At 65.9% G+C, this 56,418-nt stretch carries 53 protein-coding genes and 1 pseudogene (2 of these 54 only partly in view); 42 read left to right on the top strand and 12 right to left on the bottom strand.

Translation table 11 applies throughout. The annotated features are described in order from the left end of the window. On the bottom strand, positions 1-392 hold the 5' portion of the coding sequence (locus M3I56_RS03570) for a transcriptional regulator GcvA (protein ID WP_254352576.1). It extends 586 nt beyond the left edge of the window; the window shows 392 of its 978 coding nt (coding positions 1-392); its start codon is at positions 390-392; its stop codon lies beyond the left edge, outside the window. 101 nt (positions 393-493) lie between these two features. On the opposite strand from M3I56_RS03570, the gene M3I56_RS03565 reads away from it, so the two are divergent. The 9 genes and pseudogenes from M3I56_RS03565 (at position 494) to M3I56_RS03525 (ending at position 10,984) form a co-directional block, all read left to right on the top strand. Next, entirely contained in the window at positions 494-820 is a 327-nt protein-coding gene (locus tag M3I56_RS03565) for a DUF2917 domain-containing protein (RefSeq protein WP_254352575.1), read from the top strand. Between the two features lie 109 nt (positions 821-929). After that, positions 930-1,688: pseudogene (gene lipB, locus M3I56_RS03560) on the top strand (lipoyl(octanoyl) transferase LipB); the annotation flags it as partial. 169 nt (positions 1,689-1,857) lie between these two features. Further along, positions 1,858-2,847 carry a lipoyl synthase gene (lipA, locus tag M3I56_RS03555; RefSeq protein ID WP_254352573.1) on the top strand — a complete coding sequence of 330 codons (990 nt, stop codon included), beginning with the start codon at positions 1,858-1,860 and terminating at the stop codon, positions 2,845-2,847. A 241-nt stretch (positions 2,848-3,088) separates the two neighbouring features. Then, positions 3,089-4,141 (top strand): taurine ABC transporter substrate-binding protein, encoded by a 1,053-nt coding sequence (tauA, locus tag M3I56_RS03550; RefSeq protein ID WP_254352572.1) that lies wholly within the window; start codon positions 3,089-3,091, stop codon positions 4,139-4,141. A gap of 16 nt (positions 4,142-4,157) precedes the next feature. Continuing rightward, positions 4,158-4,973 carry a taurine ABC transporter ATP-binding protein gene (locus M3I56_RS03545; protein WP_254352571.1) on the top strand — a complete coding sequence of 272 codons (816 nt, stop codon included), beginning with the start codon at positions 4,158-4,160 and terminating at the stop codon, positions 4,971-4,973. Next, positions 4,970-5,851, top strand: a complete 882-nt coding sequence (locus tag M3I56_RS03540; RefSeq protein ID WP_254352570.1) for an ABC transporter permease subunit — start codon at positions 4,970-4,972, stop codon at positions 5,849-5,851. Before M3I56_RS03545 ends, M3I56_RS03540 begins: the two co-directional genes overlap by 4 nt. Before the next feature lie 299 nt (positions 5,852-6,150). Next, a complete protein-coding gene (locus M3I56_RS03535) occupies positions 6,151-7,434 on the top strand; it encodes a dicarboxylate/amino acid:cation symporter (RefSeq protein WP_028201798.1) in 1,284 nt (427 codons plus the stop codon). A 175-nt stretch (positions 7,435-7,609) separates the two neighbouring features. After that, a complete protein-coding gene (locus tag M3I56_RS03530; RefSeq protein ID WP_375541677.1) occupies positions 7,610-9,565 on the top strand; it encodes an ATP-binding protein in 1,956 nt (651 codons plus the stop codon). Positions 9,566-9,610: 45 nt separating this feature from the next. Continuing rightward, positions 9,611-10,984, top strand: a complete 1,374-nt coding sequence (locus M3I56_RS03525; protein WP_375541669.1) for a sigma-54-dependent transcriptional regulator — start codon at positions 9,611-9,613, stop codon at positions 10,982-10,984. Between the two features lie 70 nt (positions 10,985-11,054). Here M3I56_RS03525 and M3I56_RS03520 read toward each other — a convergent pair whose 3' ends face one another. Continuing rightward, positions 11,055-11,540, bottom strand: coding sequence for a TlpA family protein disulfide reductase (locus tag M3I56_RS03520; protein ID WP_375541676.1), 486 nt, complete (start codon positions 11,538-11,540; stop codon positions 11,055-11,057). A 197-nt stretch (positions 11,541-11,737) separates the two neighbouring features. Between M3I56_RS03520 and M3I56_RS03515 the strand changes: the two genes are divergently transcribed. Continuing rightward, positions 11,738-12,334: a hypothetical protein gene (locus tag M3I56_RS03515; RefSeq protein ID WP_254352568.1), complete on the top strand. Its 597-nt coding sequence runs from the start codon at positions 11,738-11,740 to the stop codon at positions 12,332-12,334. A gap of 420 nt (positions 12,335-12,754) precedes the next feature. On the opposite strand, the gene M3I56_RS03510 is transcribed toward M3I56_RS03515, so the two are convergent. Then, positions 12,755-14,392, bottom strand: a complete 1,638-nt coding sequence (locus M3I56_RS03510; RefSeq protein ID WP_254352567.1) for a YifB family Mg chelatase-like AAA ATPase — start codon at positions 14,390-14,392, stop codon at positions 12,755-12,757. 209 nt (positions 14,393-14,601) lie between these two features. Continuing rightward, positions 14,602-14,859, bottom strand: coding sequence for an accessory factor UbiK family protein (locus M3I56_RS03505; RefSeq protein ID WP_028201802.1), 258 nt, complete (start codon positions 14,857-14,859; stop codon positions 14,602-14,604). 527 nt (positions 14,860-15,386) lie between these two features. Here M3I56_RS03505 and M3I56_RS03500 point away from each other — a divergent pair. From M3I56_RS03500 to ptsP (M3I56_RS03470), 7 genes are all read left to right on the top strand, one after another. Continuing rightward, positions 15,387-15,725 (top strand): P-II family nitrogen regulator, encoded by a 339-nt coding sequence (locus M3I56_RS03500; protein WP_028201804.1) that lies wholly within the window; start codon positions 15,387-15,389, stop codon positions 15,723-15,725. A gap of 39 nt (positions 15,726-15,764) precedes the next feature. Beyond that, a complete protein-coding gene (locus tag M3I56_RS03495) occupies positions 15,765-17,261 on the top strand; it encodes an ammonium transporter (protein ID WP_254352566.1) in 1,497 nt (498 codons plus the stop codon). Between the two features lie 392 nt (positions 17,262-17,653). Next, positions 17,654-18,943 carry a glutamate--cysteine ligase gene (gene gshA / locus M3I56_RS03490; RefSeq protein WP_254352565.1) on the top strand — a complete coding sequence of 430 codons (1,290 nt, stop codon included), beginning with the start codon at positions 17,654-17,656 and terminating at the stop codon, positions 18,941-18,943. A gap of 135 nt (positions 18,944-19,078) precedes the next feature. Then, positions 19,079-20,032, top strand: coding sequence for a glutathione synthase (gshB, locus tag M3I56_RS03485; protein ID WP_254352564.1), 954 nt, complete (start codon positions 19,079-19,081; stop codon positions 20,030-20,032). A 437-nt stretch (positions 20,033-20,469) separates the two neighbouring features. After that, entirely contained in the window at positions 20,470-21,051 is a 582-nt protein-coding gene (locus M3I56_RS03480) for a PTS sugar transporter subunit IIA (protein ID WP_254352563.1), read from the top strand. 85 nt (positions 21,052-21,136) lie between these two features. Further along, positions 21,137-21,406: an HPr family phosphocarrier protein gene (locus M3I56_RS03475; protein WP_028201809.1), complete on the top strand. Its 270-nt coding sequence runs from the start codon at positions 21,137-21,139 to the stop codon at positions 21,404-21,406. Between the two features lie 213 nt (positions 21,407-21,619). After that, positions 21,620-23,359, top strand: coding sequence for a phosphoenolpyruvate--protein phosphotransferase (gene ptsP / locus M3I56_RS03470; protein WP_254352562.1), 1,740 nt, complete (start codon positions 21,620-21,622; stop codon positions 23,357-23,359). 80 nt (positions 23,360-23,439) lie between these two features. Here ptsP (M3I56_RS03470) and M3I56_RS03465 read toward each other — a convergent pair whose 3' ends face one another. The 3 genes from M3I56_RS03465 to gpmA all read right to left on the bottom strand — a co-directional run bounded on the left by M3I56_RS03465 (position 23,440) and on the right by gpmA (position 27,113). After that, positions 23,440-24,201 (bottom strand): molybdopterin-synthase adenylyltransferase MoeB, encoded by a 762-nt coding sequence (locus tag M3I56_RS03465; protein ID WP_254352561.1) that lies wholly within the window; start codon positions 24,199-24,201, stop codon positions 23,440-23,442. 181 nt (positions 24,202-24,382) lie between these two features. After that, entirely contained in the window at positions 24,383-25,966 is a 1,584-nt protein-coding gene (locus M3I56_RS03460; protein WP_028201812.1) for a S41 family peptidase, read from the bottom strand. Positions 25,967-26,363: 397 nt separating this feature from the next. Next, the gene (gene gpmA / locus M3I56_RS03455; RefSeq protein WP_254352560.1) at positions 26,364-27,113 is read right to left on the bottom strand and encodes a 2,3-diphosphoglycerate-dependent phosphoglycerate mutase; all 750 of its coding nucleotides are present in this window, start codon (positions 27,111-27,113) and stop codon (positions 26,364-26,366) included. Between the two features lie 194 nt (positions 27,114-27,307). Between gpmA and M3I56_RS03450 the strand changes: the two genes are divergently transcribed. The 5 genes from M3I56_RS03450 (at position 27,308) to M3I56_RS03430 (ending at position 30,363) form a co-directional block, all read left to right on the top strand. After that, entirely contained in the window at positions 27,308-27,733 is a 426-nt protein-coding gene (locus M3I56_RS03450; protein ID WP_028201814.1) for a rhodanese-like domain-containing protein, read from the top strand. Continuing rightward, the gene (gene grxC / locus M3I56_RS03445) at positions 27,730-27,990 is read left to right on the top strand and encodes a glutaredoxin 3 (RefSeq protein WP_028201815.1); all 261 of its coding nucleotides are present in this window, start codon (positions 27,730-27,732) and stop codon (positions 27,988-27,990) included. Before M3I56_RS03450 ends, grxC begins: the two co-directional genes overlap by 4 nt. Before the next feature lie 227 nt (positions 27,991-28,217). Continuing rightward, positions 28,218-28,682 (top strand): protein-export chaperone SecB, encoded by a 465-nt coding sequence (gene secB / locus M3I56_RS03440; protein ID WP_254352559.1) that lies wholly within the window; start codon positions 28,218-28,220, stop codon positions 28,680-28,682. A 49-nt stretch (positions 28,683-28,731) separates the two neighbouring features. Continuing rightward, on the top strand, positions 28,732-29,730 hold the full coding sequence (locus M3I56_RS03435) for an NAD(P)H-dependent glycerol-3-phosphate dehydrogenase (protein WP_254352558.1): 999 nt from the start codon (positions 28,732-28,734) through the stop codon (positions 29,728-29,730). 99 nt (positions 29,731-29,829) lie between these two features. After that, the gene (locus M3I56_RS03430) at positions 29,830-30,363 is read left to right on the top strand and encodes an O-acetyl-ADP-ribose deacetylase (protein ID WP_254352557.1); all 534 of its coding nucleotides are present in this window, start codon (positions 29,830-29,832) and stop codon (positions 30,361-30,363) included. A gap of 25 nt (positions 30,364-30,388) precedes the next feature. Here M3I56_RS03430 and trmL read toward each other — a convergent pair whose 3' ends face one another. Beyond that, positions 30,389-30,859, bottom strand: coding sequence for a tRNA (uridine(34)/cytosine(34)/5-carboxymethylaminomethyluridine(34)-2'-O)-methyltransferase TrmL (gene trmL, locus M3I56_RS03425; RefSeq protein ID WP_254352556.1), 471 nt, complete (start codon positions 30,857-30,859; stop codon positions 30,389-30,391). Positions 30,860-30,901: 42 nt separating this feature from the next. Further along, the gene (locus tag M3I56_RS03420; RefSeq protein ID WP_254352555.1) at positions 30,902-31,732 is read right to left on the bottom strand and encodes a ComF family protein; all 831 of its coding nucleotides are present in this window, start codon (positions 31,730-31,732) and stop codon (positions 30,902-30,904) included. Between the two features lie 87 nt (positions 31,733-31,819). Here M3I56_RS03420 and M3I56_RS03415 point away from each other — a divergent pair, with 87 nt between their 5' ends. From M3I56_RS03415 to M3I56_RS03380, 8 genes are all read left to right on the top strand, one after another. Continuing rightward, a complete protein-coding gene (locus M3I56_RS03415) occupies positions 31,820-32,809 on the top strand; it encodes a methyltransferase domain-containing protein (RefSeq protein WP_254352554.1) in 990 nt (329 codons plus the stop codon). Positions 32,810-33,076: 267 nt separating this feature from the next. Continuing rightward, positions 33,077-33,553 (top strand): DUF2244 domain-containing protein, encoded by a 477-nt coding sequence (locus M3I56_RS03410; protein ID WP_028201821.1) that lies wholly within the window; start codon positions 33,077-33,079, stop codon positions 33,551-33,553. An 89-nt stretch (positions 33,554-33,642) separates the two neighbouring features. After that, positions 33,643-35,310: a cytochrome c oxidase subunit II gene (coxB, locus tag M3I56_RS03405; protein WP_254352553.1), complete on the top strand. Its 1,668-nt coding sequence runs from the start codon at positions 33,643-33,645 to the stop codon at positions 35,308-35,310. Positions 35,311-35,483: 173 nt separating this feature from the next. Then, positions 35,484-37,097: a cytochrome c oxidase subunit I gene (gene ctaD, locus M3I56_RS03400; RefSeq protein ID WP_028201823.1), complete on the top strand. Its 1,614-nt coding sequence runs from the start codon at positions 35,484-35,486 to the stop codon at positions 37,095-37,097. 138 nt (positions 37,098-37,235) lie between these two features. Beyond that, positions 37,236-37,376, top strand: a complete 141-nt coding sequence (locus tag M3I56_RS03395; RefSeq protein ID WP_208867222.1) for a cytochrome oxidase small assembly protein — start codon at positions 37,236-37,238, stop codon at positions 37,374-37,376. Positions 37,377-37,415: 39 nt separating this feature from the next. Continuing rightward, positions 37,416-37,994, top strand: coding sequence for a cytochrome c oxidase assembly protein (locus M3I56_RS03390; RefSeq protein WP_254352552.1), 579 nt, complete (start codon positions 37,416-37,418; stop codon positions 37,992-37,994). A 109-nt stretch (positions 37,995-38,103) separates the two neighbouring features. After that, positions 38,104-38,265 (top strand): DUF2970 domain-containing protein, encoded by a 162-nt coding sequence (locus tag M3I56_RS03385; protein ID WP_373682561.1) that lies wholly within the window; start codon positions 38,104-38,106, stop codon positions 38,263-38,265. A 103-nt stretch (positions 38,266-38,368) separates the two neighbouring features. After that, positions 38,369-39,226, top strand: a complete 858-nt coding sequence (locus tag M3I56_RS03380) for a cytochrome c oxidase subunit 3 (RefSeq protein WP_254352550.1) — start codon at positions 38,369-38,371, stop codon at positions 39,224-39,226. Positions 39,227-39,357: 131 nt separating this feature from the next. Here M3I56_RS03380 and M3I56_RS03375 read toward each other — a convergent pair whose 3' ends face one another. Beyond that, entirely contained in the window at positions 39,358-39,567 is a 210-nt protein-coding gene (locus M3I56_RS03375; protein WP_028201826.1) for a twin transmembrane helix small protein, read from the bottom strand. A 105-nt stretch (positions 39,568-39,672) separates the two neighbouring features. Between M3I56_RS03375 and M3I56_RS03370 the strand changes: the two genes are divergently transcribed. The 11 genes from M3I56_RS03370 to nagE all read left to right on the top strand — a co-directional run bounded on the left by M3I56_RS03370 (position 39,673) and on the right by nagE (position 52,799). Beyond that, positions 39,673-40,467, top strand: a complete 795-nt coding sequence (locus tag M3I56_RS03370) for an SURF1 family protein (protein WP_254352549.1) — start codon at positions 39,673-39,675, stop codon at positions 40,465-40,467. Positions 40,468-40,571: 104 nt separating this feature from the next. Further along, on the top strand, positions 40,572-41,216 hold the full coding sequence (locus M3I56_RS03365) for a cytochrome C oxidase subunit I (RefSeq protein WP_254352548.1): 645 nt from the start codon (positions 40,572-40,574) through the stop codon (positions 41,214-41,216). Positions 41,217-41,254: 38 nt separating this feature from the next. Beyond that, complete coding sequence (locus tag M3I56_RS03360) at positions 41,255-42,364, top strand: heme A synthase (RefSeq protein ID WP_254352547.1); 1,110 nt, start codon at positions 41,255-41,257, stop codon at positions 42,362-42,364. Between the two features lie 9 nt (positions 42,365-42,373). Then, complete coding sequence (gene cyoE / locus M3I56_RS03355) at positions 42,374-43,279, top strand: heme o synthase (RefSeq protein ID WP_254352546.1); 906 nt, start codon at positions 42,374-42,376, stop codon at positions 43,277-43,279. Between the two features lie 4 nt (positions 43,280-43,283). Then, entirely contained in the window at positions 43,284-43,925 is a 642-nt protein-coding gene (locus tag M3I56_RS03350) for an SCO family protein (protein WP_254352545.1), read from the top strand. Between the two features lie 191 nt (positions 43,926-44,116). Next, complete coding sequence (locus M3I56_RS03345; protein WP_254352544.1) at positions 44,117-44,929, top strand: MetQ/NlpA family ABC transporter substrate-binding protein; 813 nt, start codon at positions 44,117-44,119, stop codon at positions 44,927-44,929. A 464-nt stretch (positions 44,930-45,393) separates the two neighbouring features. After that, positions 45,394-46,128, top strand: a complete 735-nt coding sequence (locus tag M3I56_RS03340) for a GntR family transcriptional regulator (RefSeq protein ID WP_028201832.1) — start codon at positions 45,394-45,396, stop codon at positions 46,126-46,128. A 76-nt stretch (positions 46,129-46,204) separates the two neighbouring features. Beyond that, a complete protein-coding gene (gene nagA, locus M3I56_RS03335) occupies positions 46,205-47,308 on the top strand; it encodes an N-acetylglucosamine-6-phosphate deacetylase (RefSeq protein ID WP_254352543.1) in 1,104 nt (367 codons plus the stop codon). Then, positions 47,301-48,308: an SIS domain-containing protein gene (locus tag M3I56_RS03330; protein ID WP_254352650.1), complete on the top strand. Its 1,008-nt coding sequence runs from the start codon at positions 47,301-47,303 to the stop codon at positions 48,306-48,308. Before nagA ends, M3I56_RS03330 begins: the two co-directional genes overlap by 8 nt. Before the next feature lie 12 nt (positions 48,309-48,320). After that, positions 48,321-50,915, top strand: a complete 2,595-nt coding sequence (gene ptsP, locus M3I56_RS03325) for a phosphoenolpyruvate--protein phosphotransferase (RefSeq protein ID WP_254352542.1) — start codon at positions 48,321-48,323, stop codon at positions 50,913-50,915. Positions 50,916-51,035: 120 nt separating this feature from the next. Beyond that, positions 51,036-52,799, top strand: coding sequence for an N-acetylglucosamine-specific PTS transporter subunit IIBC (nagE, locus tag M3I56_RS03320; RefSeq protein ID WP_254352541.1), 1,764 nt, complete (start codon positions 51,036-51,038; stop codon positions 52,797-52,799). Between the two features lie 185 nt (positions 52,800-52,984). On the opposite strand, the gene rpoH is transcribed toward nagE, so the two are convergent. Next, a complete protein-coding gene (gene rpoH / locus M3I56_RS03315; protein WP_028201837.1) occupies positions 52,985-53,920 on the bottom strand; it encodes an RNA polymerase sigma factor RpoH in 936 nt (311 codons plus the stop codon). A 578-nt stretch (positions 53,921-54,498) separates the two neighbouring features. Here rpoH and M3I56_RS03310 point away from each other — a divergent pair. After that, positions 54,499-54,882: a nuclear transport factor 2 family protein gene (locus M3I56_RS03310; RefSeq protein ID WP_028201838.1), complete on the top strand. Its 384-nt coding sequence runs from the start codon at positions 54,499-54,501 to the stop codon at positions 54,880-54,882. A gap of 150 nt (positions 54,883-55,032) precedes the next feature. Here M3I56_RS03310 and leuA read toward each other — a convergent pair whose 3' ends face one another. Continuing rightward, on the bottom strand, positions 55,033-56,418 hold the 3' portion of the coding sequence (gene leuA / locus M3I56_RS03305; RefSeq protein WP_254352540.1) for a 2-isopropylmalate synthase. Its footprint extends 261 nt past the window's final position; only the last 1,386 of its 1,647 coding nucleotides appear in the window; its start codon lies beyond the right edge, outside the window; it ends in the stop codon at positions 55,033-55,035.

The raw sequence follows: 56,418 nt of genomic DNA, 5'->3' as shown, positions 1-56,418 counted from the left end.
GTCGATTGCAGCTCGACGTCCCACTGCGGATGCGCCTCGATGAAGCGGCCGATGCGCGGCGTGACCCAACGCGCCGCAAACGACGACAGCATTGAAACGACGAGCCGCCGGTCGCGGTCGCCGGCGCGGATTTCCTGGGTGGCGTGCGCGAGCTGGCTGAGCGCGTCGCGCACCTGGCCGGCGTAGCGGCGGCCGGTGTCGGTCACGCGCACGCGTTTGCCGTCGCGGGCGAAGAGCGCCACGCCCAGTTCCGCTTCGAGCGCGCGAATCTGGTGGCTCACGGCGCCATGCGTGACGAAGAGTTCGTCGGCGGCGCGCGAGAAGCTTTCGTGGCGGGCGGCGGCTTCGAAGGCCTTGAGCGCGTTCAGCGCAGGTAGCTGGCGCAGATCCATATCGTATTTTTTCTCACATAGCCGTGAAAATTGATCGTTTTGCTCGATCCCTTATGGTGTCTACGATTGTAGCTATCGAAGCAGGTCATTCGGAGTCGAAAATGAGAGAAATTTCTTCGGATATCACGTTTGAAGTGGCGGCCGATCAAACGGCCTCAGTGCGCGTCACGCGCAGCACGCGGCTGACCGTGAAGTGCGGCACCGTCTGGGTCACGCGCAGCGACGACACCGCCGACTACTGGCTCGAGCCCGGCCACACGCTGCGGCTGCGGCGCGGCGAGCGCCTGTGGATCGGCGCGGAAGGCGGCGCCCCCGCGTGGGTGGGCTTCGCGGTGCCGGCGCGCCTGAGTGAGCGCGTGGTCGACCTGGCCGCGCGCGCCGCACAGCGCGCAGGCGTTCATATCGGCGACGGCTGGCGCACGGTTTGACCTGACGGCCAGTCATTCAAAGACGGCGGCGATGGGAGACAACCCACCGCCGCCGTTATCCGCAGCATGCCCGGCGCGCTCGTCCCGAATTCGGTAAACTCCCGAAATCATGTGCGCCACCCCGGTTTCACCCTCGCAAATTCCTTCCGACCCCGGTACAGCCGCGGCCGCGTCCCAAACGGCAGGTTCGCTCATCGTCGTGCGCTGGCGCGGCAACGAGGCTTATCAGACGAGCTTCGACGCCATGCGCGAGTTCACGGCCGCCCGTGACGCCAGGACGCCCGACGAAATCTGGCTCGTCGAGCATGCGCCCGTCTTCACGCTCGGCCAGGCCGGCAAGCCCGAGCACCTGCTCGTAGCGAACAGCGGCATCCCGCTCGTACAGATCGATCGCGGCGGGCAGATCACGTATCACGGGCCGGGCCAGGTGGTGGCCTACCTGCTGCTCGACCTGCGGCGCAGGAAGCTGATGGTGCGCGAGCTCGTCACGCTCATCGAGGACGCCGTGATCGAAACATTGGCGGCGTATAATCTCGCGGGCGAGCGCAAGGCCGGCGCGCCCGGCATTTACGTGCCGCAGGACGCCAGCGGCGCAAGCGCCGCGCACCCGGGCGCGAAAGTCGCCGCCCTCGGGCTGAAGATCCGCAACGGCTGCAGCTATCACGGCGTGAGCCTGAACGTGTCGATGGATCTGAACCCATTTCTCGCGATCAATCCGTGTGGATACGCCGGTCTCGAAACCGTCGACATGGCCACGCTGGGTGTCGAGGCGAGTTGGCGCGACGTCGCCGCCACGCTGGCGGCGCGGCTCGAGGCGAATCTCGCGGCGCACGCAGCAACACTTCTCGCGGTGGCCGAAGCGGCTGCCACAGACCCTTCAGCCGAAGCTGCCGGGATGAACCCGGCCGCAGAGGCGGCTGAAAAGGAAGCGACCGCTTACGCGGCCGCGATGGACCCGGCCGAAGCGGCCGTCTCAGGCGGGCAACCGCCGCAACCGCAGGCTGGCGTTGCACCGGCGGCCTGACTGGATCGAAAGCATGACTGACATCACTGCGAACCCCGCTGGCACCAACGCCGACGCCGTTCCCTACGACGCCACCGCAAAACAGAAGGCGCAGGCCAAGACCTCGCGCATTCCGATCAAGGTCATTCCCATCGAGAAGCTCAAGAAGCCCGAGTGGATCCGCGTGAAGGCGGCCACGGGCAACTCGCGTTTCTACGAAATCAAGAACATCCTGCGCGAGCACAACCTTCACACGGTCTGCGAGGAAGCGAGCTGCCCGAACATCGGCGAATGCTTCGGCAAAGGCACCGCGACGTTCATGATCATGGGCGACAAGTGCACGCGCCGCTGCCCGTTCTGCGACGTGGGCCACGGCCGCCCCGATCCGCTCGATCCGGATGAACCCGCGAACCTCGCGCGCACCATCGGCGCGCTCAAGCTCAAGTACGTCGTGATCACGAGCGTGGACCGCGACGACCTGCGCGACGGCGGCGCTGGCCACTTCGTGGAGTGCATCCGCCACGTGCGCGAGCAGTCGCCCGAGACGCGTATCGAGATCCTCACGCCGGACTTCCGCGGCCGTCTCGACCGCGCGCTGCAGATCCTCAACGCCGCGCCGCCCGATGTGATGAACCACAATCTCGAAACGGTGCCGCGCCTCTACAAGGAAGCGCGCCCGGGTTCGGACTACGCGCACTCGCTCAAGCTGCTCAAGGACTTCAAGGCGCTGCACCCCGAGGTCGCGACGAAGTCGGGCCTGATGGTGGGTCTCGGCGAAACCGAAGAAGAAATTCTTCAGGTGATGCGCGACCTGCGCGCGCACGACGTCGACATGCTGACGATCGGCCAGTACCTGCAGCCTTCGGAACACCATCTGCCGGTGCGTTCGTACGTGCATCCCGACACGTTCAAGATGTACGAGGAAGAGGCGTACAAGATGGGCTTCACGCACGCGGCCGTTGGCGCGATGGTGCGTTCGAGCTATCACGCCGATCTGCAGGCGCATGGGGCAGGGGTCGTTTAAACAACTCCCCGCTTCTCGCAAGCACGCAATCGAAAAGCCCGCTGAAGAGCGGGCTTTTTGCTTTGCGCCGCGCTCGAACAGCGCGACTCACGCATCGATTCCAGCACCATCCACCTCAACGCGAAAAGCAATGCTTCAGCAGCGTCATTAGCTAACGCGGATAAGTTAGAACCGCCCGCCGCCAGACTCCCTATAGTCGGAACCTTCATTCACTCGAACGCCGTTCCGCCGGAGTCTCCCGATGAACGCTCGCGCTAACCCTGCATTCACACGCCGCCCGCACATCGCCGTTGTTGCATTCGCCGCCGCCTGCCTCGCCAGCGCGTTCGGCGCGCCGCGTGCGCACGCCGAAACGCGTGAGGTCGTGATCGCGTATCAGGACATGGTGGTGCCGTGGCGCTATGCGCAGGCAACGGGCGAAGTCGAGAAGGAAACGGGCTACAAGGTCACCTACCGCAAGCTCGCGAGCGGCGCCGACGTGATCCGCGCGCTCGCCTCGGGCTCGGTGCAGCTTGGCGAGGCGGGTTCGAGCCCGATTGCGGCGGGCCTCTCGCAGGGCGTGGATCTCTCGCTGTTCTGGATTCTCGACAACATCAACGACGCCGAAGCGCTCGTCGCGCGCGACGGTTCGGGCGTGACGAGCATCGCGGGTCTGAAGGGCAAGACGATCGGCGTGCCATATGTCTCGACCTCGCACTTTCACGCGCTCGTCGCGCTGCAGAACGCGGGCGTGAATCCCGCCGACGTGAAGATCGTCAACCTGCGTCCGCCCGAGGTCGCGGCCGCCTGGCAGCGCGGCAACATCGACGCGACCTACATCTGGGACCCCGTGCTCGCGCAGGTGAAGAAGAACGGCAAGGTGCTGATTACTTCAGGCCAGGTGGCGAAGGCCACGGGCAAGGCGACCTTCGACGGCTTCGTGGTCGACCGCAAGTTCGCCAAAGACAACGGCGATTTCGTCGCGAAGTTCGTGAAGGTGCTGGCCGCCGCCGACGCCGATTACAGCGCGCATCGCACGGCATGGAGCGCGGCTTCGCCGCAGGTGCAGGCGGTGGCGAAGGAGTCGGGCGCGAATGCCGCCGAAGTGCCCGCGAGTCTCGCGCTCTACGCGTTCCCAACGCCCGCCGAGCAGGTCTCGAAGACATGGCTGGGCGGTGGCGCGCAGTCGGGGGCGGCGCAGTCGCTGCTCGCCACGGCCACCTTCCTCAAGGAGCAGGGGACGATCCAGAACGTGCTGCCCGACTACTCGGTAGGCGTCGATCCGCAGTACGTGCAGCGCGCGGCCGCGCATTGAACGCCAGGAGCTACGCATGAGCGCGCTCGCGATCCGCGATCTCACCGTCATCTACGAAGGCGCGGGACGTGACGCTGCGCCGAACGTCGCGCTCGCCAACGTGAACCTCGACGTGGCGAGCGGCGAGTTCGTCGTCGCGCTCGGCGCGTCGGGCTGTGGCAAGACCACGTTGCTCAACTGCATTGCGGGCTTCATCGAGCCAGCGCTTGGCGAGGTGCGCGTGAACGGCGCGCGCGTGGAGGGGCCGGGCGCCGAGCGCGGCGTGGTGTTCCAGAAGCACGCGCTCCTGCCGTGGCTCGACGTGCTGGATAACGTCGCGCTCGGCTTGCGCTTTCGGCGCGTGCCGAAGGCGCAGCGCGAGCGTATCGCGCGCGAGCAACTCGCGCTCGTGGGCCTGGAGCGCCAAGCGCGCGAACGCGTGTATGCGCTCTCGGGCGGTATGCAGCAGCGCGTGGGCATTGCGCGCGCGCTCGCGAGCGATCCGCAGATCCTGCTGATGGACGAGCCGATGGGCGCCCTCGACGCCATGACGCGCGAGCAGGTGCAGACGCTCGTGCTCGACGTCTGGGCGCGCACGCAGAAGACGGTGTTCTTCATCACGCACAGCGTGGAGGAGGCGCTCTTTCTGGCGACGCGCATCGTCGTCATGACGCCGGGGCCGGGCCGCATCGAGCGCGAGTACGAGGTGCCGTTCGCGCGCCAGTATCTCGCCACGCGTAACGCGCGCGCCGTGAAGTCGTCGCCGGAATTCATCGCGTGGCGCGAGCGGCTGGTGGATTTGCTGCATGCGGACGCGGGCGTACACGCACACATACACGAGGAGCCGGTATGAGCGTGCCGCACGAATCGTTGAGAGAAGTCGCGTTGAAGGCTCGCAGCGTCAATGCATCCGCTGCGCGCGAAGCGCAAACGGCGCGCTCCAAAGTCTGGCGCATGCCCGGCGAAGGCCCCACGGCTGCGCTGAGCGCGGCCTCGGTGGCGGGGCTCGCGCTGCTCTGGTGGCTCGCGACGCATCTGCACTGGCTGCCGCCGCTCTTCCTGCCGACGCCCGATGCTGTCTGGCAAGCCTTCACCGACGCGCTGCACGGCCGCATCCAGGGCGGCCTGCCGCTCTCCGAGCATTTGTTCTGGAGCGCGCTGCGCGTGTTCGGCGCGTTCCTGCTGGCCGTAGTGACGGCCGTGCCCGTCGGCATTCTGATGGGCGTGTCGCGCATCGCGCGCGGCCTGCTCGATCCGCCGCTCGAGTTCTACCGGCCGTTGCCGCCGCTCGCCTATCTGCCGCTCGTGGTGATCTGGTTCGGCATCGACGAGACGGCCAAGATCGTCGTGATCTGGCTCGCCTGCTTCGCGCCCATCGCGATGGCCGCGCGCGCCGGGGCGAAAAGCGCGAGCGTCGAGCAGATCCGCGCGGCGGCGTCGCTGGGCGGCAGCCTCGCGCAGATCGTGCGCTTCGTCGTGCTGCCCGCCGCCCTGCCCGAAATCCTCACGGGCCTGCGCATCGCCATCGGCTTTGGCTGGACCACGCTCGTGGCCGCCGAGATGGTCGCCGCCACGGCGGGCCTGGGACAGATGGTGCTCAACGCGTCGAGCTTCCTGCGCACCGACGTCGTGGTGATGGGCATCGTGCTGATCGGGCTCATTGCGTGGTGCTTCGATCTGGGCATGCGTGCGCTCGAGAAACGGCTCGTGCCGTGGAAGGGACGCGGCTAAGGCGGCCCCCGTCTTTCTGGAAATCCGAACGCTCATGGGGCGCGATTCTGGAAAACCAGATTCGCGCCTTTGTTCGCTGGATAAAAATCCTTATAAATCAACAGCGTGAGCGATTGCGCTCGCTGGCATTCTCCTTGCAATTAAGAACGCGCGGCCACCCAGGCCGCGACAAAAAAAGAATCAAGGAGACAGCCGATGTCCGATCCCATCCTCCGGTTTCGCTGATCCCCAGTTTCGACCTGTCGCGGCCCGAACTCGCTTCGTTCGGCCATTGGCTTAACTCATTTGCAGGAACCACCGTGAAGAAACCTCTCCACAAAGTCCTCTATTTCCAGGTGATCGTGGCGATCGTCATCGGCGTGATCCTCGGCCATTACTGGCCTGCGATCGGCATCGACATGAAGCCGTTCGGCGACGCCTTCATCAAGCTCATCAAGATGGTGATCGGGCCGATCATCTTCTGTACCGTCGTGACCGGCATCGCCGGGATGGAGGACATGAAGAAGGTCGGCCGCGTGGGCGGCAAGGCGCTGCTCTACTTCGAGATCGTCTCGACCTTCGCGCTCGTGCTCGGCCTGATCGCCACGCACGTGCTGAAGCCGGGCGCGGGCTTCAACGTCGACGTCCATTCGCTCGACGCCAAGGCCGTGGCCAGCTTCGCCGAAAAGGCGCATGGCCAGAGCAGCGTCGACTTCCTGATGCACATCATTCCGGACACGATCACTTCGGCGTTCGCGCAGGGCGAGATCCTGCAGATCCTGCTGATCGCGCTGCTGTTCGGCGCCGTGCTCACGCAACTGGGCGAGCGTGGCCGCGTGGTGACCGAGTTCATCGACAGCATCTCGGGCGTGCTGTTCGGCGTCGTGAAGATCGTCACGAAGCTCGCACCGATCGGCGCGTTCGGCGCGATGGCGTTCACCATCGGCAAGTATGGCGTGGGCTCGCTGATCCCGATGCTCAAGCTCATCGGCACGTTCTACCTCACGTCGATCGTGTTCGTGCTCGTCGTGCTCGGCGCGATCGCGCGCTTCACGGGCTTCTCGATCATCCGCTTCGTTTCCTACATCAAGGAAGAGCTGCTGATCGTGCTCGGCACCAGTTCGTCGGAATCGGCGCTGCCGCAACTGATGCAGAAGCTCGAGCGCCTTGGCTGCTCTCGCTCGGTCGTGGGCCTCGTCGTGCCGACCGGCTACTCGTTCAACCTCGACGGCACCAACATCTACATGACGATGGCGGTGCTCTTCATCGCCCAGGCGACCAACACCGACCTCACGTGGACGCAGCAGCTCACGCTGCTCGCGGTGACGATGCTCACCTCGAAGGGCGCGAGCGGCGTGACCGGCGCGGGCTTCATCACGCTGGCGGCCACGCTCGCCGTGGTGCCCACCATTCCGCTCTCGGGCATGGTGCTGATCCTCGGCATCGACCGCTTCATGAGCGAGTGCCGCGCGCTGACCAACATCGTCGGCAACGGCGTGGCGACGGTCGTGGTCTCGGCATGGGAGAAGGAGCTCGACCGCAACAAGCTGCGCGCCGTGCTCTCCGGCGAGGTCGAAGAAATGAAGGAAAGCGCAGGCGCGTAAGCCGCGCTGGGCGGGCGCGCAAGCCGCGAGGCGCGCCGCCCGCCGATGTTTGTTCCTCGATGTTGCGCGGCCATGGCCGCTGGGCGGCGCGAGCGTTTCCCCTGCGTGAGCGCCGCCCGTTTTTGCCTTTCTCGCCTGACCAGGCGGCACGTTGCCTGAGTGCACCCGAAGCGCACTGTCCGACCCGGACGACCCGGCGCGGCCGTGTGCCACAATCTCCCTCATCCCCCTCGACCGTCTGGAAGCCGCTCACGTGACGCGCCGCCTCATCATCCTCTTCGCGCTCGCAGCCGGCCTCGTCGCGGTCTGCGCGCTGACGTGGGCGCTCACGTGGCAGACCGGCATCGACGCGTTGCGCCGCAACGCCGCCGTGCGCGGCGACCGCACCGCGGCCTCGCTCAAGAGCACGCTGGAGCGCTACGACTCGCTGCCCTATATCGTCGGCGAGCATCCGCTCGTGCAGGACGTGCTGGTCGATCAGCGACCCGAGTGGGTGGCCGCCGCGAACCGCTATCTCGAAGACGTGAACCGCCACGCGCGCGCCACGACGACCTACATCATCCGCGCCGACGGCAAGAGCATCGCGGCCAGCAACTGGCGCGACCCCGATAGTTTCGTGGGCGCGGATTACCGCTTCCGGCCGTATTTCATCGACGCGATGAACGGCGGCGTGGGGCGCTTCTTCGGCATCGGCACGATCTCGCACGATCCGGGCTACTACGTATCGCAGCCCGTGCGGCGCGACGGCAAGATCGTTGGCGTGGCCGTGGTGAAGCTCAATCTCGAATGGTTTCCGGGCACCGATGCCTCCGAGCCGCTGCTCGTCACCGACGACAACGGCGTGATCTTTCTGTCCTCGGTGCCCGCGTGGAAGTACCGCACGGTGCGCCCGCTGCCGCCGGCCGTGGTGGCCTCGATCGACGCCACGCGCCAGTACGCGAGCGAGCCGATCGCGCCGCTGCCGACGAGCGTCGAACGCGTGTTGCAGGGCGGCGCCGACATCGTGCGCATGGGCGCAGGCATCCGCGCGCCGCGCTACCTGGAAACGCGCCGCTCGCTCGGCGAGCCCGACTGGCATCTCGTCACCATGTCGTCGATCGATCCCGTTCTCGAAGCCTCGCGCAACGCGACCATCATGACGGGCTTCGGCTACGTTTCCCTGTGCCTGTTCGGCTTCTACTGGCGCATGCGGCGCGCACGCGTGAGAGAAGTGATGCGCAGCCGCGCGATGCTGCAAAAGGCCTATGCGATGCTCAACGAGCGCGTGGCAGAGCGCACCGCCGATCTCTCGCAGGCCAACGAGCGCCTGCAGCGCGAGGTGGCGGAGCGCACGCGCGCCGAGGCGGAACTGCGCGCGACCCAGGACGAACTGATCCAGGCGAGCAAGCTCGCCGCGCTCGGCCAGATGGCGGCGGGCATCACGCACGAACTGAACCAGCCCCTCGCGGCGCTGCGCAGCTTCTCGGACAACACGCGCGTGTTTCTGGAGCGCGGCCAATACGCGGCGGCCACCGAAAACCTCGAGGCGATCGGCTCGCTCACCGAGCGCATGGGCAAGATCGTCAATCAGCTCAAGCTGTTCGTCGGGCGCGCGCGGCCGAGGGGCGCGCGTGCACCGGTGGCCCGCGCGCTGCGCAACTCGCTCGCGTTGCTCGGCAAGCGGCTCGACGGCGTGCGCGTGGATCTCACGTTGACGGAAGACGGCGCGCCGACTGTGCCGCTAGACGTGGACGCCGAGTACCCGGACCTGAGCGCGCAGAGCGACGACCTGCGGCTCGAGCAGGTGCTCATCAACGTACTCGGCAATGCGCTCGACGCCGTGGCGGCCCTGCCGTCGCCGCGCATCGCGATCGACGTGCAGGCGAGCGCCGCGACGCTCGTCATCGCGGTGAGCGACAATGGTCCGGGCATTCCCGACGACGTGCTGCCGCGCCTTTTCGAGCCGTTTTTCACGACCAAGGAAATGGGGCAGGGGCTCGGCCTCGGACTTGCGATTTCCTCGTCGATCGCACGCGACTGCGGCGGCTCGCTCACGGCCAGCAACGTGCCGGAAGGCGGCGCACGCTTCGTGCTGACGTTGCGCCGCTCGCGCGCGGATGCCGCGAGCGCGGCGCGTGCCGCTGGGTTGTGACGCTGGGTTGTGAGACTGGGTTGTGACGCTGGCTTTTGAATCAGGATGACGAACGAACATGGTGAACGCATGGTCAACACCGCGCCCGGCCGGGTGCTCTACGTAGAGGATGACGAACTCGTGCGCCGCGCGGGCGTGCAAAGCCTGCAGCTCGCGGGCTTCGACGCCGCCGGTTTCGCCAACGCGGAAGCCGCGCTGCCGCTCGTCGACGCCGACTTCGCAGGCGTCGTGGTGAGCGACATCCGCCTGCCGGGCATGAGCGGGCTCGATCTGCTCGCGCAATGCCACGAGCGCGCGCCCGAGGTGCCCATCATCCTCGTGACGGGCCACGGCGATATCTCGATGGCTGTGCAGGCCATGCGCGACGGCGCGTACGACTTCATCGAGAAGCCGTTCGCCTCCGAGCGCCTCATCGAAACGGTGCGGCGCGCGCTGGAGCGGCGCCTGCTCGTGCTCGAAAACCTCGCGCTGCGCCGCGAGCTGGCGGGACATGACGCGCTCGCGCCGCGCATCATCGGCAAGAGTCCGGCGATCGAACAGGTGCGCAAGCTCATCGCGAACGTCGCGCCGACGGACGCCTCGGTGCTCATCAACGGCGACACCGGCGCGGGCAAGGAACTGATCGCGCGCAGCCTGCACGAGCTTTCGCCGCGCCATGACAAACCGTTCGTCGCCGTGAACTGCGGCGCGCTCCCCGAGCCGATGTTCGAGTCGGAGATGTTCGGCTACGAGGCGGGCGCGTTCACGGGCGCGGCCAAGCGGCGGATCGGCAAACTCGAGCACGCGGGCGGCGGCACACTCTTTCTCGACGAGATCGAGAGCATGCCGCTCTCACTGCAGGTGAAGCTGCTGCGCGTGCTGCAGGACGGCGTGCTGGAGCGCCTCGGCTCGAACCAGCCGGTGCGCGCCGACCTGCGCGTGGTCGCGGCGGCCAAGGGCGACATGAGCGAGCACGTCGCGGCGGGGACCTTCCGGCGCGACCTGCTGTACCGGCTGAACGTCGTGACGATCGCGCTGCCGCCGCTGGCCGAGCGCCGCGAGGACATCGTGCCGCTCTTCGAGCACTTCCTGCTCGACGCGGCGGTGCGCTACCAGCGTCCCGCGCCGCTGCTCACCGAGCGCGACCGCATGCAGCTCGCGCAGCGCGACTGGCCGGGCAACGTGCGCGAGCTGCGCAATGCGGCGGACCGCCGGGTCCTCGGGATTCCCGACGATCTGTCGGCCGGCGCGGCGGCCGGCGCGGACGACGCGTTGCCGCTCAAGGAGCGCGTGGAGCAGTACGAACGCGCGCTGATCGCCGACGCACTTCAGCAGAGCAACGGTGCGGTCGCCCAGGCCGCCGAGCGGCTGCAGATGGCGAAGGCCACGCTGTACGAGAAGATCCGCCGCTATGGGCTGGTGGCGCGCGGCGAGGCGTAAAGCGGCACAAGGAGGCATAAAAAAAGCAGCGGGTTTCCGCTGCTTTTTTGTTGGCTCCGTGAATCGCGTATCAGGTCGCCAGCGCCTTCTGCAGCAACTGGTCGAGTTCGGCGAACTGCGGCTCGCCGACGTAGCGCTTGAGGATCTTGCCGTCGCGGCCGATCACGAACGTGGTGGGCGTGAGCTGGACATTGCCGAACTGCCTGGCCGCCGAGCCGTCGTCCATCGCCACCTTGAACGGCAGCTGGCGCGTTTGCGCGTAGTTGGCCACGTACATCGGCGCGTCGTAGTTCATCGCTACCGCGACGAACTCGAGACCTTCGCCCTTGAAGCGGTTATAGGTCTGGACCATCTTCGGCATTTCCGCCATGCAGGTGGTGCAACTCGTCGCCCAGAAGTTGACGAGATAGACCTTGCCCTTGAGGTCGTGCGTGGAGACCTTCTGGCCGGACAGAAGCGTGAAGGTCGCGTCGGGCACGCGCTGCTGGCTACCGAAGAACGCGAAGTAGCCGGCCACGGCGATCGCGACCACGACCACCGCCGCGCCAATGCGCATGAGCGCGCCGGAACGCTTGTTCGAGGAATTCGGGGATGCAGCGGTCATGAGCCTTGCCTCGTGCGCCGAAGGACGCGGGTGTTGAGCGCAAATATTGTAGCGCCGAATTTCCCGGCATAGCGGTTGCGAAACAACATCCGGGTATGCGCCGAAGGATAATGTCGCGCACCTTTCACTTCTGTGACGAACCGCGCCCCATGGTCCTGGACATCCTTCGCCGTGCCCGTCTCCCATTGAACATTACGCCGCGCGCCTTTGTTGCTGGCCGCTCGGCGACGCTTGGCGTACTCGCCGCCGCGTTCGCGTTGGCTGCCTGCTCGCCCCCTTACGACTGGCGCACGATTTCGAACGACGCGAGCGGTTATTCGATCGATCTGCCGGCCAAGCCCGACAAGGACGAGCGCCGCATCGACGTGAACGGCACGCCGATGCGCATGCGCGTGCAGACGGCCGAAGTCGCCGGCGCCGTGTTCGTGGTCGGCACGCTCGATCTGCCCGACGCGCAGCCCGCGACGCAGCAAAAGGCGCTCGAGTTCCTGCGCGCGGGCCTCGCGCGCAACGTGGGCGCGCCTGCCGAGGCGCACGCAGTGGCGGTGCCGCTCGCGGCGGGCGGCACGGTCGAGGGCGTGGAGATGCGCATGGCCGGCAACGCGGGCGCCAACGGCGAGACGCGCACGATCCACGCGCGGCTCGTCGCAAAGGGCGCGCGCGCCTACCAGGTGGCGATTGTCGGGCGCACCGAGCCGCCGGTTGAGCAGATCGACCAGTTCTTCGGATCTTTCAAGCTGTACTGAGTTTTGGGACTCCGCAGTACGCCTCGCGCCGCATGTTTCACTCACGCAGCGGCGGGCATTTGGGGGACGAAGTGAAAGTTGCGCTGCAGGTAAACACGCTAATTATCGGATTTGATTGAGGGTTTACCGGTTACCCACAGGAGCTGTGGGTAACTTTGTGGAAAACAACTCCCCGTTGGCCGGAAAGGGCCGTCCTGTGGGCGTTCTGTTAGTTTTGACCGCTTTTCTGTAAATCCAGAAAGGCAGAAGAATCAACAGGTTATGAAAGCGGTCGCGGCGTAATGCGAACCATGCACAGAAGCGGGCGCAACACGACGAAATGTGCATAAGTCAAGTCTTGACTTCGACTTATTGGCGCTATTCACATTCCCCGCAGCGCAAAGCGGCGGCGTTCTACGGCGAAACCGGCGCTGTGCATGGCTACCGTTCGGCAAACACGCGCCGGTATTGCACGGCCTCCGCCACGTGCGCTGCTTCGGGCATCGCGGCACCCGCGAGATCGGCAATCGTGCGCGCGACCTTGAGCACCCGGTAGTGCGCTCGCGCCGACCAGCCGAAGCGCTCGCCCGCTTCGCGCAGCAGCGCTTCTCCGGCGGCATCCGGCTGGCAGACTGCGTCGGTCTCGCGGCCGGTCAATTCGCGATTGGTTTTACCCTGGCGCCCCAGTTGGCGCTCGCGTGCCGCCTGCACGCGAGCGGCGATCGCAGCGCTCGGTTCGGCGTTCGTGCTCGCGCGAGCGGCCAGTTCGGCTGGCGGCAGCGCCGGAATCTCGATCTGGATGTCGATGCGGTCCAGGAGCGGCCCCGAGAGCTTACGCAAATAGCGCGCGGCGCTTTCGGGCGTGCAGCGGCAGCGACCGGCGGGGTCGCCGCGCCAGCCGCACGGGCAGGGATTCATCGCGGCGACGAGCTGACACGCGGCTGGAAAGTCGGTTTGCCAGGCGGCGCGCGAAATCGTGATCGCACCCACTTCGAGTGGCTCGCGCAGGGTCTCGAGGACGTGGCGGTCGAACTCGGGCAGCTCATCCAGAAACAGCACCCCTAAATGCGCGAGCGTGATCTCGCCCGGCTGCGGCGGATTGCGCCCGCCGATCAGCGCGGCTGCACTCGATGAATGATGCGGCGCGCGAAACGGCCGCTTGCGCCACTGCTGCGGCGTGAAGCCGGCCGCGCTGGCGGAGAGCAGGGCGGCGGAGGCGAGCGCCTCGTCGTCTGTCATGGGGGGCAGGAGCCCGGGCAGGCGCGCGGCGAGCATCGACTTGCCGGCGCCCGGCGGCCCCACCATCAACAGATGGTGGCCGCCGGCCGCCGCGACTTCGAGCGCCCGGCGCGCGCCGCGCTGGCCGACCACGTCGGCCATATCGGGGGGCGCGGCGGCCGGTGCGGCGTCGAGGGCGCTCGCGCGCACGGAGGCGAGGCGCGCTTCGGGATCGACGCCGGCAAGGTGGGCGCACAGGGAGCGCAGGTCTGCCGCGCCGTACACCGCGACATCTGGCACGAGCGCCGCCTCGGCGGCGTTTTGCGCAGGCAGATAAAGCTCGGGCATGCATGAGCGCGCTGCTTCGCCGGTTTCGGTGTCAGGAATCCGAAGGATGATGCTTTCGGCTATGGCGTCACGGCTGGACGCTGCCGCTTCGTCGACGCGCGCTGCGCGATCCCTGTGTGCGCGTGCCGTACCGCAAGCCATGGCGAACGCGCCGCGCATGGGCCGCACGGCGCCGGTGAGCGAAAGCTCGCCCGCAAACTCCCGGTGCGCGAGCGCAGCAGCCGGAAGCTGCCCGCTCGCCGCGAGAATGCCGAGGGCGATCGGCAGATCGAAGCGGCCGGATTCCTTGGGCAAATCCGCGGGCGCGAGATTGACGGTAATGCGCCTCACCGGGAAATCGAAGCCGCAGTTCGAGAGCGCGGCGCGCACGCGCTCGCGGCTTTCGCGCACTTCGAGATCGGGTAGCCCGACGATGGAAAACGACGGCAGCCCGTTGGCGAGATGGACTTCGACGGTGACTTCGGGCGCGCGGCCAGCAGCCGGCGCGCGGCTGCGCACCACGGCAAGCGACATGGGATTCTCCGGAAGGCTCGGATGCGCGAGTGGCGCGCGTTCTACGAAGCTTCGGACCGGGCTTCGTACATGTTTCGCGCGCCGTGCATGCGCCAGGCTGGTGAGGCGGATGCCTCTTTGCGGTTCCATTGCGATCACGCTACGGATCGCTTTCGGCGGTGCGGCAGTGGGCTGCACTCGATTGCGCACAGGAGTGCGCAAGGAAATGATCAGGAGGACTGGCTAGTCACCGGCAGCTTCTGCTCGAGCTCGGCCACGCGTCGCTCGAGTTCTTCGAGGCGCTGGCGCGTGCGCACGAGCACCTGCGTTTGCGCGTCGAATTCCTCGCGCGTGACGAGGTCCAGCTTCGAAAAGCCTTGCGACAACATTGCGCGAACATTGCGTTCGACATCGCGCGCCGGCGAGTTCTTGAGCAGATCGCTCACGCGTGATTGCAGATCATTGAATACGTCGTTTGGTTGCTTCATTCGATTCCCCTTCGCTGCACAAAAAATGTGCAAGTTTTGTTTCGCCTGTGCCTCGCGTTGGACCGTGATCGATCTTGGTGCGAACTCGCAGGGCCACGGCCAGATGTGCGCGGAACTGGTGCGCACCGCCGGCCGTGTGCTTCGCGCCGCATAGCGGCGGGCCACTTCCCGCCGCTATGCGGCGCCCAGCGCGGCAGCGATGCCTGAGAACACTGTAGCAACGTTCCCCCCGCTACGCCACCGCGCGCGCGCCACGCTGGCCGTTCGGCCAGGGCCTTGCGCGCCGCGCCCCTCAAGGCGCGGACCGGCATTGTCCATGGCTTTGGGCGCGCTTGCATCGAAGTCCATCACATCGGCTTCGCGCACGGGCTGAGCAAATTGGCACGGGTGTTGCTAATACTGCCCCGCGCACCGAACAACGGTTGGCTCACGGTGTGCCAGCGACGCGCCGAAACATCATGCGCCGTTCGCGAGGCGCCCGTTGCAGAAGCAAACAAAGGAATGCAGCAAACCACAGCGAGGACTACATGAAACTCATTACAGCAATCATCAAGCCGTTCAAGCTCGATGAGGCGCGCGAAGCCCTTTCGGCGATCGGCGTTTCGGGGATCACGGTGACCGAGGTGAAAGGCTTCGGTCGCCAGAAGGGGCACACCGAGCTGTACCGCGGCGCGGAGTATGTCGTCGACTTCCTGCCGAAGGTGAAGATCGAAGCCGCCGTGGCCGACGACATCGTCGAGCAGGCCATCGAGGCGGTCGAACGCGCGGCCCGCACGGGCAAGATCGGCGACGGCAAGATTTTCGTCACACCGATTGAACAAGTGATCCGCATCCGCACCGGCGAGACCGGCGCCGACGCGCTGTAAAGCTAAAGAGACCGAGACAAGAGGAAAGAGGAAACCGAGATGCGCAAACTTTTGATGTCCCTGATGATGGCCGGCTCGCTGCTGGCTGGCGGCGTCGGCGCCGCGCTGGCGGACGACGCATCCGCGCCCGCCGCGGCCTCCGCGCCTGCCACCACCGCTTCGGCGCCCGATGCGTCCGCCGCCGCTCCGGCTTCGGCGCCCGCCGCCGACGCGGCTTCGGCCCCGGCAGCCGCCGCAAGCGCCCCGGCCGACGCATCGGCTGCCGCAGCCGCCGCCGCGCCCGCCGCACCGACCGCGCCGTTCTCGCTCGATTCGTCGAAGATCAACTCGGGCGACACCGCGTGGATGCTGACCTCCACTGCGCTCGTGCTGTTCATGACGATCCCGGGCCTCGCGCTCTTCTACGGCGGCATGGTCCGCAAGAAGAACGTGCTCGCGACGCTCATGCAGAGCTTTGCGATCACCTGCGTCGTCACCGTGATCTGGACGGTGGTCGGCTACTCGATCGCGTTCACGCCGGGTGGCTCGTTCATCGGCGGCTTCTCGCGCATCTTCCTTGAGGGTATGAACTACATCAAGGGCGACAAGGCGACGACGCTCACGGTGAGCCACCTCGCGCCGACCATCCCCGAGACGGTGTACTTCGTCTATCAGATGACGTTCGCGATCATCACGCCGGCGCTCATCACCGGTGCGTTCGCCGACCGCATGAAGTTCTCGGCGATGCTCGTGTTCATGTCGCTGTGGTCGATCATCGTCTACTCGCCGATCGCACACATGGTGTGGGAGCCGACGGGCTGGCTCGCCAGTGCCGGCATCCTCGACTTCGCGGGCGGCACGGTCGTGCACATCAACGCCGGTATCGCAGGCCTCGTGTGCTGTATCGTCCTCGGCAAGCGTGTGGGTTACGGCCGCGAAGTGATGGCACCGCACAACCTCGTTCTCACGCTGACGGGCGCGGCCATGCTGTGGGTGGGCTGGTTCGGCTTCAACGCGGGTTCGGCAGTCGCGGCTGACGGCCGTGCCGGCTTCGCGATGCTCACGACGCAAATCGCCACCGCCTGCGCCGCGCTCGGCTGGATGTTCGCGGAGTGGATCGCCAAGGGCAAGCCGTCGGTGCTCGGCATCGCTTCGGGCGCCGTGGCGGGTCTCGTGGCCGTGACGCCGGCATCGGGCTTCGTCGGCGTGCTGGGCGCGATCGTGATCGGCGTGGTGGCGGGCGTGGTCTGCTTCTGGTCGGCGACCTGGCTCAAGCACAAGTTCAACTACGACGACTCGCTCGACGCGTTCGGCGTGCACGGCATCGGCGGCATCATCGGTGCGCTGCTGACCGGCGTGTTCGCGGTGAAGGACATCGGCGGCGCAGATGGCAGCGTCATCCTGCAAGCCAAGGGCGTGCTCACGACCCTCATCTACAGCGGCGTGGTGAGCTTCGTCCTGCTGAAGGTGATCGACATGGTGATGGGCCTGCGTGTTTCGGAAGAAGACGAGCGCGAAGGTCTCGACGTGGTTCTGCATGGCGAGCGCGTGGAATAAGCGCGCCGCGCTCGATGGTTTGATCTAGCAGGGCAGAAAGCAGCGACCTGGGCCCGCCGTTTCGGCGGGCCCTTTTTCTTGTGTGCGCTCAGGCGCCGGGTGTGGCTTTGCTCCCGCGGGAGGGCGCGAGGGGGAATAAGCGCCTCGTCCGCGCGTTCGCATAGTGCCCCTTCAATCCGTGTGCCCAATTGCGCCGGGTGGCGCGGGCGGTCCAGAATGGATATCCGGCATGAATATCCGCGCGCGCGGAGCGCTCGATTGACCCTACCGTGCTTAAGGGATTTCATGACGGGATTCATGGGGGCAATCCCGTCTTGCATCTGGCGCAATCGTCCCCAGATAAACGACCGGTTTCCCTACAATCAAAGCATTTCGTCTGCGAGTCACCCCTTATGGTCCCGCATCTGGTTACGGCGTTGAACGGCCCGCTCCTCGAATTGGAGCAGCGCATTCTCGACGCGACGCCGGCCATCGAGCGTTGGTTCCGCCTCGAATGGCAGGAGCACACGCCGCCGTTCTACGCTTCGGTGGATCTGCGCAACGCCGGCTTCAAGCTCGCGCCGGTCGACACCAACCTGTTTCCCGGCGCCTTCCACTGCCTGCCGCAGGAAGTGCTGCCGCTCGCCGTGCAGGCGGCCATGGCCGCCATCGAAAAGATCTGCCCGGACGCCAAGAACTTGCTGGTGATTCCGGAGATGCACACGCGCAACGCGTTCTATCTGGAGAACGTCGCGCGACTCGCCACGATCATGCGCCAGGCGGGCCTGAACGTGCGCTTCGGCACGCTCGACGAAACGATCGCCGGGCCGGTCACGATCTCGCTCGCGGACGGCCAGAAGATCGTGCTCGAACCGCTCGAGCGGTCGCAGCGGCGCCTGGGCCTGAAGAACTTCGACCCCTGCTCGATTCTGCTGAACAACGATCTGTCGGGCGGCATTCCGCCCGTGCTCGAAAACCTGCACGAGCAGTACGTGCTGCCGCCGCTGCATGCGGGCTGGGCGGTGCGCCGCAAGTCCACGCACTTCTCCTGCTACGACGACGTGGCGAAGAAGTTCGCGAAGATGGTGGGCGTAGACCCGTGGATGATCAATCCGTACTTCGCGCACGTGGAAGGTGTCGATTTCGAGGCGCGCACGGGCGAGGAGCAAGTCGCCGCCGCCATCGACGCCGTGCTCAAGAAGATCGCGAAGAAGTACCGCGAGTACGGCATCACCGAAAAGCCCTATGTCGTCATCAAGTCCGATGCCGGCACGGACGGCCGCGGCGTGATGACGGTGCACGACGCCTCGGAGGTCGCCGCACTCACGAAGCGCGAACGTGCGAAGATGTCGGCCACGAAGGACGGGCTCGAAGTGCACGACGTGATCGTGCAGGAAGGCGTCTACACGTTCGAGCATATCGGCGACGAAGTGGCCGAGCCGGTCGTGTACATGATCGACCGCTATGTGGTGGGCGGCTTCTACCGCGCGCACGGCAGCCGCGAGCGCGACCAGAACCTGAATGCGCCGGGCATGCACTTCGTGCCGCTCGGCTTCGAGCACACGGCGCTGCCCGACACGCGCGCGAAAGCGGGTGCGGCGCCGCCGAACCGCTTTTACATGTACGGCGTGGTGGCGCGGCTCGGCTTGCTGGCGGCCTCGGTCGAGCTGGAGAAGACCGACCCCGAAGCGATCCAGGTCTGAGCCAGCCGTCATCATTCACACAATTGAACGCAGCGCCCGCCACCGTGCGGGCGTTGCCGTCATGAAAGCTGGCACCACACCAGGCGCCATGCCAGGCGTCAAGCAGCGACAGGACAGGGACAAGGCAGAGACGATATGGACATTCTCTTCATCGCCGATCCGCTCGAGCGGTTCAAGATCTACAAGGACTCGACCTACGCGATGATGGCCGAGGCCGCGAAGCGCGGCCACCGGCTCTTCGCGTGCGAGCCTCAGCATCTCGCATGGGTGAACGGCCAGGTGGAAGCCGATGTGCGGCGCTTCACGATCATCGGCGATACGGCGGACCTGCATCGCGAAACGTGGTTCGAAGCCACGGCCGATTCGCGCGCGCTCACCGGCTTCGACGCCGTCGTCATGCGCAAGGACCCGCCGTTCGACATGGAGTACGTCACGTCGACGTGGCTGCTGGAGATCGCCGAGCGCGCGGGCGCGAAGATCTTCAACAAGCCGCAGTCGATTCGCGATCACTCGGAAAAGCTCGCCATCGGCGAATTTCCGCAGTTCGTCGCGCCGACGCTCGTCACGCGCAGCGCGGCGCGCCTGCGCAAGTTCCATGAGGAGCACCAGGACGTGATCCTCAAGCCGCTCGACGGCATGGGCGGCATGGGCGTGTTCCGCGTGAAGGCGGATGGCATGAACCTCGGCTCGATCATCGAGATGCTGAGTCACGACGGGGCGCGCAGCGTGATGGCGCAGAAGTTCATCCCCGAAATCAAGGCCGGCGACAAGCGCATTCTGCTGATCGGCGGCGAGCCGGTGCCGTTTTCGCTCGCGCGCATTCCTCAGGGTAATGAGGTGCGTGGCAACCTGGCGGCGGGCGGACTTGGCGTCGCGCAGCCGCTCACCGAGCGCGACATGGAGATCGCGAAAGCGCTCGGCCCGACGCTCGCGGCACGCGGCCTGCTGCTCGTAGGGCTCGACGCGATCGGCGACTGGCTCACGGAGGTCAATGTCACGAGTCCGACGTGTTTCCGCGAAATCATGGAGCAGACGGGCTTCGACGTGGCCGCCATGTTCATCGACGCGCTGGAGCGCGCGGCGCCCTGAATCTGGCCTGAGTCCGGCTTCGAAGCGGGCACGGGCGCATTTGAAGCTCGCACCTGGAGCGCGGACTTGAAAGCCGCGTGTATGGCTGCATTTGCCGGATGTGGGCGCCTCGCAGGGTGGGCGCTCCATCGAGACCTTGACTGGCGGGCAGTTTCGGACCACAAAAGGTCGAGCGCGTGCGCGGAGCCTGTGAATCGCGCGCGACATCTGTCGCCGCTGTGAGCAGAACCGCCTCGCGTGCGCGAAAATGACCCTGCTACAATGCCGCGAGCCCGCGTTCCGGGCTGGCAAGCCGGCGTCGACAAGATGTTCTGGCTGCCGCGCGGCGCGTGTTCCGACCCTGCGAGCTCACGGCTGGCTGCGGGGTTGGCGCTGCAGGACGCGATCTACGGATCGTCCGAGCATCAACCGGAGCCGTTTTTTGCAGTCAAGCTGACATGGCAGGGATTCTGATCATTGCGCACGCACCGCTCGCCACCGCGCTACGCGAGTGCATCGCGCATATCTATGGCGGTTGTCCGGCGCGCATCGGCGCGCTCGACGTGCTCCCCGACAGCGACCCGGCTGAAGTGGTCGCCAAGGCGAATTCGGAGATCGAGCGCCTGCGCGAGGACAACGGTGCGCTCGTGTTGACCGACATGTTCGGCGCCACGCCTTCGAACATCGCGGCGCGCCTCGCCACGGTGCCCGAGGTGCGCGTGCTGGCCGGCGTGAATCTGCCGATGCTGGTGCGTGCCGTGTGCTACCGCGCAACGCCGCTCGACACGCTCGTCGAAAAGGCGCTGGCCGGCGCGAGCAAGGGCGTCCAGACCATCGGCCCGACCATGCCGCCCGTTGCGAGCGCGAGCGAATGCGGCTGCCCGCCCACGCCCTGCACCGAGGCCGCGGCCGACGCGACAAAGCAGGCCGCGAATCCGGTAGCCGGCCAGAGCGCCAGCCAGCCTGCCGACGCGACGCGCGTCACCGTTTGCACCGGCGGCGTTGCGGCCGGCGTGTTCAGGCCGGCAGGCAGCAACTGAAGCGGCGGCGCGCCACCGAAAGCCAACAACAAGGCACACCGAAACAACCCAGTCACACTTCCACACACCGCGTCCGGATCGACCTATGCTGCAACAAGAAACGACCATCGTGAACAAACTCGGCCTGCACGCGCGGGCGTCGGCAAAGCTGACGCAGCTCGCAGGCAACTATCAGGCGGAAATCTGGATGAGCCGCAACGGCCGCCGCATCAACGCCAAGAGCATCATGGGGGTCATGATGCTGGCGGCAGGCATCGGCAGTACGGTGATGATTGAGACCGAAGGCCCGGACGAGGCCGACGCCATGAGCGCGCTGCTCAAGCTGATCGCCGATAAGTTCGGCGAAGGCCAGTAAGACGCGCGCGGTCAACGCGCCTTGTCCGGAACGCCGCGGTTTGCCGCGGCGTTTTTGTTTGGTGCGCGGGGAGTGCTGCACAAGGCCGCAGCCGGGCGCGAACACGCGCGCATGGCCACATTCGGCCGCGCTGGAATTTATAATCATCGCCGGGGTCTGAGAGAGCGCATTGCAGCGGTTTGCCGCAGCATCAAATAACCAGAGGAGGTGCGCGTGCCGTTCACGCTGCATGGAATTCCCGTATCACGCGGTATAGCCATCGGGCGAGCGTATCTGATCGCCCCGGCTGCACTCGACGTCGACCATTACCTCATCGAGCACGCGCAGATCGAAGACGAAATCGTGCGTTTTCGCGCGGCGCGCCAGGCCGTGGAGCACGAGCTCAACGCGCTGCGCGCCGACCTCGCCGCCGACGCCCCTTCCGAAATGGGCGCATTTATCGGCGTCCACCTGATGATCCTGAACGACGTGATGCTCGTGCAGGAGACCATCGATCTCATCCGCACGCGCCGCTTCAATGTGGAGTGGGCGCTTACCGAACAGCTCGAACGCCTCTCGCGTCACTTCGACGACGTAGAGGACGAGTACCTGCGCGAGCGCAAGGCCGATATCGAGCAGGTCGTGGAGCGCGTGCTGAAGTCGCTCGCGGGCGCCATGCCCCATTCGCTGCACGGCGGCTGCGACGAGATGATCGTCGTCGCGCACGACATCGCGCCGGCCGACATGCTGCAGTTCAAGGGGCAAACTTTCCAGGGTTTCGTCACCGATCTGGGCGGGCGCACCTCGCACACGGCGATCGTCGCGCGCAGCCTCGGCATTCCGGCGGCGGTGGGCGTGCAGCAGGCGAGCGCGCTGATCCGCCAGGACGATCTCATCATCGTCGACGGCGACCATGGCGTCGTGATCGTCGATCCCGCGCCCATCGTGCTCGAGGAGTACACCTACCGGCAAAGCGAGATGGCGCTTGAGCGGCGCAAGCTACAGCGCCTGAAGTTCTCGCCCACGCAAACGCTGTGCGGCGCGAAGATCCAGCTCTACGCGAACATCGAGCTGCCCGACGACGCGCAGGCCGCGCTCGACTCGGGCGCGACGGGCGTAGGCCTCTTTCGCACCGAGTTCCTGTTCATGAACCACAAGAACCACTTGCCGGAAGAGGAGGAGCAGTACGCCGCCTACCGCCGCGCGGTGGAGCTCATGAACGGGCTGCCCGTGACGATCCGCACGATCGACGTGGGCGCGGACAAGCCGCTCGACGCCATGAATGCGAGCGACGGCTACGAGACGGCCGCGAACCCGGCGCTCGGCCTGCGCGCGATCCGCTGGAGCCTGTCCGAGCCGCAGATGTTCCTCACGCAGCTGCGGGCGATCCTGCGCGCCTCGGCGTTCGGTTCGGTCAAGATCCTGATTCCGATGCTCGCGCACGCCCAGCAGATCGACCAGACGCTCGACCTGATCCGCGAGGCGAAGCGTCAGCTCGACGACGCCGGCCTCGCCTACGATCCCAACATCCAGGTCGGCGCGATGATCGAGATTCCGGCGGCGGCGCTCGCGCTGCCGATGTTCCTGCGCCGGCTCGATTTCCTCTCGATCGGCACCAACGACCTGATTCAGTACGCGCTCGCCATCGACCGGGCCGACAATGCGGTGGCCGACCTGTACGATCCGCTGCATCCGGCCGTGCTGCAGTTGATCGCGCATACGCTGCGCGAGGCGAAGCGGGCGGGCGTGCCGGTTTCGGTGTGCGGGGAGATGGCCGGCGACCCGTCGTTCACGCGTTTGCTGCTCGGCATGGGTCTCACCGAGTTTTCGATGCACCCGAGCCAGTTGCTCGTGGTGAAGCAGGAGATCCTGCGCTCGCAGCTCAAGACGCTGGAAAAGCCGGTGGCGGAGGTGCTGGCCGCATACGAGCCCGAGGAACTGCAGGCGGCGCTGCAGCGTGTTGCGCAGGCCTGAGCGGTCACCCACACTGACGCGAAAATGCAAAAAGCCCCGGCATGTCCGGGGCTTTTTACTTGCCTTGGCTCGCGCGGGCTTCAGGCGTGCCGGTGACGCTCGCCGCACACCGGGCAGTCCGGCTGGCGCGCCACGCGCATCGTGTTCCACTCCATGCGAAGCGAGTCGAGCATCATGAGCCGCCCGACGAGTGTCGCACCGATGCCGCCGATCACGCGCAGCGCTTCGGCAGCCTGCATCGCGCCGATGATGCCCACCGTGGGCGCGAACACGCCCATCGTCGAGCACGCGACTTCCTCGAATGGCTGATCTTCGGGAAACACGCAGGCGTAGCAGGGCGACGCGTCGTCGCGGAAGTCGAACGTGCTGATCTGGCCGTCGAAGCGCAACGCCGCGCCCGAAACGAGCGGCACGCCGTGCTTCGCGCACGCGCGGTTGATGGCGTGGCGCGTGGCGAAGTTGTCGGTGCAGTCGAGCACGACCGTCGCGCCCGGCACCTGGGCGTCGAGCCACGCATCGTCGATGCGTGTTTGCAGCGCGTTCACCTTCACCTCGGGATTCAGGCGCGCGATGGCGTCGCGGCCCGACTCGACCTTCGCGCGGCCGACCGACGCCGTCTCGTGCATGATCTGCCGCTGCAGGTTGGTGAGGTCGACGGTGTCGTTGTCGACGAGCGTGAGCGTGCCCACGCCCGAGGCCGCGAGATACATTGCCGCCGGCGATCCCAGGCCGCCCGCGCCCACGACGATCGCATGCGCGTCGAGAAAGCGCTGCTGCGCCTCGATGCCGATCTCGTCGACGAGGATATGGCGGGAATAGCGAAGGAGTTGGTCGTCGTTCATCGCGATGCGCTGGTTCGATGGCGCTGCGATGGACCTCGAGAGCCTGGGTGGCCCTGAATGGGGGAGCGCGCGCCGGGGAAATACCGTGCCGTTATTGTAACGACGCCAGCGGCTGGAGGAGGGGCGGCCTCGCGACCGGCGCACGAGGCGCGAGTCGCGAGTCGCGAGGCGGTACGGCGTGTTACTTCGCCGGTGCCGGAGCGGAGGCCGGCGCGGCAGCGGAGCCCGGAGCCGGCGCCATGATGAGGGCGCCCGGCTTCACGGCGATCGGCGCGGAAGCCGAGGTAGGCGGCTTCTGCTGCGCGAGGCGGCGCTCCATCGGCGACTTCGATTCGGCCACCGGCTTGCCCTGGAGCTTGTTCAGCGCCTGCTGAAGCATGTAGTCGTCGGTGGAACCGAACTCGACCGGCTTGCGCTCGCGATCCTTCTGGCGCTGCTCCGGCGTCTTCTTGTCGTTCTGCTCTTCGAGCTGACGCAGCATGTCCATGCGCTCCTGCTCGCGCACTTCCTGCTCCTTCTTCTCGTCCGGATCCTGCGTGTTGGCGAGGTGGTTCTGGTAGTCCACTTCGCGCGTGACGAGTGCGTCGTCCGGATCGCCGTCGGCGTACTGGTCGACCGCGATATCAGGACGGATGCCCTTGTTCTGGATCGAGCGGCCGCTCGGCGTGTAGTAGTACGCCGTGGTCAGGCGCAGCGCCGTGTCGGCCGTCATCGGGCGCACGGTCTGCACCGAGCCCTTGCCGAACGTCGTCTTGCCGACGATGAGCGCACGCTTCGAGTCCTGCAGCGCGCCCGCCACGATTTCCGAGGCCGACGCCGAATAGGCGTTGGTCAGCACGACCATCGGCACGGTCTTGAACTCGGCCGCCTCGCCCTTGAGCGGGTCGCCGTCGAACGACGGCAGGCGGTAGTTCTCGTAGGTGTCGCGGTAGACCTGCTTCGAGTCCGGGATCTGGCCGTTCGTCGAGACGACGACCGAATCCGGCGGCAGGAACGCGCCCGCCACGCCCACGGCGCTTTGCAGCAGGCCGCCGCCGTTGTTGCGCAGGTCGAGGATGATGCCCTTGAGGTTCGGCTCCTGGCGCGCGATGTCTTGCAGCTTCTGGGCGAGGTCGGGGACCGTGCGCTCCTGGAAGCTCGTGACGCGGATATACGCGTAACCCGGCTGCAGGATCTTCGACTTCACGCTCTGCACCTTGATGATGGCGCGCGTGATGGTGAGCGGGAAGGTGCGGTCGTCGGTCTTGCGGAAGATCGTGAGCGTGACCTTGGTGCCCGGGTCGCCGCGCATCTGCTTGACCGCCTGGTCGAGCGTCATGCCGCGCACCGGCTTGTCGTTGATACGCGTGATGAGGTCGCCCGGACGGATGCCGGCGCGGTACGCGGGCGTGTCTTCGATCGGCGAGATGACCTTGATCAGGCCGTCTTCCGACGAGATTTCGATGCCGAGGCCCGCGAAGCGACCCTTGGTCTGCTCCTGGAGTTCCTGGTAATCGGTCTTGTCGAGATACGACGAGTGCGGGTCGAGGCTCGACACCATGCCCTTGATGGCGGCGGTGAGGAGCTTCTTGTCATCCACCGGCACGACATACTCATGCTTGATTTGACCGAACACTTCGGCGAAGAGCCTCAGCTGGTCGAGCGGCAGCGGTTCTACGACCGTCTGCTGGGTTTGCTGCGCCTCGGCGGAAATCTGCAGGGTGGCAAATACGCCGGTCGCGAGGCCAGCGGCGATCAGGCCGATGTTTTTCAGGTTCTTTCGCATAGAGTATGTTGCGTGCGGTCGGAAAGGCTCGTGGCAGCGTCTATTGGAAAAGCGACGGACAAGTATAACTGCACACCCGCCGTGGCTGTGTATATGGCGCGTACGATGGGACTAAGACAGTGCTGCAGCCGCCAGGTTCGCAAACCGTGTGCCGTAATTTCGCTTCTGGCGCGATGCTGGCGGGGCGCTGGCAAACCTGCCAGCCAGGCCTAAAAAAAGCAGAAAAGGGGAATGTGCAACCAATTGGCAGGCGGCCAGAGCGGTCGGGGCGAAGCCGCAGGGCGCCCGCGTGGCGGGAGGGCATGGCCCGAAGCACAGCCGCCGGCCCGACGGACCGGCGGCTGCCTGAATCGACAAGGCACCGCCAGGGGCGGCCGATGCCGCGCGGCGCTAAGCGTCAGCCCGCCTTCTTGCCCTGGTTCGCAACGGCGGCCTGCGCCTTCGCGATGGCTTCTGCGTCGCCCAGATAGTAGTGCTTGATGGGCTTGAGGTTCTCGTCCAGCTCATAGACGAGCGGCACGCCGTTCGGGATGTTCAGGCCGACGATGTCGTCATCCGAAATGTTGTCGAGGTACTTCACGAGCGCGCGGATCGAATTGCCGTGCGCGGCGATCACCACCTTCTTGCCCGCCTTGATGGCCGGTGCGATCGACTCGTTCCAGATCGGCAGCACGCGCGCGACCGTGTCCTTCAGGCACTCGGTGAGCGGCAGTTCCTCGCGCGGCACCCTGGCGTAACGCGGGTCGTTGTACGCCGTGCGCGAGTCGGTCGGCTCGAGCGCCGGGGGCGGCGTGTCGTAGCTGCGGCGCCAGACCAGCACCTGCTCGTCGCCGAATTTGGCCGCCGTTTCGGCCTTGTTCAGGCCCGAAAGCGCACCGTAGTGACGCTCGTTCAGGCGCCACGAGTGGACGACGGGCAGGTACATCTGGTCCATCTGGTCCTGCACGTGCCAGAGCGTGCGGATCGCGCGCTTGAGCACCGAGGTGTAGGCGATGTCGAACGTGTAGCCGGACTCCTTGAGCAGCTGCCCGGCCTGCTGCGCTTCGCGGTTGCCCTGCTCGGTAAGGTCGACGTCCACCCAGCCGGTGAAGCGGTTTTCCTTGTTCCACGTCGATTCGCCGTGACGGATGAGTACGAGTTTGTACATGAGGATGCCGGTCGGTAGTGAAGGAAGCGGTAATCGGGGACGGGAGCGCCATGGCGACGGTCCAGTCCGGCGGGCTGCACGCCCGGGCTGGGGGGCGGTAACCCTGCGACAAACGGTTATTTTATAATGACCGGATTGTCCGAATCCGATTTCGCACGATTTCTCCGACTTTCCCTTTTTCCGGCGGACCCTCCGTGACGTTCTTCACCAATTACATCAACCTTGTACTCATCGCGATCGTCCTCATCTCAGGAGGGTTGCTCCTGTGGCCGACGCTCAAGCGCGGCGGCCGCGGCGGGGTTTCCACCGCCGAGGCGACGCAGCTCATCAACCGCCGCAACGCGGTGGTGGTCGACCTGCGTCCCGCGGGTGAATTCGCGAAGGGTCATCTGCCCTCGGCGCGCCAGGTCGAATTTGGCGAACTCGAGGCGAAGATCGGCCAGCTCGTGAAGAACAAGAGCAACCCGGTGTTGCTGGTCTGCCAGACGGGCCAGCAGTCGCACAAGGCGCTGCGCCTCGTGAAGGACGCCGGTTTTGCCGAAGTCCACGTGCTGGACGGCGGCGTGAACGCCTGGCAGCAGGCCGGAATGCCGGTCGTGAAACAAGGAGGTTCGAAGTGAGCAAAGTGGTCATGTACAGCACCCAGGTGTGCCCGTATTGCCAGATGGCCGAGCGTCTTTTAAAGTCGCGCGGCGTCGAGCAGATCGAGAAAGTGCTGATCGACCGGGACCCGGCGCGGCGCGAAGAGATGATGACGCGCACCGGCCGGCGTACCGTGCCGCAGGTTTTCATCGGCGAGACGCACGTGGGCGGTTACGATGACCTCTCCGCGCTCGACCGTGCGGGCGGCTTGATGCCGCTGCTCGAAGCCGCCTGAGGTTACAGGCGGATTCAAGGCCTGATTCGCAGCCCGATAGCCGTGCGGCCTCGGTCCGCAGGCGGGCTGCGCAGCGTGACGTAGCGACGCAGGGTTTCGGCCCGCGCGAGCCGGTGAGGCTCGCGCGGGCCTGTTGCCGTCCATTGCCGTAGCGCGGCGCATTTTCGCGACTTCGAGAGGTCACGATGATGCCGCCGCGATCCATTCAATCAGGGAAGCCATACACCATGTCTGACGAGAACAACCAGCCGTTCTTCAATATCCAGCGCATTTACCTCAAGGACATGTCGCTCGAGCAGCCGAATTCGCCGTCCATCTTCCTTGAGCAGGACATGCCTTCGGTCGAAGTGGAAGTCGACGTCAAGGCCGAGCGCCTCGCCGAATCGGTGTTCGAGATCATCGTCACCGGCACCGTCACGGCCAAGGTCAAGGACAAGGTTGCGTTCCTGATCGAAGCCAAGCAAGCCGGCATTTTCGACATCCGCAACATCCCGGCTGAACAGGTGGATCCGCTCGTCGGCATCGCATGCCCGACCATCCTGTTCCCGTACCTGCGCTCGAACATCGCCGACGCGATCACGCGCGCAGGCTTCCCGCCGATCCACCTGGCCGAGATCAACTTCCAGGCGCTCTACGAGCAACGCCTGCAGCAACTCGCCCAGCAAGACGGCGCAAGCAACGTAACGCACTAAAAAAGCGTACGTTGATCGTTTCCACGAACTACCGGTGCGGAGTATCGGAATGAACATCGCCGTTCTCGGCGCCGGAGCGTGGGGCACCGCGCTGGCGGGGCATCTCGCCCAGGCGCATCACACGCTGTTGTGGGCGCGCGATGGCGCGCTCGTCGACACCTTGCGCAAGACGCACGAAAACGCCCGCTACCTCGCGGGCGTCGCGCTGCCCAAGACTCTCCAATACGAAACGGATCTCGCCGCCGCGCTCGACCATGCTTCGGGCGAGGCGGATCTCGTCGTGCTCGCCACGCCCGTTGTGGGCCTGCGCGGCATGCTCTGCACGCTGCGCGACATGGGTCGCGTGCCCGCGCACTTCGTCTGGCTCTGCAAGGGCTTTGAAGCGCAAACGCAGTTGATGCCGCATCAGGTCGTGGCGGCCGAGCTGCCGGGCCACGCGAGCAACGGCGTGCTTTCGGGGCCGAGCTTCGCGCGCGAAGTAAGCGAGGGCCTGCCCGTCGCATTGACGGTGGCGAGCGCCTCCGCCGCTTGCCGCGAGCGCACGCTCGCTGCGTTCCATCACCGCGCGATGCGCATCTATACAGGCGACGACGTGGTCGGCGTGGAGGTCGGCGGCGCGGTCAAGAACGTGCTCGCGATCGCGACCGGCATCGCGGATGGCCTGGGCCTCGGCCTGAACGCACGCGCGGCGCTCATCACGCGCGGCCTCGCCGAGATGACGCGGCTTGGCGTCACGCTCGGCGGGCGCGCCGAGACTTTCACGGGACTGACGGGCCTCGGCGACCTCATCCTCACCGCCACGGGCGACCTCTCGCGCAACCGCACCGTGGGCAAGCAACTCGCGAGCGGCCGCACGCTCGACGACATCCTCGGCGCGCTCGGCCACGTGGCCGAAGGCGTGCGCTGCGCACAGGCCGTGCTGGCGCTCGCACGCGCACATGGCATCGACATGCCGATCACCCAGGCGGTATGCGCCGTGCTGTTCGACGGTGTCACGCCGCGCGACGCCGTGAGCGCGCTGCTCCGGCGCGACGCGAAGGCGGAGTAGGATGCTGCGGTCCTGCTGCGCCGGGCTTCAAGCACGCTCTGCGTGGGACCGGAGCGCAGAGCGCTAAAGCGCCAACTCCGGATCGCAAAGGAGGACCGTATGCTGACCATCGGAAACTGCCGCATCGAAGCGCAGGCCGTCGACATCACCACGTTGAAGGTCGATGCGATCGTCAACGCCGCGAACGAATCGCTGCTCGGCGGCGGCGGCGTGGACGGTGCGATTCATCGCGCCGCCGGACCGGACCTGCTGCGCGAATGCGAGACGCTGAACGGCTGCCCGACCGGCGACGCCAAAATCACCGGCGGCTATCGCCTTCCCGCAAAACACGTCATCCACACTGTGGGCCCCGTCTGGTACGGCGGCGGCCGTGACGAAGCGCATCTGCTCGCTTCCTGCTACCGGCGCTCACTCGAGTGCGCGCGCGCGGCGGGCGTGACGAGCATCGCGTTTCCGGCAATCAGTTGCGGCGTCTACCGTTTTCCTGCCGACGAGGCGGTGATGATTGCCGTCGCGACCGTGATCGACGAGCTATCGAAATACCCGACGCTCGAGCACGTGATCTTCGCGTGCTTCGACAATGCGATGCGCACGCGCTATGAGCGTGAGCTCGCGGCGCGCGGCAAGGCGTAGGGCGACGCGTCACAACGCGCTCGCCTCATTCGCCGCCTTCGAACCCCGCCTGTCGCCACGCTTCGAACACCACGACCGCGACCGTGTTCGAGAGATTCAGGCTGCGATTGCCGGGCCGCATCGGCAGGCGCACGCGCTGTGGCGTCTCGAAGCGCTCGAGCACCGCGGCGGGCAGACCGCGCGTTTCCGCACCGAACACGAACCAGTCGCCCGGCTGGAACGCGTGCGCATGAAAGCGGCCCGATCCGCGCGTCGTGAACGCGAACATCCGCGACGGGTCCGGTGCTTCCCTGGCGATGAACGCGTCCCAGTCGGCGTGCACGTGCATTTGCGCGTACTCGTGGTAATCGAGGCCCGCGCGGCGCATTTTCGCGTCATCGAGGGGAAAGCCGAGCGGTTCGATCAGATGAAGCCGCGCACCCGTGTTCGCGCACAGGCGGATCACGTTGCCGGTGTTCGGCGGGATTTCGGGTTCGACGAGAACGACGTTGAACATGACGATGAAACTCTCTCGATGTCTTGAACAGGGTGAGGCCGATCAGTCCTTCGGCGTGCGCAGCGCGACGAAATTCGTCACGCGCCGTGCGCCCGCGGCCTTCAGCGCATGCGCGAGCGCGTCGAGTGTGGCGCCCGAGGTCATCACGTCGTCGACCACGCCCACGTGCTGGCCGCTGAGCGGCCGCGTGAGCGCGAACGCCCGGCCGACGTTGCGGCGGCGCGCCTCGCGATCGAGCTTCGATTGCGGTGCCGTATGCAGGATGCGTCGTACGAGCGTGGCGTCCGCGTGCGTGCCCAACCGGCGTGCAAGCGGCCGCGCGATCTCCCAGGCCTGGTTGTAGCCGCGCTCGATGAGGCGTTCGCGCGAGAGCGGCACCGGCACGACGATCTCCGGCATGCCGTGCTCATCGCACATATCTTGTGCAGCCAGCGTGAGGCGTCGCGCAAATTCCTCGCCGAGCGCGAGGCGCGCGCGAAACTTCAGGCCCCGCGCGAGCAGGTCGAGCGGCGCGCGATAATCGGCGAGCGCGAGTGTGGCGTCGAATGCGGGCGGTGCGTCGGCGCAGGCCTCGCAGCGATAGCGCGCGCGTCCCGCCGTCCCGGGCCTGTGCGCGAGCGGCACAGCGCAGACCGTGCAGCGCTGGCGCGGCTCATTCCAGTACGCGGCGTCGCAGCACACACAGAGCGTGGTTCGCGACAAATTGCCGCATAATGGGCACAGATTGGGCAGCACGAAGTGGGCAACCTGTGACGGCAGCGCCCGCGCTTTTCGACAGACGCGCGCAACGCCCGCAAGACGAGTGCGGTGCGAAGCGGACAGTGTGATACGCGCTGCATTGCGTGTCTTACATGAAGAAGGGCGCGGTGGCATCGAAGGACGGCCCGGGCAGCGGGCTCGCGTGACTGAAAGGAAAGGAGTGAGCGAGTATACTTCGCAGACTTCGCCAATACGACCGACATGTCCCCGTCTACCGCAAGAACTGGCCGTCCGGACTATGACACCCGGCACCTTCGGCGCATCTTCGATCGCCGTGCGGCGACTTTCGACGACGTTGCCTTCCTGCCGCGTGAAATCGCGCAACGCATGCGCGAGCGCCTCGAGTACATCAAGGTGAATCCCGCGGCCGTGCTCGACATCGCGTGCGGCCAGGGCGACGACCTGCCCAGCTTGCGCGAACGCTTTCCCGAAGCGCCCGTGTTCGGCACCGATCTCTCCCTCGCCATGCTGCGCCGCGCCCGCGAGCACGACGCCCCCGACACGAGCTGGCGGCGATTTCTGCCGGCATCGGTTGGCCGCGCGCTCGGTTCGCGCGGTCCGCGGGTTGCGCAGGCCGACTTTGCCGAACTGCCGTTCGCGCATGGCGCGTTCGAACTGCTGTGGTCGAATCTCGCACTGCATTGGCATCCGCGCCCCGACCTCGTGTTCGGCGAGTGGCAGCGCGTGCTTAAAGTCAACGGCCTGCTCATGTTCAGCACGCTCGGTCCCGACACGCTCAAGGAGCTGCGCGGCGCGTTCGCCGAAGTCGAGGCCGCGCACGGCGTGCCGACGCGCGCGCACGTCATCGATTTCGTCGACATGCACGATCTGGGCGACATGCTCGTCGAGAACGGTTTCGAGATTCCGGTAATGGACCAGGAAACGCTCACCATCACCTACAAGACGCCGGAGAAGCTGCTCGCCGACGTGCGCCGCTGGGGCGCGTATCCGTTCGAGCGCAACGGCGATGGCGAGGGGGAGAACGGCGGCGCCGCGCGGCGCTTGCACCGTGCGCTCGTGGCCGCGCTCGAGGCGCGCCGCTGCACGGACGGACCGCACGCGGGCACGATCCCGCTGAGCTTCGAGATCATCTACGGCCACGCGTGGAAAGCCGTGCCGCGCACGACCGCCGAGGGCCATGGCATCGTACGCCTCGAGGACATCGGCCGAGGTCCGGCAAGGAATCGGTAACGTGGTAAGGGGGCTTTCGTTATGCCTGAAATTAGCGCCTGAAAAGCCCCGGGAAAATGCCTGAAAAATCGCTGCAAGGCCCGTCTGGTATGGGTTTGCGGGCGATTGGGTCTTGCTTGTGAGGGCTGGGGATCGCGCCTATAATGCGTCAGTTTGCTGCACGGAAGGGTCCCCAAAATCCATTGTGGCAAGTCCAGATCTCCCCGTAGTTGTGCGAGGCGCGACGCGGCGATAGTCTGGCGAGGTTGCAAGTGGGGGAAGCGAGCGATGCAGGCGTCTGATCTGCTGGCGAGTCCGGAACCGGTCCTGAAAGACTGGACCATGAAGCGCAACTGTTCGGTTTCGCCCAGGCAATTCGTGTTCTTCTATGTTTCGCTGGCGCTGGTTTCCATCGCGATCGCCGTTCTGTTGTTGATCCACGGCGCCTGGCTGGTTTTGCCGTTTACCGGTATCGATCTGTTGGTAGTAGGCGGCGCTTTTGTCATTTATGCGCGCCATGCTGTCGATTACGAACGTATCAGGCTTTATCCGAACCGGCTGGTGATCGAACAGATGAGCGCCGACGCGCTCACGCAGTTCGAATTCAATCCCCGCTGGGTCCGGGTCGAGCCGGGCGCGACCCCACGCGACCCGGTGCGTCTCGTGTCCCGCGGTCAGGCGGTCGCTGTCGGGTTGCATCTGCCGCAATATCGGCGTGCGCAGTTCGCGCGGGAACTGCGTGCCTGGCTTGCGCGCGCGGGTTGATGCGCAGCGCGTGAGTTTGCCGGTTTGCGGTACGAGCGTCCCAGGGGGCGCCCTGGTTGCAAAACCTTCCTGCGGGGTCGAGGGTTTGAATGGAAATTATGGGTAAGGAAGCTATGAAAACAATCAAGCGAGCCCTCCAGGGCGTGCTGGCGTGCAGCGGATTCCTCGTCGCCGGCGCGGCACTCGCAGTCGGAGACAGCCCAGGCGGCCCTGCGGTGAACGAGATCAATTTCCAGCCGCCCGTCACGCGCATCGCCGAAGAGCTCTACAGCCTCCATATGATGATGCTGCTCTTGTGCGTCGTGATTTTCATCGGCGTGTTCGGCGTCATGTTCTATTCGATCTACGCGCACCGTAAATCGAAGGGCCACAAGGCCGCTCATTTTCATGAGAGCACCACGGTCGAAATCATCTGGACGGTGGTGCCGTTCATCATCGTCGTGCTGATGGCGCTGCCCGCCACCAAGGCCGTCGTGGCGATGAAGGACACCTCCAACGCCGACCTCACCGTGAAGGTCACGGGCTACCAGTGGAAATGGGGCTACGACTACGTGAAGGGGCCGGGCGAGGGCATCAACTTCCTCTCCACGCTCAGCACGCCGCGCTCCGAAGTGAATAACCGCGTGCCGATCACCGATACGTACCTGCAGGAAGTCGACAATCCGCTCGTCGTGCCGGTCAACAAGAAGATCCGCATCATCACCACGGCCAACGACGTCGTGCACTCGTGGTACGTGCCCGCGTTCGGCGTGAAGCAGGACGCGATTCCGGGCTTCGTGCGCGACACGTGGTTCAGGGCCGACAAGGTCGGCACCTATCGCGGCTTCTGTACCGAGTTGTGCGGCAAGGAGCACGCGTTCATGCCGGTCGTCGTCGAGGTGCTCTCGGACGAGGACTACGCGAAGTGGGTCGATACGCAAAAGGCGAAGATGGCGGCCGCCAACGACGACCCGAACAAGACCTACACGCTGGCCGAGCTCAAGGAGCGCGGCGAGAAGGTCTACAACTCGAACTGCGCGGTGTGCCACCAGCCCACCGGCAAGGGCGCGGGCGCGTTCCCGGCGCTCGACGGCAGCAAGGTTGTTCAGGGTCCGCTCGCCGGGCACGTGAGCATCGTCCTGCACGGCAAGAACGCCATGCCTTCGTGGGCGCCGACGCTCAACGACGTCGAGATCGCATCGGTCATCACGTTCGAGCGCAACTCGTGGGGCAACCACACCGGCGACATTCTGCAGCCGCGTCAGGTGGCCGACGCGCGTAACGGCAAGATGCCCGAGGGCGGCGGCACGACGGCGGCAGCGGGCGAGGGCGGCGCGAGCGGCGCAGCCGCGGCAAGCGGCGCGGAAGCAGCCAGCGGCGCAGCCGAAGCGAGCGCGGCAAGTGGTGCGGCGCCCGCAAGCGGCGCGGATCAGGCGTCGGGCGCAGCGGCGCCGAGCGCGGCCGCGTTGCCGGCGAGCGTCTACTTCGAAGTGGGCAAGAGCACGCTGCCCGCCGACGCGAAGGACGCCATCCAGGCCGCAGCCGACTACGCGAAGGCGCATCCGGACGCGAAGTTCACGCTCTCGGGCTACACCGATTCGAGCGGCAACGCCAGCACGAACGCCGACCTCGCCAAGCGCCGCGCGCAAGCGGTGCGCGACGCGATGAAGGCGGCAGGCATTGCCGAAGACCACATCATTCTGAAGAAGCCGGAAACGATCACGGGCGGCGCGAACGCGAAAGAAGCGCGCCGGGTGGAGATCAGCGCAGCGGTCTGAGCGGCCCTGCGCGAGAAGGACAGGCAGCAACAGACGCAGGACAAGCGCTGCGCGAGCAAAACAAGCAGGCAAACGCTGCAGCAAGAGACAAAGCAATTCGCTTCCGCAGTTAAATTGCATGGGGCTGGAGTCAGGCGCTAAGGTGCCAGCTCCGGGCCGACAGGAGATAAGTCATGTCTAGCATCGGACACGATGTAGCTGGAGGGCACGGCCACGTGCACGGCGACCACGCGCACGCCACGCCCCACGGCTGGCGCCGCTGGCTGCTAGCGACGAACCACAAGGACATCGGAACGCTGTATCTGCTGTTCTCGTTCGTGATGTTCCTCTCGGGCGGCGTCATGGCGCTCGCCATTCGTGCGGAACTGTTCGAGCCGGGCATGCAGATCATGCGCCCCGAGTTCTTCAACCAGCTCACCACGATGCACGGTCTCATCATGGTGTTCGGCGCGATCATGCCGGCCTTCGTGGGCTTCGCGAACTGGATGATTCCGCTGCAGATCGGCGCCTCGGACATGGCGTTCGCGCGCATGAACAACTTCAGCTTCTGGCTGCTGCCCGCCGCCGGGTGCTTGCTGGTCGGCTCGTTCTTCTCGCCGGGCGGCGCGACCGCCGCGGGCTGGACGCTCTACGCGCCGCTTTCCACGCAGATGGGCCCGGGCATGGACTTCGCGATCTTCGCGCTGCACATGATGGGCGCCTCGTCGATCATGGGCGGTATCAACATCGTCGTGACGATTCTGAACCTGCGCGCGCCCGGCATGACGCTCATGAAGATGCCGATGTTCGTGTGGACGTGGCTCATCACCGCCTACCTGCTGATCGCCGTGATGCCGGTGCTCGCGGGCGCGATCACGATGCTGCTGTTCGACCGCCACTTCGGCACGAGCTTCTTCAACGCGGCCGGCGGCGGCGACCCGGTGATGTACCAGCACATCTTCTGGTTCTTCGGGCACCCCGAGGTCTACATCATGATCTTGCCGGCGTTCGGGATCGTTTCGCAGGTGATTCCGGCGTTCTCGCGCAAGCCGCTGTTCGGCTATAGCTCGATGGTGTACGCCACGGCGTCGATCGCGATTCTCTCGTTCATGGTCTGGGCGCACCACATGTTCGCCACCGGCATGCCGGTCACGGGCCAGCTCTTCTTCATGTACGCGACGATGCTGATCGCCGTGCCGACGGGCGTGAAGGTGTTCAACTGGGTCGCCACGATGTGGCGCGGCTCGCTCTCGTTCGAAACGCCAATGCTGTGGGCCGTGGGCTTCCTGATCGTGTTCACGTTCGGCGGTCTCTCGGGCCTGATGCTCGCCATGGCGCCGCTCGACATCCAGTATCACGGCACTTACTTCGTGGTGGCGCACTTCCACTACGTGCTGGTGGCGGGGTCATTATTCGCGTTGTTCTCCGGGTGGTACTACTGGGCGCCAAAATGGACCGGCTGGATGTACAACGAGACGCGCGGCAAGATCCACTTCTGGTGCTCGCTCATCTTCTTCAACCTCGCGTTCCTGCCGATGCACTTCGTCGGCCTGGCCGGCATGCCGCGACGCTATGCCGACTATCCGGCCCAGTTCACCGACTGGAACCAGGTGATCACGATCGGCGCCTTCGGCTTCGGGCTTTCTCAGGTGTACTTCCTGTTCTTTGTCGCGTTGCCCGCGTATCGCGGCGGCGGCGAGCTGGAAAAGGCCGGCGACAAGCCGTGGGACGGTGCAACGGGCCTTGAGTGGACCGTGCCGAGCCCGGCGCCGTTCCACACGTTCGAGAATCCGCCGACGGTCGAGTAAGCCGTTGAGTTTGTGGCGTCCGGCTGTGCGCAGCCGGACGCGAACGAAGTCCGCGGTCTTCATGCAGTCTTCATCGGAGCACGTACGAGAGGCGATTCAACGATGCAAGGAGAAGCCGCGGCCAGCCGCGCTGAACGCATGACCCGGGATCCACAAAAAAGACGCACGCCCGAGCAGATCCGCGCGGGCAATCTGCGGCTCGGCCTCATCTTGCTGGCCGTCGTAGTCGGTTTCTTTGTGGCTGCCGTCGTCAAGCAGGTGTATTTCCCCGGCCACTGACGCGCAGAGCGTTTGCAGGAAGTTCGTTCGAGGAGTTCGATGTCCACGCAAGCTGGAAATGATCGCGCGTTCAACCGGTCGATGCTCATCAAGCTCGTCGTGGTGGCGCTGCTGATGTTCGGTTTCGGTTTTGCGCTGGTGCCGATGTATCGCGCGATCTGCCAGGTCACCGGCATCAACAACCTGGTGCAGCGCGACGCCACCGAGCGCGAGGCGCGCAACACACAGGTGGACATGACGCGCACGATCTCGGTGGAGTTCGACGCGAACGCGCGCGGGCTGCTCGGCTTCAGGCCGGAGCAGACGAGCCTCGACGTGCATCCGGGCGAAGTCATGACGGTGATGTACGACATCTCGAACAACGAAGGACGCACGATCGACGCGCAGGCCATACCGAGCTACGCGCCGAAGCAGGCGACGGAGTACTTCCGCAAGATCGAGTGCTTCTGCTTCACGCAGCAGGTCTTGAAGGCGAACGAGACGAAGCGCATGCCGGTGGTGTTCGTGATCGACCCGAATCTGCCGAAAGACGTGAAGACGATCACGCTGTCGTACACGTTCTTCGAGCTGAACAAGCCGGCCGTGCCGCCGCCGCCGAAACAGTCGGCGGGCGCATGAGTCTGCGGTGCCGAGGTCAACGAAGCCAGGAGGCGAGAGGCGCATGAGCGACGAAGGCGGCAGCGGCGTTGAAAGGCCGGCGAAGAAGAAGGGCGGCATCCTGCAGGTGATGAAAGCGGTGGCGTGGTCCTTTCTCGGCGTGCGCAAACGCGCCGACCTCGAAGACGACGCCGCGAACCTCCACCCCGTGCAGCTGATCATCGCGGGCATCATCGGCGCGGTGCTGTTCATCGTCGTGCTGCTGTTGATCGTGCACGCGGTGGTGGGATGAGCGAGTGCGCGCAACGCCGCGCGCATAGCAGTGAATAACGAGGACACACTCGGACAAATGCAGCCGGCGATGTCCGGTGCAACTGGAAACTGGAGAAACAGGCATGAGCGGCCAAAACGATAGCCCGTACTACTTCGTACCGCACCCGTCGCGGCATCCGATCAGCGCGTCCATTGGGCTTGTGGTCATGCTCGGGTCGCTCGCCTCGTGGATCAACGGCGAGTCGTGGGGACCGATCGGCGTGCTCGTCGGCCTGCTGTGGCTGCTCTTCACGCTGTGGCACTGGTTCGGCGACGCCATCGCCGAATCCGAAGGCGGCATGTATGGCAAGCGTGTGGACGTGTCGTACCGGTGGAGCATGAGCTGGTTCATCTTCTCCGAAGTGATGTTCTTCGGCGCGTTCTTCGGCGCGCTCTTCTACGCGCGCGCGATCGCCCTGCATCAGCTCGGCAGCCTCGACTACAAGCTGATCTGGCCGGACTTCTCGGCGGTGTGGCCGAACAACGGTCCCGCGGCGCTGGTCTCGCACTTCCGCTCGATGACGCCGTGGCCCGTGCCGACCATCAACACGGCGCTGCTGCTTTCCTCGGGCGCGACGCTCACCGTTTCGCACCACGCGCTGCGCGACAATCATCGCTCGAAGGCGATCGCGTGGCTCGCCGCGACGATCGTGCTGGGCGTGTGCTTCCTCTTCCTGCAGGCGTTCGAGTACATCCACGCGTATGGCGAACTGAACCTCACGCTCGCTTCGGGCATCTACGGTTCGACGTTCTTCCTGCTCACGGGCTTCCACGGCTTCCACGTGTTCCTGGGCGGCACGATGCTGACCGTCGTGATGATCCGGCTCATTCGCGGCCACTTCACCGCGGAGCATCACTTCGCCTTCGAAGGCGCGGCCTGGTACTGGCACTTCGTCGACGTGGTGTGGCTCGGCCTCTATGTCGTCGTGTACTGGCTGTGATGCGTGGTGCGCCGCGCGGGCCGCGGCGCGGGAGACAGGAATGAAACAAGGCGCCCCCCGACCTCGTCGGCGCGGCGCCTTGTGTTTTGCGGAATGGGGTTTGCGCTGGGGGCAGTGACGGTCTGCGGCGCTCAGCGTCCGTAAGGAATACCGGTGGACTGGATCCAGCCCATCCAGTGCGCGAACAGGATGAACAGAAAGAGCGAGATGGAAAGGCCCACGCGCGTGGCGAGCGACCAGACCATCCGCTTGGTGCGGCCCCGGTCGTGCATCATGAAGTAGAGCGCGGAGATCATGCTCGCGATGATCAGCGCGAACGCAACGGGGACGAGTATGTGCATGAAGTTCACGGAATATGGCATGCCTGAAAACGTCTGTCTCATTATCGCACCGTGCCACACGGCACGGGGTTCGAGCACTTGTATCTTTCGCATCGGACGTGCCCAATGAAAATCCGGCTCGTCCCCACGTTGCTCATTCTGATCGTGATGGCCGTGACGATCCGGCTCGGCTTCTGGCAGCGCGACCGCGCGCATCAGAAGGAGGCGCTGCAGGCGCAAATCACGCAGTACGAATCGTCTGCGCCGCAACCGCTGGGCGTCACGCCACTCGCGCTGAAGGACATCGAGTTTCATCGCGTACGCGCGACGGGCACGTTCCTGCCCGAGCGCGTGGTGTATCTCGACAATCGCCCGTATAACGATCAGCCGGGTTTTTATGTCGTGATGCCGCTTAAACTCGAAGGCGGTGGCTACGTGCTGGTCAATCGCGGCTGGCTGCCGCGCAACATCGCGGATCGCGCCGCGATCGCGCCCTATGTCACCCCGCCTGGGCCGGTCGTCGTCGAAGGCATCGCGCGCGCAGACGCCTCGCGCGCGTTCGAACTCGGTGCGGGCGGCTCTGCAGCGCATCTGAAGATACGGCAGAATCTCGCCGTCGCTTCCTACGCAGCGGAAACGGGGTTGCCGCTGCAACCGTTCGTGATCCAGCAGACCGGCTTTGTGCCGGCCTTCAAGGACGGGCTCGTGCGCGACTGGCCGGTGCCGGACACCGATGTCGAGCGCAACTACGGCTACATGCTCCAGTGGTGGGGCATGGCGCTCGCAGCCCTGGGTTTCGGTCTGTTTGCGGCCCGTAAAGCTGCGAAAAGCGCTGCGACAAAAGCACGCACTGAAGGTGAAGCTGGGCGGCACGCCGAAGAGCCCGAAAGGCAAGACGCAGGCAGCGCGAAGGACGCCTGATGATCGGTCGGACGAATCAATTCGGCCCCGACATGATCCGGACAATGGCGCTGCGCGTGCAGCACATGGACAACTGAAAGCGACAGAAGCGAGGTTCCACGAGAGTGTCGACGCCATCCCCCCGTTCCGCCCAGGTCGCACAGCCGGCCGCCACGCCCGCACAGCAGCACGCGAAGCGGCGTGGCCGCTGGACGCTGCTCATCATCGCGCTCATCTGCGGCGCGCCGATCGCGATTTCGTACTTCACGTACTACGTGATCAAGCCGAAGGGCGGCACGACGAGCTATGGCGCGCTCATCGAGCCGCAGCGGCCCATTCCCGGCGCGCTCGTGGTGACGGGTGACGACGGTCATGAAGTGCCGCTTGCCTCGCTCAAGGGCCGCTGGCTGATGATCTCGGTGAATGGCGGCGACTGCGACGAAGCCTGCGCGACGAAGCTCTATTTCATGCGCCAGGTACGCGCGACGCAGGGCCCGGAGCGCGAGCGCATCGTCACAGTCTGGTTGCGCACCGACGACGCGAGCGTCCCCGCGAAATTGAAGGGCGCCTACGCGGACACGCGCGTGTTGCGCGCCGATCCGGTCGCCCTCGCCGCGTGGCTGCCCGCAACGCAGACGACGACAGACACCGACCACATCTATCTGGTCGATCCGAACGGCAACCTGATGATGCGATTCCCGGCGCATGCCGATCCGTCGAAAATCAAACAAGACGTCACTAAACTGCTCAAGTGGTCCCGCATCGGTTAAGGTGCGCAGCGCGAGTCTGACAGAGAAGAGTAAGAGAGATGTTTATCCTGGAGCTGGGCCTGATTGGCCTGTGCGTCGCGTTGCTGCCGCTCTCGTGGGTCTGGGTGAAGGCCGACGACAACAAGTTTCGCAAGCTCGTGTGGCTCACGACGTTCATGACGCTCGACCTCGTGATGTTCGGCGGCTTTACGCGCCTGACCGACTCGGGCCTCGGCTGTCCTGACTGGCCGGGCTGCTATGGCACCTCGTCGCCGTTTATCGCGCATGCGCAGATTGCCGCGGCGCATCTCGCGATGCCGAGCGGCCCCGTGAGCATGACGAAGGCATGGATCGAGATGATCCACCGCTATTTCGCCATGGCAATCGGTGTCCTGATCATTGCGCAGATGGCGATTGCCTGGCGCGCGCGCATCAAGCGCCTGCCGTTGCATGTGTCGCCGTGGTGGCCCACCGCGCTGCTTGGACTGATCCTCGTGCAGGGCGTGTTCGGCGCGTGGACGGTGACGATGAAGCTGCAGCCCATCATCGTCACGACGCACCTCCTGCTCGGCCTCACGCTGCTCGGTTCGCTCGCGTGGCTCGCCGCACGCATGACGCCGCTGCCCGCATACGAGCCCGACGCCGCGCGCTGGCGCGTGGCCGCACTGGCGGCGCTCGTGCTGCTCGTGGTGCAGATCGCGCTGGGCGGCTGGGTGAGCACGAACTACGCGGTGCTGGCCTGCACCGACTTCCCGACCTGCAACGGCGCGTGGATTCCGCCGATGGATTTTCATCACGGCTTCCACCTCTGGCGCGCGCTCGGCATGGACGGCAACGGCGACGTGATCACGCAGGACGCGCTCGTCGCGATCCACTGGACACACCGTACGTTCGCGTTCGTCGTGATCGCTTATCTGGTATGGTTCGCCCTCAAGTTGCGACGCTATGCCTCGCTGCGACGCCCGGCAAACTGGATCATGATCGTGGTCTTTATCCAATTTCTGACAGGGCTTTCCAACATCGTGCTGCAATGGCCGCTGCCTGTGGCAGTGGCGCACAACGGTGGCGCGGCGATCCTGCTGCTTTTGGTCGTCGTGCTAAACTTTCGAATTGCTTGTAGCCGCCCCGGCCGCGCCGTTCTCCCTGCGCGCGACACCGCTGCGGTGTGATCCCGCCCTATGGAAAGTACAACCCTATCCCAGACGCCCGGTAGCCGGATTTCCCAATATCTCGCGCTCACCAAGCCGCGCGTCACGCAACTGGCCGTGTTTTGCGCCGTCATCGGCATGTTCCTCGCCGTGCCGGGCATGGTGCCCTGGAAGCCGCTGATCGGCGGCACCGTCGGCATCTGGCTCACGGCCGGCGCGGCCTTCGCGATCAACTGTCTCGTCGAGCAAAAGGTGGATGCGCGCATGCGTCGCACTGCCTGGCGTCCTTCGGCGCGCGGCGAGATCACGAGCACGCAGATCCTGATCTTTTCGGCGGTGATCGGCGGCCTCGGCATGTGGGTGCTGTACACGTTCGCCAATCCGCTCACCATGTGGCTCACGGTCGCGACCTTCATCGGCTACGCGATCATTTACACGCTGCTGCTCAAGCCGGCCACGCCGCAGAACATCGTGATCGGCGGCGCCTCCGGCGCCATGCCGCCTGCGCTCGGCTGGGCCGCCGTGACGGGCCACGTGCCCGCCGACGCCTGGATTCTCGTGCTCATCATTTTCGTGTGGACGCCACCGCACTTCTGGGCGCTCGCACTCTACCGCCGCAAGGACTACGAAAACGCCGGCCTGCCGATGCTGCCCAACACGCACGGCGAGAAGTACACGCGTCTGCATATCCTGCTCTACACCGTCATCCTGTTCGCGGTCACGCTGATGCCGTACATCTCGGGCATGAGCGGCGTGCTGTATCTGGCTTCGGCCGTGCTGCTCGGCGCCGTGTTCCTCGCCTACGCGTGGAAGATCTACGTCGAGTATTCCGACGCACTGGCTCGCAAGACTTTCCGCTATTCGATCGTCTACCTCTCGTTGCTGTTCGTGGCGTTGCTCGTCGACCATTACGTGCATGCGCTCATCGCGGCGTAACGATATGGTCCACCGCACGCTTGCGCGCTTGCTGCGCGCCACGGTCGTCGCGCTTGCCGCTGCAGGCGCACTCGGCGGCACGCTGGTTCTCGAGGGCTGCGGCCAGCAGCCGCCCGCGTTCACGAACCTCGACATCACCGGCAATACCCAGTTCGGCAAGGACTTCGCACTCCCCGATACCGGCGGCAAGACGCGCACGCTCGCCGACTTCAAGGGCAAGGTGGTCGTGCTGTTCTTCGGCTATACGCACTGTCCGGACGTTTGCCCCACCACCATGGCCGAGCTTTCGCAGGCGCTCCAGCAACTGGGGCCCGATGCGGCGAAGCGCGTGCAGGTGCTGTTCGTCACCGTCGATCCCGAGCGCGACACGTCGCAGATCCTGAGCCAGTACACGGCCGCGTTCAATCCGACCTTCATTGGGCTGCGCCCGGCCAACGAAGACCAGCTCAAGCAGGTGGCGAAGGATTTCCGCGTGTACTACGCGAAGGTGCCCGGCAACACGCCGGATAGCTACACGATGGACCACACCGCCGCGAGTTACGTGTTCGACACGACCGGCAAACTGCGCCTCTTCGCGCGCGACGGGCAGGGCGTCACGCCCTGGCTGCACGATCTAAAGATCCTCCTCGGTTCGACTCCCGACTAAGGGAGAGCCCGCGTGTTCGCCTCGAGAGGCAAACACGCGCCGCGCGCTTCAGGGCGGCGCGGGCATACCAGTATGCGAATTCATTATTTCCCGCAACCGGTTCCATATGAGACGATTTATATCGTCCGGCAGAGGGTGCACAACGCCACGGGACCGGAGCAACACCAAAACCACGCAGGAACATCATCTCCATGCAGCGCAGAAATCTGATTAAAGCACTCCTCGCCGGCGTCGCCGCCACCACGCTCGCAGCCAGCTTCGGCGTCCGCGCCGACGACCAGGTCATCAAGGTCGGCACCGTTTCGGGTCCGGACGCGCAAGTCTGGGCCGTCGTCCAGAAGGTCGCCAAGCGCGAAGGCCTGAACGTCAAGGTCATCGAATTCAACGACTACGTGCAGCCGAACGCCGCGCTCGACGCCGGCGACCTCGACGCCAACAGCTTCCAGACCGGCCCGTATCTCGACAGCCAGATCAAGCAGCGCGGCTACAAGCTCGTGAACGCGGGTCTCACGTACATCTCGCCCATCGGCGTGTACTCGAAGAAGCTCAAATCGCTGAACGAGCTGCCGCAAGGCGCGAAGGTCGCTGTGCCGAATGACCCGTCGAACGAAAACCGTGCGCTGCTGCTCCTGCAAAGTAAGGGCCTGATCAAGCTGCGCGCTGGCGCGGGCACCAACGGCAGCAACGCGACGCCGCTCGACCTCGCCGAAAATCCGAAGAAGATCAAGCTCGTCGAACTCGACGCCGCGCAGCTTCCGCGCGCGCTCGGCGACGTGGACGCCGCCGTGATCAACACGAACTACGCGCTCGCGGCCGGCCTGCAGCCGACCAGGGACGCCATCGCCATCGAGGACACCCACAGCCCGTACGCGAACCTGATCGCCGTTCGCACGCAGGACAAGGACAAGCCGTGGGTGAAGAAGCTGGTCGCCGCCTACCAGTCGGAAGACGTGCGCCAGTTCATCAAGAGCGAGTTCAAGGGCTCGATGGTTCCGTCGTTCTAAGGGATCTTCGAGAAGCGGCTGCCTGCGTCCAATCGACGCGGTAACCCGCCAGAACCCGAACGCCGTGGCGACCGCCACGGCGTTTTTTTATTGCGCGTGCACTATCGCGGTCTGCGCGATCTTTCCTGTCGAAGTCGCGTCCTGGTCCTACGGCGGTACCACGGTGGGCTATGTCAGATAACCTTTTGATGCCACTCTGGTCCCATTGTGGCGCCCCGTGAATACCGCTCCAGGGTAAATCCTGATGCCGGACTGCGCCCCGCTGGAGCCTTGTGTGTTCGTGTAATATATTGATTTTTAACGATATTTTTCGACGCTATACGGCGAGGTGGCATCTGTTGACTGGTCTTATTGTGGTTATATAATGGGCTCGCTTTCGCACCGGACCAATCTGCACTACCGGCCCTGCCACGCAGCATGCCCGTCCGGCCCCCCACGATCGTCCAACCGCTGGCGCCAAGTCCATGGAAACCCGTTGGTCTGCCCTGATGCCCGATGCGCGCAATGTGACGCCGCTCTATCTGCAGCTGGCGCGCAACCTTGCCACGGCCATTCACTGCGGCGTGTGGTCGGCCGGCGAAGCGCTGCCATCGGAGCGCACGCTGTCGGACGCGATCGGCGTGTCGCGCATCACCGCGCGCAAGGCGATCGAGCTGCTCGTGGAGCAGGGGCTGATCCGGCGCGCGCGCGGCGCAGGCAGCTTCATCACGCCGCGCGTGGAAGATCCGCTTTCGCGCCTCACGGGCTTCACGAAGAAAATGGAGCAGCGCGGCTTCACGCCCGACTCGGTATGGCTCGCGCGCGAGGTACGGTCCGCGCACCGCGAGGAGATCGTGCAGCTCGGCCTCTCGCCGGGCGCCTCGGTCGCGAGCCTGCGCCGCCTGCGCCGCGCCGACGGCACCGTGATGGCGGTCGAGCATTCGGCGCTGCCGGTATCGATCGTGCCGGACCCGGAAGCCATCGAGGGCTCGCTGTATGCGTATCTGGAGCAGCGCCGCGTGCCCGTGGTACGCGCCCTGCAGCACTTTCGCGCGCTCAACGCGACGGGCGAGATCGCCGCGCTGATGGGCGTCGAGCCGCGCGCGGCGCTGCTCGTCATCACGCGCGTGGGCTTTTCCGCCGATCAGCGCGCCATCGAGCTGACCGACACTTATTGCCGCGACGGTTATTACGACTTCGTTGCGGAGCTGCGCCAGTGAGCGCCGTCGCAGTCTCTCTCATGCACGTCACCGAAACGTCCTACCGCGCTTCGATGCGCCTCATCGGAAAACTCTCATGCTGAGCGGAAACATACTCACCCCTGAAGGCTGGATCCACGGTACGCTGTCGTTCGAGAACGGACGCATCACCGCGATCACGGGCGAGGCCACCGATCCGGCGAACAACGACGCGCCCTACATCCTGCCGGGCTTCATCGACCTGCACGTGCACGGCGGCGGCGGCGCCGACGTGATGGAAGCCGGCGACGCGATCGAAACCATCGCGCGCACTCACGCCCGCTACGGCACCACGAGCCTGCTCGCCACCACCATGACCGCCCCGCGCGACGAGCTGATGAACGTGGTCGCGGGCCTCGGCAACGTCACGCGCAACCGCACGGCGGGCGGCGCGCGCGTGCTGGGCGTGCACCTCGAAGGCCCGTACATCAACCCGGGCAAGCTCGGCGCGCAGCCCGACGCCGCCGTTTCGGCCGTGCTCGACGAAGTGCTCAAGTACCTCTCGATCGCGCCGATTCGTGTGGTGACCGTGGCGCCCGAGATCGCGGGCCATATCGAGATCATCGGCGAGATGGCGGCGCGCGGCGTGCGCGTGCAGATCGGCCACTCGCTCGCGACCTACGACGATGCCGTAGCCGCGCTCAAGCACGGCGCCTGCGGCTTCACGCACCTCTTCAACGCGATGTCGCCACTGCACCATCGCAACCCGGGCGTGGTCGGCGCGGCGCTCGCGCATGCCGAGTACGCGGAGATCATTCCGGACCTGCTGCACGTGCATCCCGGCGCGATCCGCGCCGCGCTGCGCGCCATTCCGCGTCTCTATGTGGTGACCGACAGCACCTCGGCCACCGGCATGCCCGACGGCGAATACCGCCTCGGCAGCCAGCACGTGACGAAATGCCTTGGCGGCGTGCGTCTCGCCGACGGCACGCTCGCAGGCAGCACCCTCACCATGGACCAGGCGCTGCGCAACCTCGTCTCGATCGGACTGCCGATCGCGGACGTGTCCGCGCGCCTGTCGCGCTACGCCGCCGACTACCTCGGCATCGAAGACCGTGGCCGCCTCGTGCGCGGCGCATGGGCCGATGTCAACGTGTTCGGTCGCGAGCTGGCGCTCACCGCGACCTATGTCGAAGGAGAATCGATTGTCGAATATGCTTGAAGAAGCGCTGGCCTCGGCCAGCGTCGTCGCCGCGCAGCTCGCGGACACCTCGCGCGTCGAAGCGCTCGCCCGCGCGCTGGATGCCGAGCCGCGCCACGTCGCGCTGACCGTCGCGCGCGGCAGTTCGGACCACGCGGCGAGCTACTTCGCTGCGCTCACCATGAGCCGCATCGGCGTGCCGGTGGCCACGCTGCCGATGTCGATCGCGACGCTCCAGCAGGCGCCCTTACGTGTGCGCGGCCAGTTTGCCCTCGCTTTCTCCCAATCGGGTAGGAGTCCTGACCTCGTCGCGACGATCAAGGCGCTGCGCGAAGCCGGTGCGCTGACGGCGGCGATGGTCAACGTCGCGGGCTCGCCGCTCGCCGAGGCCGCGGGCACGGAACTGGCGCTCCTCGCCGGTCCCGAGCTGAGTGTGGCGGCCACCAAGAGCTATATCGCGATGCTCGCGATGTCGGCGCAACTCGTCGGCTTCTGGCAGCGCGACGCCGCGTTCCTCGACGCCGTGCGCGCGCTGCCCGACGCGCTCGATCGCGCGGGCACGCTCGACTGGTCGAACGCCGTCGAAGAATTGCGCGTCGTGAAACAGATGATTGTTATCGGCCGCGGTCCCGGCCTCGCCGTTGCGCAGGAGGCTGCGCTCAAGCTCAAGGAAACCTCGGGCATTCAGGCCGAAGCGTTTTCGAGCGCCGAAGTGCGCCACGGCCCGATGGAGTTGATCGACCGCGATTACCCGCTGCTCGTGTTCGCCCCGCGCGGGCCGGAGCAGGCAGGCCTGATCGAGTTCGCCCGCGACATGGAAAAGCGCGGCGCGCGCGTGCTGCTCGCGGCGCCCGCCGACGTAGCCGGCGCTGCGCTGCCGCTCGAAACGGCTGCCGATGCGGCACTCGATCCCATCGCGGCCATTTTGTCGTTCTACGTGATGGCGGCGGGCCTCGCCGCCGCGCGCGGCCGCAACCCTGACGAGCCGCGTTACCTGAACAAAGTCACCGAAACCCACTAGATTGGAAAGCGAATGGAACGCATCGAGGAGTCTCGCCTGATGGATCCGCATACTCGCGTCGAGGGGCACATCGTACTGGTCTCTCCGCTCACCGGGCCGGTCGTGCCGCTCGCGTCGGTGCCCGATCCGGTGTTCTCGGAAGGGTTGTTCGGCGACGGCATCGGCGTCGATCCGCTCGTCGGCCGTGTCGTCGCGCCGTGCGACGGCATCGTCGTGCATCTCGCGCGCACGGGCCACGCGGTCACGCTGCAAACGGCCGAAGGCGCGCAGGTGCTCATGCACGTCGGCATCGACACCGTCGAGCTGAACGGCAAGGGCTTCACGCCGAAGGTCGCGCAGGGCGCGCAGGTGCGGCTCGGCGACACGTTGATCGAGTTCGATCTCGACGTGGTGGCGTGCAATGCGCCGAGCCTCGTTTCGGTCGTCGCGATCGCCAATTCGGATGCATTCGAAGTGATCGAGCGCGCGGGCGCGGGTCACGTCGAAGCGGGCAAGTCCGCGCTGCTTGTGCTGCGCATGCGCGACGGCGCGGAGATCGCGGCCGCCCACGAATTGATCGCAAACGAAGTGCGCCGCAGCGTGACGCTCACGCATGCGGGCGGTCTCCATGCGCGGCCCGCGGCGCGGGCGCGCGAAGCGGTGCGCGGCATCGACGCGCGCGTCGAGGTCCGCTTTGGCGAACGCAAGTCCGCCATCGAGAGCGTCGTCGGGCTGTTGGGCCTCGGCGCGGGCGAGGGCGCGACCATCGAACTCGTCGGCATCGGCCTGGAGGCGCAGCGCGCCGTGGACGCCGTAGCGGGCGAACTCCTGCGCGAAGCGCCCGGCGAGGGCGGCGAAGCACCGGCGCGACTGCAGTCGCCCGCGCCCGTGATGCAGGAAGCCGCGGCCGCCGTGGCGTCGTCCGCCGAGCCGGGCGTGCTCGCGGGCGTGTGCGCGGCGCCGGGCGTCGCGGTGGGCAAGCTGGTGCGCTGGGACGAAGCCGAACTCACGCCGCCGGAACGCGCGAGCGGCCCATCGGCCGCGGAAAGCCGCCTGCTGGACAAGGCAATCGCCGCGGTGGACGCCGAGCTGAACCAGAGCGTGCGCACGGCTTCGCAGCGCGGCGCGATTGGCGAGGCGGGCATCTTCACGATGCACCGCGTGCTGCTCGAAGACCCGACGCTCGTCGACGCTGCGCGCGACGCGATCAGTCTCGGCAAGAGCGCGGGCTACGCGTGGCGCGAAGCGATCCGCGCGCAGATCGCGGTGCTCGGCAAGGTGGACGATCCGCTGCTCGCGGAGCGCGCCGCCGACTTGCGCGACCTCGAAAAGCGCGTGCTGCGCGCGCTTGGTCTGTCGAACACGGCCGCGCGCACGCTGCCCGAGGAAGCCGTACTCGCCGCCGACGAATTCACGCCTTCCGATCTCGCCTCGCTCGACCGCAAGCGCGTGATGGCGCTCGTGATGGCGCGCGGCGGCGCGACCTCGCACGCCTCGATCATCGCGCGCCAGGCCGGCATTCCCGCGCTCGTCGCGCTCGGCGACGCGCTGCATGCGGTGCCCGAGGGCACCGAAGTCGTCATCGATGCGGGTGCTGGCCGCTTTGCGTACACGCCGAGCGCGTTCGACATCGAACGCGCGCGCAGCGAAAAGCAGCGCCAGGCCGGCGTGCGCGAAGCGAATCGCCGCACCTCGCACGAGGCCGCGGCCACGCGCGACGGCCACGCGGTGGAAGTTGCCGCGAACATCGCGACGCTGGAAGACGCCAACACGGCGGTGGAAAACGGCGCAGACGCCGTGGGCCTCCTGCGCACGGAGCTGCTCTTCATCCATCGCCAGGCCGCGCCGACGGTGGAAGACCATCTTCAGAGCTACCAGGCCATCACGGACGCACTCGCGGGCCGCACCGCGATCATCCGCACGCTCGACGTGGGCGCGGACAAGGAAGTCGACTATCTCACGCTGCCGCCCGAGCCGAATCCGGCGCTGGGTCTGCGTGGCATCCGCCTCGCGCAGGTGCGTCCCGATCTGCTGGACGACCAGCTGCGCGGACTCGTCGCCGTGAAGCCGGCGGGCAAGGTGCGCATCCTGCTGCCGATGGTGACCGACGTGGGCGAACTCGTGCGCCTGCGCGAGCGCATCGACACCTTCGCACGTGAAGCGGGCCGCACGGAGCCGATCGAGGTGGGCGTGATGATCGAGGTGCCCTCGGCAGCGCTGCTCGCGGACCAGCTCGCGCGCCACGCCGATTTCCTCTCGATCGGCACCAACGACCTCACGCAGTACACGCTCGCGATGGACCGTTGCCAGCCTGACCTCGCGGCGCAGGCCGACGGTCTGCACCCGGCCGTGCTGCGTCTCGTGGCGGCGGCGGTCGAGGGCGCGAACCAGCACGGCAAGTGGGTCGGCGTGTGCGGCGCGTTGGCGGGCGATCCGCTCGCGGTGCCGCTGCTCGTCGGCCTCGGCGTGACGGAGCTTTCCGTCGATCCGGTTTCGGTGCCGTCGATCAAGGCGCGCGTGCGCAAGCTCGACTACAACGACTGTCGCGAGCGCGCGCAGAACGCACTCGCACTCGAATCGGCGCAAGCCGTGCGTGCGGCAAGCCGCGAAAGCTGGCCGCTCGATTGATGGTTTCTGTTTCACCCACCCTAAGCAATCCTTAAAAACACGCCGGCGCGCGCAGCGATCGCGCGCCGGCTTCTCTCACCCACACACGTCAAGCAAGAGATAGAGACTGGAGGCAGTTCAATGGATGGCAATCCGTTTCTCAAGATTCAAAGCCTCGGCCGCGCGCTGATGCTTCCCATCGCAGTGCTGCCGGTCGCCGGCATCCTGCTTCGTTTCGGCCAGGCCGACATGCTCAACATCAAGATCATCGCCGACGCGGGCGGCGCGATCTTCGATAACCTGCCGTTGCTGTTTGCGATCGGCATTGCAGTGGGCTTTGCGAAAGACAACAACGGCGTCGCCGGCCTCGCGGGCGCGCTGGGCTATCTGGTCCAGACGGCCGTGATGAAGGACATCAACGACAAGCTCAACATGGGCGTGCTGTCGGGCGTGGTGGCCGGTGTCGTCGCGGGCATGCTGTACAACCGCTTCAAGGACATCAAGCTGCCCGAGTTCCTCGCGTTCTTCGGCGGCAAACGCTTCGTGCCGATCGTCACAGGGCTCACGTGTCTGGTGCTGGGTATCGCGTTCGGCTACGTCTGGGGACCGGTGCAGGGTGTGATCGACACGGCCGGCCACTGGCTCACTACGGCGGGCGCGATCGGCACTTTCGTATACGGCTTGCTCAACCGGCTCCTGCTTGTCACGGGTCTGCACCACATCCTCAACTCGCTCGTGTGGTTCGTGTTCGGCTCGTTCACGCCGGCAGCGGGCGGCGCGGCCGTCACGGGCGACCTGCACCGCTTCTTCGCGGGCGACCCCACGGCGGGCAGCTTCATGGCCGGCTTCTTCCCGGTGATGATGTTCGGCCTGCCGGCAGCGTGCCTCGCGATGCTGCATGAAGCCCCGAAGGACAAGCGCGCGATGGTGGGTGGCCTGCTGTTTTCGATGGCGCTCACCTCGTTCCTCACGGGCGTGACCGAGCCGATCGAGTTCACGTTCATGTTCCTCGCTCCCGTGCTCTACGCGATCCACGCGGTACTCACGGGGCTGTCGCTTGCGATCTGCTCGCTGCTCGGTATCAAGCTGGGCTTCACGTTCTCGGCGGGCGCGATCGACTACGTGCTGAACTACGGGCTCTCCACGCATGGCTGGTATGCGATTCCGCTCGGTGTGGTCTATGCGGTCGTGTACTACGGGCTGTTCCGCTTCTTCATCCGCCGCTTCAATCTTCCCACGCCGGGCCGTGAAGCCTCGGCGGGCGATACGGCAATCGCCTCGTCGATGTCGGGCGTGGCGGTGGCAGCGGGCGGCGCGGCCACGGCGGCGTCGCTCTCGCGTGCTGCGCGTTATATCGATGCGCTGGGCGGCGCGGCCAACCTCAAGGTGGTCGATGCCTGCACGACGCGTCTGCGTCTCACAGTGGCCGATCCGGCGCATGTTTCCGAGCCGGCGTTGAAGGCGATCGGCGCGCGCGGTGTGCTCAAGCGCGGCGGCGAAAGCGTGCAGGTCATCATTGGGCCCGAAGCGGACATCATCGCCGACGAGATTCGCGGTGAGATCGCACGCGATGGCGCGGCCGCTGTCAGGACGGCGCCCGCGGCGCAGCCTGCGGGTCAGGCCGTTCAGGCTGCTCAGGCGAGCGCGAGCGCAGGTATCGCGCAGGGCCCGCTCGATCCGAATCCGTCGCGCTGGCTTGCGGTGTTCGGCGGCGTTGCCAACATCGTCTCGCTCGACGCGGTGGCGGCCACGCGCCTGCGCGTGATCGTGCGCGACCCGGCGGCCGTGGATCGCGAGCGCCTCGGCGCGCTCGACGTAGCGTGGACTTCGGCGGATACGCTGCACATCGTGGTCGGCGACGCCGCACCGCGCTATGCACGTGAACTGGCGCTCCAGCCGGCGTAATCGATCCGCTGACAACCAGCATACGTTGTACCGAGCGCCGCGGCGATTTAGCAGCGCCGGAAACAAAACGCCGCGGCAGGGTGCCGCGGCGTTTTTCACTGGCATACAGCGCGATACAGCGCGCAAAAGAAAAACCCCGTTCGCGGGAACGGGGTTTTCGGTTTGGCGTTGAGACCTGGCGACGGTTACGCGTAGTCGGCGAGCGCGCTGCGCATCTTCTTCATGGCGCTCGCCTCGATCTGGCGAATGCGCTCGGCCGAAACGCCGAACTCGTCGGCCAGTTCGTGCAGGGTCGAGCCGCCCGAACCGTCGTCGTCCACGTTGAGCCAGCGCGCCTCGATGATGCGGCGGCTGCGTGCGTCGAGCGCTTCCAGCGCGCTCGCAATGCCGTCCGACTGCAGGCGGTCGCGCGAACGTGCGGCGAGCACAGCGCTCGGCTCGTTGTGCGAGTCGGCGAGCCAGGCGATCGGGGCGAACGACTCCTCGCCGTCTTCGGTCTGGCCTTCGAGCGCGATGTCGGCGCCCGAGAGGCGCGTTTCCATTTCCACGACTTCTTCGCGCTTCACGTTCAGTTCCTGCGCGAGGCCGTCGATTTCCTCCGGCGTGAACGACTGCAGGCCCTGCTTGTGGCTGCGCAGGTTGAAGAACAGCTTGCGCTGCGCCTTGGTCGTGGCGACCTTCACCATGCGCCAGTTGCGCAGGATGTACTCGTGGATCTCAGCCTTGATCCAGTGCATGGCGTACGACACGAGGCGCACGTTCTGCTCGGGGTCGAAGCGCTTCACGGCCTTCATCAGGCCGATGTTGCCTTCCTGAATCAGGTCGGCGTGCGGCAGGCCGTAGCCGAGATAATTACGCGCGATCGACACCACGAGACGCAGGTGCGACAGCACCAGGCGGCGCGCGCCTTCAAGATTGTTTTGCTCGCGAAACTCGGTCGCGAACTGACGCTCTTCTTGTGGCGTCAACATCGGGATCCGGTTCACGGCCTGAATATAGGCGTCGATGTTGCCCAGCTGGCCGGGCAACAGGGAAGCATTCGCGAGCGCCAATGAGCCCCCGGCCTTGGCCGACGACGGGCTCAGCGTACTCGGAAGGGTCATGGTCATTGCGTTGCTCACGTAGCGAACTCCTCAGGAATCTTGCAAAAGTCAGACACCGACTCCACGGTGGATGTTAGCACTCTGAATTCCCGAGTGCTAATACTTGGAGTCTGTAGGGGCTTCAAGGTTCCTTGGTGCCTATCGAAATGGTTGTATCGATAGATTACACTAAACGGCGGCAGTCAAGCAGGGTGGGGCCTGGCGCCCGGCGCAGGCCCGCGCAGGGGGCAGGCCGAAGGAACACTCTAGAACGGGGCAGCAATCCGGCGCGAAAGCACGAGAAATAAAGGGTTGAATCAACGGCGCTAGAAGGGCGGCGGAGCGCGCCTGGACTTTGCCACGGAATCTGACAAATAGACATCGGACAAAGACGAAAGTGCTGCGCTGCGACATCCGGGCGCGGCCGTGGGGATGACGCTAGCGCCACGCGCGGTTTTCGCCGGGCGCGTGGCGTATGCACCATACATGGAGGCGTTGTCTTTGATCGCAAGTATCCATGCGCTAAAACCTGGTATAAATTTCAGCCAGACGTATGTAGAAAATCTTCGGCGTAGATCTCCGCTCATGCGCGGGTCGACGCGCAAGGGGCTCTAGCGATGGCGGCAAAACTAATCGATGCGATTCGCGGACTTGAGCGCGAGCGTTTTCGCGCGATGGTCGACGGCGACGGCACGTCGCTGGACCAGTTGCTGTCCGATCACGCGACCTTCGTCCACACCAACGGCAAACGCGAAACCAAGCAGCAGTTCATCGACGCGATCACGGCGGGCCGCCGCCGTTACCGCCAGATCGAGATCCAGTCGCAGGACGTGCTGCACGCGGGCAACGAGGCCTGCGTGGTCTCCGGCCGCGTGCTCATTGAGATGGAAGCAAATAACGGTGCGCTGCTCTTTCCTATTGCCTATACGGCGATCCAGACGCAGGAAGGGGGCCACTGGCGCCTGCTCGCATGGCAGGCGACGCGTTGCGCGATCGAGTGACGACCGGTAAGTCCACTCGCTGAAACACCGCTTGGGCGCTTCAGGCGCACGCCGGCGGCCCGTTTTGCCGCCGGCGCTCAACAATGCCGCCGATTTCCCTGCTGAAACTCAAACTGCTTCGCGCACCGCGCGCGACACGCGCGGAAGGTGTCAGGCCGCCGCGCGCCGATCCACTTGCGGCCAGACCGCGCGATTCACGGCGCTGACGACTGCCGCGACGCACGCATGGACCGCGTCTTCGCCCACGCCCACACCGTGGCGCAATGGCTGGCCGCCCACGCGCGCGCCGACGAACACGGCCGTGCCGCCCTGCGAGGTACGCTCGGTCTCGAACGATGTGATTTCGATGCGCTCGCCGGCCATCGCCGCGATGGCGGCGGCAACGGCTTGCGCATGCGCTTCGTCGCTGCTGGCGGCAGCCGGCATGGCCACATCACGGCCTTCCCAGCGCACACGGCCTGAACCGGCGCTGGCAGCCGGCCCGCGCGTTTCGAAGTACTCACGCGCGAACAGTGCGCAGACCGCATCGCCCGTGATTTCTTCGCCCGAGGTATCGGCAGCGGTCTGCACGGCGTGGCTGAACTCGATCTGGACGCGGCGGGGCGGCGTGAAGCCCATGCCGCGCTCGAGCAGATAGGTCGCGCCACCCTTGCCCGACTGGCTGTTCACGCGGATCACCGCGTCGTAGCTGCGGCCGAGATCGGCGGGATCGATCGGGAGATAGGGCACTTCCCAGACGGCGTCGGGCTGCTGCTGTGCCAAGCCCTTGCGGATCGCGTCCTGGTGCGAGCCCGAGAACGCCGTGAACACGAGGTCGCCCGCGTACGGATGGCGCGGATGCACGGGCAACTGGTTGCAGCGCTCGACCACGCGGCGCACGGCGTCGATATCCGAAAAGTCGAGGCCCGGATCGATGCCCTGGGTATAGAGGTTCATCGCGAGCGTGACGAGATCGACGTTGCCGGTGCGTTCGCCGTTGCCGAAGAGGCAGCCTTCGATACGGTCCGCGCCCGCGAGCAGCGCCATTTCGGCAGCGGCCACCGCCGTGCCGCGATCGTTATGCGGATGCACCGAAAGCACGATGCTGTCGCGGTATGCGAGATTGCGGTCCATCCACTCGATCTGGTCGGCGTAGACGTTGGGCATCGCCGCTTCGACGGTCGCCGGAAGATTCACGATCATCTTGTGATCGCGCGTCGGGCGCCACGTCTGGGCCACGGCGTCGCAGACTTCGCGCGCGAAGGTCAGCTCGGTCATGCTGAAAGTTTCGGGCGAATACTGGTAAGTCCAGTGCGTTTGCGGGTTTTTATCGGCATGTTCGCGGATGATGCGCGTGCCTTCGACCGCGAGCGCTTTCACTTCGTCCTTCGACTGGCCGAACACGATCTTGCGGAACGACGGGCAGATCGCGTTGTAAAGATGAACGATTGCGCGCGGCACGCCTTCGAGCGCTTCGAACGTGCGCGCAATCAATTCTTCGCGCGACTGCACGAGCACCTCGATGGTCACATCGTCGGGAATACGCTGTTCGTCGAT

The organism is Paraburkholderia sp. CNPSo 3281, from assembly GCF_024206515.1.
In the GTDB taxonomy this organism is placed as follows: Bacteria; Pseudomonadota; Gammaproteobacteria; order Burkholderiales; family Burkholderiaceae; genus Paraburkholderia; species Paraburkholderia nodosa.
Note: the sequence above shows the minus strand (reverse complement) of the source record. Positions and strands in the feature narration are given on the sequence as shown.

Coding starts and splice junctions, on each gene's coding strand:
- M3I56_RS03545 (WP_254352571.1), top strand. CDS start 4,158: ATGAGCGCGCTCGCGATCCGCGATCTCACCGTCATCTACGAAGGCGCG.
- coxB (WP_254352553.1), top strand. CDS start 33,643: ATGGAAATTATGGGTAAGGAAGCTATGAAAACAATCAAGCGAGCCCTC.
- M3I56_RS03510 (WP_254352567.1), bottom strand. CDS start 14,392: ATGTCGCTTGCCGTGGTGCGCAGCCGCGCGCCGGCTGCTGGCCGCGCG.
- ptsP (WP_254352542.1), top strand. CDS start 48,321: ATGGAACGCATCGAGGAGTCTCGCCTGATGGATCCGCATACTCGCGTC.
- M3I56_RS03500 (WP_028201804.1), top strand. CDS start 15,387: ATGAAACTCATTACAGCAATCATCAAGCCGTTCAAGCTCGATGAGGCG.
- ctaD (WP_028201823.1), top strand. CDS start 35,484: ATGTCTAGCATCGGACACGATGTAGCTGGAGGGCACGGCCACGTGCAC.
- M3I56_RS03350 (WP_254352545.1), top strand. CDS start 43,284: ATGGTCCACCGCACGCTTGCGCGCTTGCTGCGCGCCACGGTCGTCGCG.
- M3I56_RS03330 (WP_254352650.1), top strand. CDS start 47,301: ATGCTTGAAGAAGCGCTGGCCTCGGCCAGCGTCGTCGCCGCGCAGCTC.
- M3I56_RS03310 (WP_028201838.1), top strand. CDS start 54,499: ATGGCGGCAAAACTAATCGATGCGATTCGCGGACTTGAGCGCGAGCGT.
- M3I56_RS03385 (WP_373682561.1), top strand. CDS start 38,104: ATGAAAGCGGTGGCGTGGTCCTTTCTCGGCGTGCGCAAACGCGCCGAC.
- M3I56_RS03345 (WP_254352544.1), top strand. CDS start 44,117: ATGCAGCGCAGAAATCTGATTAAAGCACTCCTCGCCGGCGTCGCCGCC.
- M3I56_RS03415 (WP_254352554.1), top strand. CDS start 31,820: ATGTCCCCGTCTACCGCAAGAACTGGCCGTCCGGACTATGACACCCGG.
- M3I56_RS03390 (WP_254352552.1), top strand. CDS start 37,416: ATGTCCACGCAAGCTGGAAATGATCGCGCGTTCAACCGGTCGATGCTC.
- secB (WP_254352559.1), top strand. CDS start 28,218: ATGTCTGACGAGAACAACCAGCCGTTCTTCAATATCCAGCGCATTTAC.
- nagE (WP_254352541.1), top strand. CDS start 51,036: ATGGATGGCAATCCGTTTCTCAAGATTCAAAGCCTCGGCCGCGCGCTG.
- tauA (WP_254352572.1), top strand. CDS start 3,089: ATGAACGCTCGCGCTAACCCTGCATTCACACGCCGCCCGCACATCGCC.
- M3I56_RS03375 (WP_028201826.1), bottom strand. CDS start 39,567: ATGCACATACTCGTCCCCGTTGCGTTCGCGCTGATCATCGCGAGCATG.
- M3I56_RS03460 (WP_028201812.1), bottom strand. CDS start 25,966: ATGCGAAAGAACCTGAAAAACATCGGCCTGATCGCCGCTGGCCTCGCG.
- cyoE (WP_254352546.1), top strand. CDS start 42,374: ATGGAAAGTACAACCCTATCCCAGACGCCCGGTAGCCGGATTTCCCAA.
- M3I56_RS03540 (WP_254352570.1), top strand. CDS start 4,970: ATGAGCGTGCCGCACGAATCGTTGAGAGAAGTCGCGTTGAAGGCTCGC.
- M3I56_RS03430 (WP_254352557.1), top strand. CDS start 29,830: ATGCTGACCATCGGAAACTGCCGCATCGAAGCGCAGGCCGTCGACATC.
- M3I56_RS03475 (WP_028201809.1), top strand. CDS start 21,137: ATGCTGCAACAAGAAACGACCATCGTGAACAAACTCGGCCTGCACGCG.
- M3I56_RS03520 (WP_375541676.1), bottom strand. CDS start 11,540: ATGCGCATTGGCGCGGCGGTGGTCGTGGTCGCGATCGCCGTGGCCGGC.
- M3I56_RS03370 (WP_254352549.1), top strand. CDS start 39,673: ATGAAAATCCGGCTCGTCCCCACGTTGCTCATTCTGATCGTGATGGCC.
- M3I56_RS03480 (WP_254352563.1), top strand. CDS start 20,470: ATGGCAGGGATTCTGATCATTGCGCACGCACCGCTCGCCACCGCGCTA.
- M3I56_RS03525 (WP_375541669.1), top strand. CDS start 9,611: ATGACGAACGAACATGGTGAACGCATGGTCAACACCGCGCCCGGCCGG.
- lipA (WP_254352573.1), top strand. CDS start 1,858: ATGACTGACATCACTGCGAACCCCGCTGGCACCAACGCCGACGCCGTT.
- M3I56_RS03395 (WP_208867222.1), top strand. CDS start 37,236: ATGACCCGGGATCCACAAAAAAGACGCACGCCCGAGCAGATCCGCGCG.
- M3I56_RS03565 (WP_254352575.1), top strand. CDS start 494: ATGAGAGAAATTTCTTCGGATATCACGTTTGAAGTGGCGGCCGATCAA.
- M3I56_RS03465 (WP_254352561.1), bottom strand. CDS start 24,201: ATGAACGACGACCAACTCCTTCGCTATTCCCGCCATATCCTCGTCGAC.
- M3I56_RS03340 (WP_028201832.1), top strand. CDS start 45,394: ATGGAAACCCGTTGGTCTGCCCTGATGCCCGATGCGCGCAATGTGACG.
- nagA (WP_254352543.1), top strand. CDS start 46,205: ATGCTGAGCGGAAACATACTCACCCCTGAAGGCTGGATCCACGGTACG.
- trmL (WP_254352556.1), bottom strand. CDS start 30,859: ATGTTCAACGTCGTTCTCGTCGAACCCGAAATCCCGCCGAACACCGGC.
- M3I56_RS03410 (WP_028201821.1), top strand. CDS start 33,077: ATGCAGGCGTCTGATCTGCTGGCGAGTCCGGAACCGGTCCTGAAAGAC.
- M3I56_RS03505 (WP_028201802.1), bottom strand. CDS start 14,859: ATGAAGCAACCAAACGACGTATTCAATGATCTGCAATCACGCGTGAGC.
- M3I56_RS03435 (WP_254352558.1), top strand. CDS start 28,732: ATGAACATCGCCGTTCTCGGCGCCGGAGCGTGGGGCACCGCGCTGGCG.
- M3I56_RS03380 (WP_254352550.1), top strand. CDS start 38,369: ATGAGCGGCCAAAACGATAGCCCGTACTACTTCGTACCGCACCCGTCG.
- M3I56_RS03360 (WP_254352547.1), top strand. CDS start 41,255: ATGTTTATCCTGGAGCTGGGCCTGATTGGCCTGTGCGTCGCGTTGCTG.
- M3I56_RS03420 (WP_254352555.1), bottom strand. CDS start 31,732: ATGCCACCGCGCCCTTCTTCATGTAAGACACGCAATGCAGCGCGTATC.
- gshB (WP_254352564.1), top strand. CDS start 19,079: ATGGACATTCTCTTCATCGCCGATCCGCTCGAGCGGTTCAAGATCTAC.
- gpmA (WP_254352560.1), bottom strand. CDS start 27,113: ATGTACAAACTCGTACTCATCCGTCACGGCGAATCGACGTGGAACAAG.
- M3I56_RS03515 (WP_254352568.1), top strand. CDS start 11,738: ATGGTCCTGGACATCCTTCGCCGTGCCCGTCTCCCATTGAACATTACG.
- gshA (WP_254352565.1), top strand. CDS start 17,654: ATGGTCCCGCATCTGGTTACGGCGTTGAACGGCCCGCTCCTCGAATTG.
- M3I56_RS03495 (WP_254352566.1), top strand. CDS start 15,765: ATGCGCAAACTTTTGATGTCCCTGATGATGGCCGGCTCGCTGCTGGCT.